Annotated in this window: 60 protein-coding genes (1 of these 60 only partly in view); 26 read left to right on the forward strand and 34 right to left on the reverse strand. The window is 63.5% G+C overall.

All coding sequences use genetic code 11. From position 1 onward, the window contains the following. The 12 genes from murG to AC6JBC_RS10735 form a co-directional block, all read right to left on the reverse strand. Window positions 1–501, reverse strand: the 5' portion of a protein-coding gene (gene murG / locus AC6JBC_RS10680; RefSeq protein ID WP_196225452.1) for an undecaprenyldiphospho-muramoylpentapeptide beta-N-acetylglucosaminyltransferase. The gene continues 666 nt to the left of window position 1, outside the view; only the first 501 of its 1,167 coding nucleotides appear in the window; it begins with the start codon at window positions 499–501; the stop codon falls past the left edge of the window. Beyond that, entirely contained in the window at window positions 498–1,700 is a 1,203-nt protein-coding gene (ftsW, locus tag AC6JBC_RS10685) for a putative lipid II flippase FtsW (RefSeq protein WP_464788249.1), read from the reverse strand. Before ftsW ends, murG begins: the two co-directional genes overlap by 4 nt. Before the next feature lie 33 nt (window positions 1,701–1,733). Next, the gene (murD, locus tag AC6JBC_RS10690) at window positions 1,734–3,056 is read right to left on the reverse strand and encodes a UDP-N-acetylmuramoyl-L-alanine--D-glutamate ligase (RefSeq protein WP_498024200.1); all 1,323 of its coding nucleotides are present in this window, start codon (window positions 3,054–3,056) and stop codon (window positions 1,734–1,736) included. A 5-nt stretch (window positions 3,057–3,061) separates the two neighbouring features. Further along, the gene (mraY, locus tag AC6JBC_RS10695) at window positions 3,062–4,135 is read right to left on the reverse strand and encodes a phospho-N-acetylmuramoyl-pentapeptide-transferase (protein ID WP_196225449.1); all 1,074 of its coding nucleotides are present in this window, start codon (window positions 4,133–4,135) and stop codon (window positions 3,062–3,064) included. Then, complete coding sequence (locus tag AC6JBC_RS10700; protein WP_498024201.1) at window positions 4,135–5,514, reverse strand: UDP-N-acetylmuramoyl-tripeptide--D-alanyl-D-alanine ligase; 1,380 nt, start codon at window positions 5,512–5,514, stop codon at window positions 4,135–4,137. Before AC6JBC_RS10700 ends, mraY begins: the two co-directional genes overlap by 1 nt. Next, window positions 5,511–6,953 carry a UDP-N-acetylmuramoyl-L-alanyl-D-glutamate--2,6-diaminopimelate ligase gene (locus AC6JBC_RS10705; RefSeq protein WP_498024203.1) on the reverse strand — a complete coding sequence of 481 codons (1,443 nt, stop codon included), beginning with the start codon at window positions 6,951–6,953 and terminating at the stop codon, window positions 5,511–5,513. The genes AC6JBC_RS10700 and AC6JBC_RS10705 overlap by 4 nt, the downstream gene beginning before the upstream one ends. A gap of 1 nt (window position 6,954) precedes the next feature. Then, window positions 6,955–8,667 (reverse strand): peptidoglycan D,D-transpeptidase FtsI family protein, encoded by a 1,713-nt coding sequence (locus AC6JBC_RS10710; protein WP_464788244.1) that lies wholly within the window; start codon window positions 8,665–8,667, stop codon window positions 6,955–6,957. Further along, window positions 8,667–9,317 carry a colicin transporter gene (locus tag AC6JBC_RS10715; RefSeq protein ID WP_464788243.1) on the reverse strand — a complete coding sequence of 217 codons (651 nt, stop codon included), beginning with the start codon at window positions 9,315–9,317 and terminating at the stop codon, window positions 8,667–8,669. The genes AC6JBC_RS10710 and AC6JBC_RS10715 overlap by 1 nt, the downstream gene beginning before the upstream one ends. Then, entirely contained in the window at window positions 9,314–10,282 is a 969-nt protein-coding gene (rsmH, locus tag AC6JBC_RS10720; protein WP_498024205.1) for a 16S rRNA (cytosine(1402)-N(4))-methyltransferase RsmH, read from the reverse strand. The genes AC6JBC_RS10715 and rsmH overlap by 4 nt, the downstream gene beginning before the upstream one ends. Then, the gene (locus AC6JBC_RS10725; RefSeq protein WP_460987560.1) at window positions 10,279–10,776 is read right to left on the reverse strand and encodes a division/cell wall cluster transcriptional repressor MraZ; all 498 of its coding nucleotides are present in this window, start codon (window positions 10,774–10,776) and stop codon (window positions 10,279–10,281) included. The genes rsmH and AC6JBC_RS10725 overlap by 4 nt, the downstream gene beginning before the upstream one ends. A 498-nt stretch (window positions 10,777–11,274) precedes the next feature. After that, window positions 11,275–11,580 carry a hypothetical protein gene (locus AC6JBC_RS10730; protein ID WP_449471330.1) on the reverse strand — a complete coding sequence of 102 codons (306 nt, stop codon included), beginning with the start codon at window positions 11,578–11,580 and terminating at the stop codon, window positions 11,275–11,277. 40 nt (window positions 11,581–11,620) lie between these two features. Continuing rightward, complete coding sequence (locus tag AC6JBC_RS10735; RefSeq protein ID WP_498024207.1) at window positions 11,621–12,616, reverse strand: cysteine synthase A; 996 nt, start codon at window positions 12,614–12,616, stop codon at window positions 11,621–11,623. 185 nt (window positions 12,617–12,801) lie between these two features. On the opposite strand from AC6JBC_RS10735, the gene AC6JBC_RS10740 reads away from it, so the two are divergent. After that, entirely contained in the window at window positions 12,802–13,716 is a 915-nt protein-coding gene (locus AC6JBC_RS10740) for a cell wall hydrolase (RefSeq protein WP_498024208.1), read from the forward strand. A 343-nt stretch (window positions 13,717–14,059) separates the two neighbouring features. Next, window positions 14,060–14,188 carry an entericidin A/B family lipoprotein gene (locus tag AC6JBC_RS10745; protein WP_196225439.1) on the forward strand — a complete coding sequence of 43 codons (129 nt, stop codon included), beginning with the start codon at window positions 14,060–14,062 and terminating at the stop codon, window positions 14,186–14,188. Between the two features lie 51 nt (window positions 14,189–14,239). Here AC6JBC_RS10745 and tatC read toward each other — a convergent pair whose 3' ends face one another. The 10 genes from tatC to AC6JBC_RS10795 form a co-directional block, all read right to left on the reverse strand. Continuing rightward, window positions 14,240–15,034, reverse strand: coding sequence for a twin-arginine translocase subunit TatC (gene tatC, locus AC6JBC_RS10750; protein WP_498024209.1), 795 nt, complete (start codon window positions 15,032–15,034; stop codon window positions 14,240–14,242). Beyond that, window positions 15,031–15,456, reverse strand: coding sequence for a Sec-independent protein translocase protein TatB (gene tatB, locus AC6JBC_RS10755; protein WP_464788238.1), 426 nt, complete (start codon window positions 15,454–15,456; stop codon window positions 15,031–15,033). The genes tatC and tatB overlap by 4 nt, the downstream gene beginning before the upstream one ends. A 31-nt stretch (window positions 15,457–15,487) precedes the next feature. Next, entirely contained in the window at window positions 15,488–15,730 is a 243-nt protein-coding gene (locus AC6JBC_RS10760; RefSeq protein WP_097091035.1) for a twin-arginine translocase TatA/TatE family subunit, read from the reverse strand. Between the two features lie 29 nt (window positions 15,731–15,759). Beyond that, on the reverse strand, window positions 15,760–16,350 hold the full coding sequence (scpB, locus tag AC6JBC_RS10765) for an SMC-Scp complex subunit ScpB (RefSeq protein WP_449471322.1): 591 nt from the start codon (window positions 16,348–16,350) through the stop codon (window positions 15,760–15,762). Beyond that, window positions 16,350–17,132, reverse strand: coding sequence for a segregation and condensation protein A (locus AC6JBC_RS10770; RefSeq protein ID WP_498024211.1), 783 nt, complete (start codon window positions 17,130–17,132; stop codon window positions 16,350–16,352). Before AC6JBC_RS10770 ends, scpB begins: the two co-directional genes overlap by 1 nt. A gap of 161 nt (window positions 17,133–17,293) precedes the next feature. Continuing rightward, window positions 17,294–18,307: a beta-N-acetylhexosaminidase gene (gene nagZ / locus AC6JBC_RS10775; RefSeq protein WP_498024213.1), complete on the reverse strand. Its 1,014-nt coding sequence runs from the start codon at window positions 18,305–18,307 to the stop codon at window positions 17,294–17,296. 57 nt (window positions 18,308–18,364) lie between these two features. Further along, window positions 18,365–18,751, reverse strand: coding sequence for an endonuclease domain-containing protein (locus AC6JBC_RS10780; protein ID WP_498024214.1), 387 nt, complete (start codon window positions 18,749–18,751; stop codon window positions 18,365–18,367). 54 nt (window positions 18,752–18,805) lie between these two features. Further along, a complete protein-coding gene (locus tag AC6JBC_RS10785) occupies window positions 18,806–19,516 on the reverse strand; it encodes an SPOR domain-containing protein (protein WP_498024215.1) in 711 nt (236 codons plus the stop codon). A gap of 20 nt (window positions 19,517–19,536) precedes the next feature. Next, window positions 19,537–21,264: an arginine--tRNA ligase gene (gene argS / locus AC6JBC_RS10790; RefSeq protein ID WP_498024217.1), complete on the reverse strand. Its 1,728-nt coding sequence runs from the start codon at window positions 21,262–21,264 to the stop codon at window positions 19,537–19,539. A 122-nt stretch (window positions 21,265–21,386) separates the two neighbouring features. Further along, a complete protein-coding gene (locus tag AC6JBC_RS10795; protein ID WP_498026054.1) occupies window positions 21,387–21,995 on the reverse strand; it encodes a hypothetical protein in 609 nt (202 codons plus the stop codon). Window positions 21,996–22,146: 151 nt separating this feature from the next. Here AC6JBC_RS10795 and ispH point away from each other — a divergent pair, with 151 nt between their 5' ends. The 3 genes from ispH (at window position 22,147) to rnhA (ending at window position 24,624) form a co-directional block, all read left to right on the forward strand. Further along, the gene (gene ispH, locus AC6JBC_RS10800) at window positions 22,147–23,094 is read left to right on the forward strand and encodes a 4-hydroxy-3-methylbut-2-enyl diphosphate reductase (protein WP_498024218.1); all 948 of its coding nucleotides are present in this window, start codon (window positions 22,147–22,149) and stop codon (window positions 23,092–23,094) included. A 4-nt stretch (window positions 23,095–23,098) separates the two neighbouring features. Then, the gene (thrB, locus tag AC6JBC_RS10805) at window positions 23,099–24,073 is read left to right on the forward strand and encodes a homoserine kinase (RefSeq protein ID WP_498024219.1); all 975 of its coding nucleotides are present in this window, start codon (window positions 23,099–23,101) and stop codon (window positions 24,071–24,073) included. Window positions 24,074–24,177: 104 nt separating this feature from the next. Next, window positions 24,178–24,624 (forward strand): ribonuclease HI, encoded by a 447-nt coding sequence (gene rnhA / locus AC6JBC_RS10810; RefSeq protein WP_498024221.1) that lies wholly within the window; start codon window positions 24,178–24,180, stop codon window positions 24,622–24,624. Window positions 24,625–24,658: 34 nt separating this feature from the next. Here rnhA and AC6JBC_RS10815 read toward each other — a convergent pair whose 3' ends face one another. The 3 genes from AC6JBC_RS10815 to AC6JBC_RS10825 form a co-directional block, all read right to left on the reverse strand. Continuing rightward, the gene (locus tag AC6JBC_RS10815; RefSeq protein WP_498024222.1) at window positions 24,659–24,973 is read right to left on the reverse strand and encodes a UrcA family protein; all 315 of its coding nucleotides are present in this window, start codon (window positions 24,971–24,973) and stop codon (window positions 24,659–24,661) included. A gap of 321 nt (window positions 24,974–25,294) precedes the next feature. Beyond that, entirely contained in the window at window positions 25,295–26,398 is a 1,104-nt protein-coding gene (locus AC6JBC_RS10820) for an NAD(P)/FAD-dependent oxidoreductase (RefSeq protein ID WP_498024224.1), read from the reverse strand. Next, complete coding sequence (locus tag AC6JBC_RS10825; RefSeq protein WP_498024225.1) at window positions 26,395–27,360, reverse strand: alpha/beta fold hydrolase; 966 nt, start codon at window positions 27,358–27,360, stop codon at window positions 26,395–26,397. The genes AC6JBC_RS10820 and AC6JBC_RS10825 overlap by 4 nt, the downstream gene beginning before the upstream one ends. Before the next feature lie 41 nt (window positions 27,361–27,401). Here AC6JBC_RS10825 and AC6JBC_RS10830 point away from each other — a divergent pair, with 41 nt between their 5' ends. The 7 genes from AC6JBC_RS10830 to AC6JBC_RS10860 are packed head-to-tail and all read left to right on the forward strand — an operon-like array spanning window position 27,402 to window position 34,463. Next, complete coding sequence (locus tag AC6JBC_RS10830; protein ID WP_449471304.1) at window positions 27,402–27,875, forward strand: A24 family peptidase; 474 nt, start codon at window positions 27,402–27,404, stop codon at window positions 27,873–27,875. Between the two features lie 50 nt (window positions 27,876–27,925). Further along, a complete protein-coding gene (gene cpaB / locus AC6JBC_RS10835; RefSeq protein WP_498024226.1) occupies window positions 27,926–28,942 on the forward strand; it encodes a Flp pilus assembly protein CpaB in 1,017 nt (338 codons plus the stop codon). 1 nt (window position 28,943) lies between these two features. After that, window positions 28,944–30,464, forward strand: coding sequence for a type II and III secretion system protein family protein (locus AC6JBC_RS10840; RefSeq protein ID WP_498024227.1), 1,521 nt, complete (start codon window positions 28,944–28,946; stop codon window positions 30,462–30,464). 17 nt (window positions 30,465–30,481) lie between these two features. After that, complete coding sequence (locus tag AC6JBC_RS10845; protein WP_498024229.1) at window positions 30,482–31,123, forward strand: CpaD family pilus assembly protein; 642 nt, start codon at window positions 30,482–30,484, stop codon at window positions 31,121–31,123. 2 nt (window positions 31,124–31,125) lie between these two features. After that, on the forward strand, window positions 31,126–32,403 hold the full coding sequence (locus tag AC6JBC_RS10850; RefSeq protein ID WP_498024231.1) for a CpaE/TadZ family protein: 1,278 nt from the start codon (window positions 31,126–31,128) through the stop codon (window positions 32,401–32,403). Window positions 32,404–32,461: 58 nt separating this feature from the next. Then, window positions 32,462–33,457, forward strand: coding sequence for a type II secretion system F family protein (locus AC6JBC_RS10855; RefSeq protein ID WP_498024232.1), 996 nt, complete (start codon window positions 32,462–32,464; stop codon window positions 33,455–33,457). Between the two features lie 16 nt (window positions 33,458–33,473). Beyond that, a complete protein-coding gene (locus AC6JBC_RS10860) occupies window positions 33,474–34,463 on the forward strand; it encodes a type II secretion system F family protein (protein WP_498024234.1) in 990 nt (329 codons plus the stop codon). Between the two features lie 103 nt (window positions 34,464–34,566). Here the strand turns inward: AC6JBC_RS10860 and AC6JBC_RS10865 are convergent, their stop codons facing one another. The 5 genes from AC6JBC_RS10865 to AC6JBC_RS10885 all read right to left on the reverse strand — a co-directional run bounded on the left by AC6JBC_RS10865 (window position 34,567) and on the right by AC6JBC_RS10885 (window position 37,645). Next, the gene (locus AC6JBC_RS10865; protein ID WP_498024235.1) at window positions 34,567–35,259 is read right to left on the reverse strand and encodes an aspartate/glutamate racemase family protein; all 693 of its coding nucleotides are present in this window, start codon (window positions 35,257–35,259) and stop codon (window positions 34,567–34,569) included. A gap of 57 nt (window positions 35,260–35,316) precedes the next feature. Then, window positions 35,317–35,970: an NAD(P)(+) transhydrogenase (Re/Si-specific) subunit beta gene (locus tag AC6JBC_RS10870; protein ID WP_498024236.1), complete on the reverse strand. Its 654-nt coding sequence runs from the start codon at window positions 35,968–35,970 to the stop codon at window positions 35,317–35,319. After that, window positions 35,967–36,248, reverse strand: coding sequence for an NAD(P) transhydrogenase subunit alpha part 2 (locus AC6JBC_RS10875; RefSeq protein WP_498024237.1), 282 nt, complete (start codon window positions 36,246–36,248; stop codon window positions 35,967–35,969). The genes AC6JBC_RS10870 and AC6JBC_RS10875 overlap by 4 nt, the downstream gene beginning before the upstream one ends. Before the next feature lie 127 nt (window positions 36,249–36,375). Next, window positions 36,376–37,494 carry an NAD(P) transhydrogenase subunit alpha gene (locus tag AC6JBC_RS10880; RefSeq protein ID WP_498024238.1) on the reverse strand — a complete coding sequence of 373 codons (1,119 nt, stop codon included), beginning with the start codon at window positions 37,492–37,494 and terminating at the stop codon, window positions 36,376–36,378. 25 nt (window positions 37,495–37,519) lie between these two features. After that, the gene (locus AC6JBC_RS10885) at window positions 37,520–37,645 is read right to left on the reverse strand and encodes an aa3-type cytochrome c oxidase subunit IV (RefSeq protein ID WP_498024239.1); all 126 of its coding nucleotides are present in this window, start codon (window positions 37,643–37,645) and stop codon (window positions 37,520–37,522) included. Window positions 37,646–37,802: 157 nt separating this feature from the next. Here AC6JBC_RS10885 and AC6JBC_RS10890 point away from each other — a divergent pair, with 157 nt between their 5' ends. Together AC6JBC_RS10890 and AC6JBC_RS10895 are read left to right on the forward strand one after the other, a co-directional pair. Further along, window positions 37,803–39,251, forward strand: a complete 1,449-nt coding sequence (locus tag AC6JBC_RS10890) for a sigma-54-dependent transcriptional regulator (RefSeq protein ID WP_498024240.1) — start codon at window positions 37,803–37,805, stop codon at window positions 39,249–39,251. An 84-nt stretch (window positions 39,252–39,335) separates the two neighbouring features. Further along, complete coding sequence (locus AC6JBC_RS10895) at window positions 39,336–39,956, forward strand: hypothetical protein (protein WP_498024242.1); 621 nt, start codon at window positions 39,336–39,338, stop codon at window positions 39,954–39,956. A 146-nt stretch (window positions 39,957–40,102) separates the two neighbouring features. Here AC6JBC_RS10895 and AC6JBC_RS10900 read toward each other — a convergent pair whose 3' ends face one another. After that, complete coding sequence (locus AC6JBC_RS10900; protein ID WP_498024244.1) at window positions 40,103–40,918, reverse strand: HpcH/HpaI aldolase/citrate lyase family protein; 816 nt, start codon at window positions 40,916–40,918, stop codon at window positions 40,103–40,105. A 98-nt stretch (window positions 40,919–41,016) separates the two neighbouring features. On the opposite strand from AC6JBC_RS10900, the gene AC6JBC_RS10905 reads away from it, so the two are divergent. Beyond that, the gene (locus AC6JBC_RS10905) at window positions 41,017–41,988 is read left to right on the forward strand and encodes an SPFH domain-containing protein (protein WP_498024245.1); all 972 of its coding nucleotides are present in this window, start codon (window positions 41,017–41,019) and stop codon (window positions 41,986–41,988) included. Beyond that, a complete protein-coding gene (locus AC6JBC_RS10910; protein ID WP_498024247.1) occupies window positions 41,988–42,431 on the forward strand; it encodes an NfeD family protein in 444 nt (147 codons plus the stop codon). The genes AC6JBC_RS10905 and AC6JBC_RS10910 overlap by 1 nt, the downstream gene beginning before the upstream one ends. 919 nt (window positions 42,432–43,350) lie before the next feature. Here AC6JBC_RS10910 and AC6JBC_RS10915 read toward each other — a convergent pair. The 3 genes from AC6JBC_RS10915 to AC6JBC_RS10925 form a co-directional block, all read right to left on the reverse strand. Next, window positions 43,351–44,166 (reverse strand): ferredoxin--NADP reductase, encoded by an 816-nt coding sequence (locus tag AC6JBC_RS10915; protein WP_464788210.1) that lies wholly within the window; start codon window positions 44,164–44,166, stop codon window positions 43,351–43,353. Between the two features lie 174 nt (window positions 44,167–44,340). After that, window positions 44,341–44,658: a hypothetical protein gene (locus AC6JBC_RS10920; protein ID WP_498024249.1), complete on the reverse strand. Its 318-nt coding sequence runs from the start codon at window positions 44,656–44,658 to the stop codon at window positions 44,341–44,343. 115 nt (window positions 44,659–44,773) lie between these two features. Beyond that, complete coding sequence (locus AC6JBC_RS10925; protein WP_498024250.1) at window positions 44,774–46,369, reverse strand: phosphoenolpyruvate carboxykinase; 1,596 nt, start codon at window positions 46,367–46,369, stop codon at window positions 44,774–44,776. A 286-nt stretch (window positions 46,370–46,655) separates the two neighbouring features. Here AC6JBC_RS10925 and AC6JBC_RS10930 point away from each other — a divergent pair, with 286 nt between their 5' ends. From AC6JBC_RS10930 to AC6JBC_RS10975, 10 genes are all read left to right on the forward strand, one after another. After that, complete coding sequence (locus tag AC6JBC_RS10930) at window positions 46,656–47,360, forward strand: response regulator (RefSeq protein ID WP_464788208.1); 705 nt, start codon at window positions 46,656–46,658, stop codon at window positions 47,358–47,360. After that, entirely contained in the window at window positions 47,329–48,924 is a 1,596-nt protein-coding gene (locus AC6JBC_RS10935) for a sensor histidine kinase (protein ID WP_464788207.1), read from the forward strand. Before AC6JBC_RS10930 ends, AC6JBC_RS10935 begins: the two co-directional genes overlap by 32 nt. 93 nt (window positions 48,925–49,017) lie before the next feature. Further along, a complete protein-coding gene (locus AC6JBC_RS10940) occupies window positions 49,018–49,452 on the forward strand; it encodes an HPr kinase/phosphorylase (protein ID WP_464788206.1) in 435 nt (144 codons plus the stop codon). Continuing rightward, entirely contained in the window at window positions 49,449–50,381 is a 933-nt protein-coding gene (gene rapZ, locus AC6JBC_RS10945) for an RNase adapter RapZ (RefSeq protein WP_498024252.1), read from the forward strand. The genes AC6JBC_RS10940 and rapZ overlap by 4 nt, the downstream gene beginning before the upstream one ends. 29 nt (window positions 50,382–50,410) lie before the next feature. After that, window positions 50,411–50,815 carry a PTS sugar transporter subunit IIA gene (locus AC6JBC_RS10950; RefSeq protein ID WP_097091003.1) on the forward strand — a complete coding sequence of 135 codons (405 nt, stop codon included), beginning with the start codon at window positions 50,411–50,413 and terminating at the stop codon, window positions 50,813–50,815. Then, a complete protein-coding gene (locus tag AC6JBC_RS10955; protein ID WP_464788204.1) occupies window positions 50,812–51,084 on the forward strand; it encodes an HPr family phosphocarrier protein in 273 nt (90 codons plus the stop codon). Before AC6JBC_RS10950 ends, AC6JBC_RS10955 begins: the two co-directional genes overlap by 4 nt. 65 nt (window positions 51,085–51,149) lie before the next feature. Then, entirely contained in the window at window positions 51,150–51,953 is an 804-nt protein-coding gene (locus AC6JBC_RS10960) for a TrmH family RNA methyltransferase (RefSeq protein WP_498024254.1), read from the forward strand. Window positions 51,954–51,956: 3 nt separating this feature from the next. Then, window positions 51,957–53,252, forward strand: a complete 1,296-nt coding sequence (locus AC6JBC_RS10965) for an MFS transporter (RefSeq protein ID WP_498024256.1) — start codon at window positions 51,957–51,959, stop codon at window positions 53,250–53,252. 205 nt (window positions 53,253–53,457) lie between these two features. Then, on the forward strand, window positions 53,458–53,637 hold the full coding sequence (locus AC6JBC_RS10970; RefSeq protein ID WP_464788201.1) for a hypothetical protein: 180 nt from the start codon (window positions 53,458–53,460) through the stop codon (window positions 53,635–53,637). 4 nt (window positions 53,638–53,641) lie between these two features. Then, entirely contained in the window at window positions 53,642–54,643 is a 1,002-nt protein-coding gene (locus tag AC6JBC_RS10975) for a TerC family protein (protein ID WP_498024257.1), read from the forward strand. Window positions 54,644–54,676 lie beyond the last annotated feature (33 nt).

A 54,676-nucleotide genomic window follows, 5' to 3' on the forward strand; every position in this document is an offset into this window, starting at 1 on the left:
GCGAACCGGATTGCCGACGAGATGCACCTTGCCCGCATATTTGTCGCGCAGGCGCTCGACCTTCGGGTAAGCCGTAGCGATCGCATCGACGCGGCGGGCGAGGAAGCGGTTGACCCGGCCCAGCACGGCATTCTGTTCGTGGATGGCGGTCGGGATGCCGTCCGCCAGTGCACCCAACAGCGCAGGCATGGCGGGATAGCCGCCAAAGCCGACGACAGCGGTGGGGCGGAAGGTCTCATTGAGGCGGCGGGCCATGGCGCGGCCTGCAAGGATGGCCTTGAGCGCGCCCAGCCAGCTTTTCGGGTTCTTCGTCATGCGCCCGGCGGGCAGGACATGAACCTGCGCCCGATCGAAGATGCCCGGGATCTTGGCGCCGCGCTCGTCCGTGACCAAGGCCACATGGTGGCCGCGCGCCATCAACTCTTCCGCGACTGCATGCGCCGGAATCATGTGACCGCCCGTCCCACCCGCGGCGAGGACGAAGTGACGGGAAATGCTCATCGACCACTCCATTTGACGACGGTATGCCGCCCCATGAAGGGATTGCGCCGTGTGAACGCAAGCAGCAGGCCGACCCCGATACAAAGCGCCAGCATAGAGGAGCCGCCATAGCTGATAAAGGGCAGCGTCATGCCCTTCGAAGGAAATATCTGGGCATTCACGCCCATGTTGATGATCGCCTGCAACCCGAACTGCGTGGTGAGACCCGCCGCGGCGAGAATCGTGAAATTATCATCCTCGTCCAGCATGCGCAGCAGCACGCGGACGACGATCGCCAGGTAAACGCAGGCGATGCCGATGCAGGCGAGCAGTCCGAACTCTTCACCGATTACGGAAAAGATATAGTCGGTATGCGCTTCGGGCAGGCGGAATTTCTCCTGGCCGCCCCCTGGCCCCACGCCCGTGAATCCACCATGGGTGATCGTACGGAACGCCAGTTCCGTCTGGTCCGGACCCGTGTCCTGCGCGACGCCGATGCCAAGGAAGTCATTGATGCGCTGACGGCCATTTTCGTAGAACATGTACATGGCGATCAGGCCAGCCAGCGCCACGCCACCCATCATGCCGATGAACCGCATCGACACACCGGACAGCAGCAACAGGCATCCCCAGCAGGCAAGGAAGATGACCGTCTGGCCGAAGTCCGGCTGCTTCATCAGGATCGCCGCGATCAACAACGTCAGCACGCCGGTCAGCGGAATAACCGGCAGGGACATGTCCTTGCCCCGCAACGAAAGCAGCCAGGCCATGGAGACGACATAGACAGGCTTCAGAAACTCCGACGGCTGGAAGCGAAATCCGGGCAGATCGATCCAGCGCCGCGCCCCATTCACGCTCGACCCCAGGATCGGCACGCACAGCAGCATCACGATGAAAAAGGCCGTCATGAACATGGCCAACCGCCGGGCCTGCTGACGGGGCAACATCGATATGACGAGCATGATCGGCAGGCCGATGAAGACCCACATAAGCTGGCGATAGAAATAGATGAGCGGCGTGACGGATACGCTGCTGGTCGAACGGTCGATCGCCGCCACGGGCGAAGCAGCCGCGACGGCAACCAGACCGATCGCCATCAGAGCGACGATCAGCGAGAGGAGAACGCGATCAATCTCCCAGAACCAGATGGCCAGGGCCGTACGCTCGCGCGGAACGGTGCGGTTCTTGAACCCCTTCACCAGTTCGCCTGCCCTGAACATTGTAATCGCCCCTTCTGCGCCCCTGCGCCGCCTTTAGCCGTCCAGGCCCCCTTCTTCCAGCGCCGTGACGGCCGCGACGAAGGCATCGCCTCTCGCCTCGAAATCCCGGAATTGGTCGAAACTGGCACAGGCTGGCGAAAGCAGCACGACGTCGCCCGGCTGTGCTACACGCGCCGCGCGGCGAACGGCGGCCGATAGCATCTCGCTGTCATCCACCGCCATATTATCTTTGAGCAGGTCGGCGAACATATGACCCGCTTCGCCGATGGTATAGGCGGCAGCGACATTGCCGAACCATGGCGCGCATTCGTCCAGATTATCGGTCTTTGCCAGCCCCCCCACGATCCAGTGCAGGCGCGGCCGACCATCAACGGGCGGATAGGCCGCCAGTGCAGGCGCCGTCGAAGCTGGATTGGTCGCCTTGCTATCGTTGACGTAAAGAACGCCGTTCAGCTCCTTTACGCGCTGCATCCGGTGCGGCAGGCTGGCATAGCTGGCGAGGGCAGCCTCGATCGTCGCTTCATCGATGCCCAGCGCGCGCGCGACGGCGAGGGCTATCGCTGCGTTCTGCGCGTTGTGCGGCCCCTGAAGCGACGGCCAGTTCGCCTGCGCGGCGGGATCGATGTCCCCGGCCTTCACCTCTACCCGCCGAGCGCCCGGCTGCGCAGCAATGGATCGGCTGGGCTCGTCCTCCGTCGCGATCACCGCGACATGATCAGCCGACTGCATGGCGAACAGCCGGGCCTTCGACGCGACATAGCCTTCAAAGCCATTATAGCGATCGAGATGATCCGGCGTAATATTGAGCAGCACCGCGACATCGCAGTCGAGGCTCTGCGTCAGGTCGATCTGATAGCTGGACAGTTCCAGCACGTAGATGCCGCCCTCCGGCAACGGCTCCTGCCCCAAAATGGGCAGACCGATATTGCCGCCCATCCGGGTCGGGATGCCTGCTGCTTCTATGATATGATGAACGAGCGCGGTCGTGGTCGACTTGCCGTTGGTGCCGGTGATGCCCACCACCCGATGTGCGGGAAGTGTAGGACGGGCGAGCGCGAACAGCTCGATGTCGCCGATGACGGGCACGCCCGCGAGCTTGGCATGCATCGCGATCGGATGCTTGTTAAGCGGCACACCGGGAGAAACGACGACGCCGTCAAAGCCCGCGAGGTCGATCTCCAGCGGGTCCGCCAACTCGGCCTTGTCAGCGACAGCGGCGCGCGCTTCGTCCCGATTGTCCCAGGCGACGACGCGCGCACCGCTGGCCACAAGCGCCTCTACAGTCGCCAGTCCGGACCGCGCCAGGCCAAGAACCGCATATGTTTTGCCAGCGAAGGCGGAGGAGGTAAGGGTCATCCCGCTCACCGCAGCTTCAGCGTGGCGAGACCGGCAAGGGCCAGCACGAAGGAGATGATCCAGAACCGGATCACGACCGTGGGTTCGGCCCAGCCCAGTTGCTCGAAATGATGGTGGATCGGCGCCATCTTGAACACCCGTTTGCCGGTGCGCTTGTAGAAGAAGACCTGGATGATCACGCTCATCGCCTCGACCACAAACAGCCCGCCGATGACGCCCAGCACGATTTCATGATGCGCGGTCACCGCGATGACGCCAATCGTGCCGCCAAGCGCGAGGCTGCCGGTATCGCCCATGAAGACGGCGGCGGGAGGAGCGTTGAACCAAAGGAAGGCCAGGCCCGCGCCGATGATCGCACCGCACAATATGGTGAGATTGCCCGCGCCCGGCACATGCGGGATGCCAAGATAGGCCGCAAAGTCCGCGCGACCGACCAGATAGACGATCGCCATGAAAGCCATGCAGGCGATGATCACCGGCATGGTCGCCAGCCCATCGAGTCCATCGGTGAGGTTCACAGCGTTGCCGAACGCGACGATCACGAAGGCGGCGAAGAGGAAGTAGAAGGGGCCAAGCTCGATCGCCGGGCCATTGTAGAAGGGCAGGTAGAGCGCCGTATTCCCATGCTGGTTGACGATCAACCAGGCCGCTATGCCTGCAATCAGGAACTCGAACGCCAGGCGCATCTTGCCCGACAGCCCCTTGTGACTGGCCTTCGTCACCTTGTCATAATCGTCCAGAAAACCGATCGCGCCGAAACCCAGCGTTACGAAAAGGCATGCCCACACATAAATGGACGACAGATCCATCCAGAGCAGCACCGATGTGATCATGGAGGTGAGGATCATCAGCCCGCCCATGGTCGGCGTGCCGCGCTTTGCCAGATGGGTTTGCGGACCATCATCACGGATTGGCTGCCCCTTGCCCTGCCGCACCCGCAGCCAGCCGATGAAGCGCGGACCCAGCACAAGGCCGATGACGAAGGCCGTCGCGATCGTCGCGCCCGCGCGGAAGCTCAGATAGCGGATGAGGTTGAAAACCCCCGCGAAATCCATGGTCTGGGCGAGCCAGTAAAGCATCAGTTCTTATGTTCCCCAAGCGCGGCGACCAGGCGCGACAGGCCGATGCCGTTCGATCCCTTGACCAATATGGCGTCGCCAGCGCGCATTTCCGTCCGGATGAGATTGGTGGCGGCCGCCGTATCCGGCACATGATCAAAGGCCAACTGCTGACCCTGCAGCGCCTCGGCCAGCGGTTTCATTTCATCGCCCACCAGAATGGCGTAGTCGACCTGACCGGCGGCAAGCGGCTCGGCAAGTCCGGCATGGAGTTCGCGGCTGCGATCGCCCAATTCCCGCATGCCGCCCAGCACGGCGATGCGGCGGCTCGCATTTTCCCTGCCCAACTGCTTGAGCGTGGCCGCCATGCTCAGCGGATTGGCATTGTAGCTTTCATCGATCAGCAGCGCTTGGCCGCCCGTGACCGCGACAGACCGCCGCTCGCCACGGCCCGGCAGACCCGGCATTTCGGCAAGCGCCAGACCCGCAGCCGCCAGATCGCCGCCCAACGCTTCGACCGCCGCGAGCACCGCCAGTGCGTTCGACACCCAATGTTCGCCCGGCGCTCCAACAGTGAAGCAAAGTTCGGCGCTGGGCAGCGTAGCCGTGACCAATGTCCCGCCATTCGCCGCCGGAACCATGTCACGCGCGCGCACATCGGCCTCTTCGTCAAAACCGAAGGTCAGGATGCGGGAGGCATGCTGCTCTGCCTTTGCGTAGAGCGTCGCCACATGCGGACTGTCATAGGGGATGACCGCCGTGCCGTCGGGCTCAAGCCCTTCGAATATCTCCGCCTTTGCCTGCGCGATCTTCTCTTCGGTGCCGAAAAATTCGATGTGCGCCGGGGCGATGGCGGTCACGATGGCGACATGCGGCCGCACCTGCCGCGTCAGCTGCGCCAGTTCACCGGCATGATTCATACCCATTTCGAACACGCCAAAGGCCGACGCGCGGGGCATGCGCGACAGGCTGAGCGGCACGCCGACATGATTATTGTAGCTCTTGACCGACCGATGCACCTGACCCGGGCAGATACGGTCCAGCGCCTGAAACAAGGCTTCCTTGGTGCCCGTCTTGCCGACTGACCCCGTGACCCCGACCACCTTGCCCTGCATGCGCGCACGCGAAGCGCGGCCCAGCGCTTCCAGCGCAGCGGCACTGTCGGGGACCAAGATATGGGGTTGAGGAACAAGTTCGCTGACGATCGCGCCAGCGGCGCCCTGACCGAAAGCCTTGTCGATGAAATGATGGCCGTCCGTCGTCTCGCCCTTCATCGCGACAAACAGGTCACCGTTCGTTACTTCACGGCTGTCGAAGGCGACGCCCGAAACGGCGAAGGGTGCCGAAGCGGCACCCCCTGTAGCCTGCGCTATTTCCTCGGAAGTCCAAAGCTCGCTCACCCAGCGCACTCCCGAGCAACAGTCACATCGTCGAACGGCAACACCCGATCGCCGATGATCTGCCCCTGTTCATGCCCCTTGCCCGCGAGCAGCACGATATCATCCCCACCGGCCCACGCAATGGCGGCGGCGATGGCGGCACGGCGGCCGCCGATTTCCTCCGCGCCCGACGCCCCCGCCATGACGGCGGCGCGAATGGCGGACGGGTCCTCTGAACGGGGATTGTCGTCCGTGACGATGACATGATCAGCCAACTCTGCGGCAACTTTGCCCATTTGCGGGCGCTTGCCAGCGTCCCGGTCGCCGCCAGCGCCGAACAGCGCGATCAGCTTGCCACGCGTATGAGGGCGCAGAGCTTCGATCGCGGCGCGAAGGCCGTCCGGCGTATGCGCATAATCGACATAGACGGGGGCGCCCGCCTTTGTGATCACCGCGCGTTCCAGACGGCCACGCACCGGCTGAACCCGGCCAAGCAGTTCCAAAACCTTCGCCACATCCTCGCCGCCTGCAATGACGAGCCCGGCGGCGGTCAAGGCATTCGCCGCTTGATAGGCGCCAATCAGCGGCAGATTGACCTTGTAGAGATTGCCCCCGGCCTCGACTTCCAGCGTCTGGCCCAACTGGGTCGGGGTGCGGTTGGCAAGGCGCAAAGCCTGCCCCTTCACCCCGACGCTCAGCACACGAAGCCCCCGCTTCGTAGCTCGCTGGATGACCTTGTCGGACCATGCGTCATCGGCCCAGACGATCGCCGTTCCGTCGGATGCGACGACTTCGTCAAACAGTCGCATCTTGGCGTCGAAATAGCTGTCCATGTCGCCATGATAATCGAGATGATCGCGCGACAGGTTGGTGAAGGCGGCCGCCGACACCGGCAGTCCTTCCGTCCGATATTGGGCCAGGCCATGGCTCGACGCTTCGAAGGCTGCATGGGTAATGCCCTCGCGCTTCAGGCCCGACATGTTGGACAGGAAGGTAACGATGTCCGGCGTCGTCAGGCCCGTCGATACCTGATCAACCGAGGTGGTGACGCCGAGCGTCCCGATCGAAGCGGAATGATGGCCCAGCATCCGCCATAGCTGGCGGGCCAGTTCCACGGTGGAAGTCTTGCCGTTGGTGCCGGTGACGGCAACGGTTACTTCTGGAAAAGGCGCGAAATAACGGGCAGCGAGCAGCGCGAAAAGACGGCGGGGATTGTCATGAGCGATATGGACCGCCCCCTCCACCTTCGCCTCCGGCCGCGCAACGACGGCAACTGCACCCGCGCGCACGGCGTCGGCAATAAAATCCTCGCCATTCACTCGCAGTCCCTGGAAGGCGCCAAAGACCGTGCCCGGCGCAACCTTCCGATTATCGATCGCGAAGCCCGACACCGAGGCGTCCAGCGGCGCCCCGGTGTCGAGCTTCACATCCAGCCCCTCGATAAGCGACCCGAGGCGCATCTCAATCCTTGTCCTTGTCTTGCCCAAGCAGGGGCATGAGGTCGGAAATATCGACGTCCCGCCGTTCGTCGGGCAGCACACCCAGCATCGGCGCGGTGCGTTCGATCACGCGCTTGACCACCGGCGCGGCCGTCCAGGCAGCCGTGCGCAGGCCGAAAGTCTGCGCGTTGCCCTTGGGCTCGTCCATCATCGTCAGCACGACGTAGCGGGGATTATCCATCGGAAATGCGGACGCGAAAGTCGTCACCAGTGAACTCTTATTGTACCGGCCTTCTTCAGGCTTCTCGGCGGAACCCGTCTTGCCGCCCACCCGGAATCCCTTGGCGTCGGCGCTGCGACCTGTACCCGCCGCGACAATCATCCGCAACAGCTGCCGCATCCGCGCGCTGGTGGCGGCGGAAAAGACGCGATGGCCTTCGGGCACCTCATTCGCGTGCAGCTTGCGCAAGGTGGCAGGCCGCCAGATGCCGCCATTGACCAACGCTGCATAAGCGGCGGCAAGGTGCAGCGGCGTCACCGCGATGCCATGGCCATAGGACACGGTCATCGTCGTTATGCGGCCCCAATTATAAGGCCAGATGCTCTTGGCGCGTTCTTTCAGCTCGATCGGCGCCCTCTGGTCGAATTGCAGGTTGCGGAACAGCTGCTGCATGGGCGCGGCGCCCATTTCGTCGGCGATCCGTGCCGTTCCGATGTTGGAGCTGTGCACCAGTATTTCCGGCACATTGATCCAGCGGCCGAGCGCGTGGTCGTCCTTGATCTTGAACCCGGCCACAGCGAGCGGGGCGGTCGCGTCGTAGCGCTTCGCCATCGAAGTGACGACGCCGCGATCCATCGCCTCGCCGATCGACAATGGCTTGAAGGTCGAACCCAGCTCGTAGCGCGCCTGAACCATATGGTTGCAGAGCGGCGATTCGCTGCATTTCTTGCCCGCGTAATTCTGAAGCTTGTTGGGATCGAACACGGGGATCGACGCCATCGCAATCACTTCGCCGGTGTTCGCGTCCATGATGATGCCGCCTGCGCCCTTGGCATTTTGCGCCACCATCTGGGCGTAAAGCTCGCTCTCCAGCGCGCCCTGCACCCGGCTGTCGATCGAAATGGCAAAAGGCTGCCCGCGCAGCGCCGGATCGGTCAGCCGGTCATTGAACGCCGCCTCGACCCCCATGCCGCCCTGCCCGTCGGCATTGGGCGCAAAGCCAAGCACATGCGCCGCCAGACTGCGCTGCGGATACAGGCGTTCCTTCTCACGGGGAAATTCGATGCCGATCTCGCCCAGCGCATTCACCGCCGCAACTTCTTCCGGCAGCGCGCGGCGACGAAGATAGGCCCAGCCCTTGCCGGTCAGCTTCTTGTAGAAAGCCGCTTCGGGCTCATCAGTGAAAATTTCGTGCAGCTTGCGCGCAAGCTCGGCAGGCTCACCGATCAGCTTCGACGGGCGCACGGCGATCGAATAGGCATCCATCGTCCGGGCAAGGGGCACGCCATTGCGATCCACGATGTCAGCGCGCGCTGGAAGCAGGCCCGAAACGTCCCCATTCCCGCCCGCGCTATGCGCGAAGATGCCCACCCAGGTGAGCCGTAGAATCACCACTGCCGTGATTGCCATGAACAGGATCAGCAGCAACATCAGCCGGTTATGCGCAACCGCCGTCAGGTCAACCCGCTGCTTGCCTGCCCTGGCACCGCCCGGCTGAACGATGATCGTTGCCATCAGCGCGCGCCTTTCTTGCGTTCGCGCGCCGCCTTGGCGCTGATGTCACCGATGGTGCTGTCGTCAAGCAGCTTGGCATCCAGCATCGCCATCCGTTCGGCGTGGCGAGCCATCGGATTAGGCTTCGACACGTCCGCATCGTCCTTCGCCTTTTCGGCAGCGGTCTTGGCGGCGGGTTTGACAATCTTTTCGACATTGTCAGCCGCATGCGCTTCACGGATCACGGCGATATCGCTGCGGATTTGGGTGGCGGCAGGACTCGCCGGGGCGGCCTGCGGCGCAGATGGCAGGTCGGCAGGGCTTTCGACCATCGCCACCATCACAGGCGGCGCGACATAGTCCGGGCCGTTGGGCTGGATGCCATCCAGGTTCGCCAGCGCCCGCTCACCGCCCAGATATTGCTGTGCGGTCGGCGTCGCGTACATGAAATCATCCTGATTCCACCGCTCCAGCTGCCGCATGCTAGCCCGCGCGCTGAACTCCGTTTCCAGATAACGAATGTCCGCCCGCGCGCGCACAATCTGCGTCTGCACCTTCATCAGTTCATTCCGCTCGGTCGCGACCTTCAGCGATACCAGATAAGCACCAAGCGCACCGAGCGCTACGAGCAGGATCCAGATCAGGCTCTGCAACCTCTTCACCGCGATCATGGGCGCGCGCTCCTGGAAGAACTGGACCGGGAAGGAATGGCGGCTGATGTACGAACGGCGCTGCGCAGGGTCGCGGAGCGCGCACGCGGGTTGCGGGCCAGCTCTGCCTCGCCGGGGCGAATGGCTTTGGCCGGTTTGTAGAAGGTCGGCTCGGCGGCGGCCTTGCGTTCCGGCAGGTGGCGCGATCCCGCGCCTTCACCACCGCTGCGCTGGCGCAAGAACTGCTTGACGATACGGTCTTCCAGGCTGTGGAAAGTCACCACGGCCAATCGACCACCCTCTTCCAGCATCGCTTCCGCCGCTGCCAGCCCACGCTCCAATTCTTCCAGCTCGCGATTCACATGGATGCGGATCGCCTGGAAGGTGCGGGTTGCCGGGTCCTTCTTGTCGTGTGGCTTGTGGCCCAGCGCCCGGCGAACGACGCTGGCGAGTTGACCGGTGCGCTCCAACGGGCGAGCCTCCACGATCGCACGAGCCACCCGGCGCGAGCGCGGCTCCTCACCATAGCGATAGAGGACGTCGGCGATCTCCTGCTCAGGGGCATTGTTCAGGAAATCGGCGGCGCTCATCCCGTCCTGGCTCATCGTCATGGTGAGGGGGCCGTCCGCCTGAAAGGAAAAGCCGCGCTCCGGCCGGTCGAGCTGCATCGAAGACACGCCGATGTCGAGCGTCACGCCCGATACCGAGGTGATGCCGCGAGCCGCCAGCAATTGTTCCATCCGGGAAAACTCCCCGGCGATCAGGGTGATGCCCTTCTCCGTCGCCAGTGCCTCGCCTTCCCGGATGGCATCGGGATCGCGGTCGAAGGCAAAAACCTTCGCGCCCTGCGCCGCCATCGCACTGGAATAACCGCCTGCGCCGAACGTGCCATCAACATGAATCTCGCCGGGGTTGATGGCGAGGGCATGGAGCACTTCATTGAGCAGAACCGGGATGTGACGATCCAGATCGGCAGGAGCGGTCACTTGCCGTCCCCCGCCGTCCGCTGGTCCAGCCAGCGGCGCACCTTGTTGCGGATCAATTCCGGCCGATCCTTGCTATCGACCAGGGTTTCCGGCTTCCAGATCTGGATGTAACGGCCCACGCCATAGAAGAAGACAGCATCGGTGATGCCATATTCATCCTTGATGTCCGGATGCATGGCGAAACGGCCGCCGTCGTCGAAATTCACCTCCTCGATCGTTCCGAGTCGGCGTTCCAGCTCCAGGTCGGCATTATAGTCGCGGCCATGCGCCCGTGCTTCGCGAGCCAGCTCCTCGACTTCGGTGAACAGGAAACGGCGATGCGATTCTCCAAAGCCCGTGGCGCAGGGGTTGTCGCCATGGACGGAGAGATAAAGCCGCGTTTCGCCAGCGCTGGACAGCTTGACCTGCCGACGCATCTCCAGAGGCAGCACGAAACGGCCCTTGCCGTCCGCTACGCTGAACGCGTTGCCTGTAAAGAGAATGATTTCCGGCACGTGCGGACTGCTGCCCCTCTGTTCGCAAGGGCGCAGGCAGCCGCTCACCAACCCGCGTCATTGCGGCCCGGTGCGCAGGACTAGCAAAGCCTGACAAACCCCTATGCGTTTTAGATACCAAGCGCCGAGGCACAAGAAAAGGGAAAAGTCGGGAGATTTTGGGAAATCCCGTTTTGTTCTGGTTCTAAGTCATATTTAGACCACCAGACGGCGTTTTGAACCGGACTTACGCAGCTCAGCCGACGCCGCATGCCGCTGCAAAGCGACACATCCCGACATCGCCCAGAAAATCCCTCCCTAATTGCAGAAGCGATCGGTGCTGAGTGAAAGAGCGAAGGGAATAAGATTCGACGCTGGCCACATCCAGCTTCGCCCATTCGAGCGGCCCGTCCGCAACATGACGGCAGTCCAACGGCCAGAACCAGCGTCGGTCCCAGCCAAAGCATCACGAATGTGCGTAGAGCCGCCTTCATGCAATGCGCGGCTCGGTTCGGGATTTCAGCGGCCGGATGGCTGTGGATCGCGATCCATCGGCTTGCTCAGATTGGGATCCGGCTGAAGATCCGGGACGATCGGCTGCTGTTCCGGCGCGGGCTGCACGCCCAGTTCCGCCAAAGGCTCCTTGGGCGCGACTGCATTGACGTCCAGGGTCGGCACGGTCGGCGGGGGCACCGCCGGATCATCGATCCGCGCCTTGTCGATCACGATATTCGCCAGACCCACGAGGAGCACCACGCCCGCCAGCCCCGTCAGGCCGATCTGGACACGCTGCAACCCTTCCTGTCGGCGGGGATGTTCAGCCATTAAGCGCTCTTTATCTTGTCGCCGCGACCCTTGTCGGCGATCAGCGATTGTGCGCGAGCCAAGGGAAGACCGTCAAGCCCTTCGCTTCCAGCCACTCACGATTGTAGAGGGTCGAGAGGTAACGGAAGCCCGTGTCGCACAGGATGGTCACGATCCGCTTGCCCGGCCCCAGTTCCCTCGCCAGCGCCACCGCGCCTGCGACGTTGATCCCCGAGGACAGGCCAAGGCAAAGCCCTTCCTCCGCCAGCAGACGCTCGACCCAGTGCAGCCCTTCCTCATCGGAAATGCGGAACTGCGTGTCGATCGGCGCACCTTCCAGATTGGCGGTGATACGGCCCTGCCCAATCCCTTCCGCGACGGACGACCCTTCGGCTTTCAGCTCGCCATGGGCATAATAATTATAGAGCGCCGCGCCATGGGGATCGGTCAGCGCGATGGTGATATTCTCGTCATGCGCCTTGAGGCCGAGGCCAACACCCGCGATCGTGCCACCAGTGCCCGCCGCGCAGGTGAAGCCGTCGATCTGCCCGTCCAGTTGCTGCCAGATTTCCTCGGCCGTACCGACGATATGCGCCTTGCGATTCGCAATATTGTCGAACTGATTGGCCCAGACCGCATTCTCTGTTTCTTCCGCGATCCGGCGCGACGTGTGGACGAAATGACCGGGGTTGGAATAGGCTGCGGCAGGCACGGTCACCAGTTCCGCGCCCAGTGCGCGCAGCGTGTCCATCTTCTCCCGGCTCTGGGTCTCGGGCATGACGATGATCGTCTTGTAACCCTTGGCATTGGCGACCAGCGCAAGCCCGATGCCGGTATTGCCCGCTGTCCCTTCGACGATGGTGCCGCCCGGCTGCAACAGCCCCTTTTCCTCCGCATCATTGACGATGAAGAGTGCCGCGCGATCCTTTACCGACGCGCCGGGGTTGGCGAATTCGCACTTGGCGAAAATATCGCACCCCGTCTCTTCCGATGGACCGGCAAGGCGTACCAACGGCGTGTTGCCAATCAGGGCGAGGCTATCATTCTGAACCAGCATGTTCCCCGCATAGCGGAGCGGATGCACGCTTGCCAAGCAAGGGAATGCTCATCCACCCAAAGAGCCGTTTTCATGGCCGCGCAATGATCGCATCGGCCGGGAAGAAAGTGGCAAGGCTTTTGCGCTAAGGACAGGTCGCGCGGCACACCGCCGCGATGAATTTGTGAAAGCAGACGGCTTCAGACATGGCGCGCGCGCGATTATGGCATATGGCATTGGCCGCCCTGGCGCTGATCGCGCTTGCCTTGCCGCGCCTGATCACGGCCGCTCCGCTCGACATGCTTGCCGACGCGGCGGCGCGCGATGCTGTCGCGGAAAGGCCGGGCGAAAATTTCCCCGGTTCCGCCTACTTCTTCGTTGACGGCGTCTTTCAAGATCTGCCCGCTTCATCCGGCAACAGCCCACATGTCCTGAAGCTCGACACGGTCGATGCCGCTCCGGTCGCCGCCTTTCGCGGTCAAACACCGCTGGACAGCTACCGGGCAATCAACTGCCTTACCTCCGCCATCTATTATGAGGCTGGCAACGAACCCGAAGAAGGCCAGCGCGCCGTCGCTCAGGTTGTTCTCAACCGCGTTCGCAATCCGCTCTGGCCACATAGCGTCTGCGGCGTCGTCTATCAGGGGTCCGAACGCACCGACTCCCTGTGTCAATTCACCTTCAGTTGCGACGGGTCCATGGGTCGGGCCAACCATGTGCAAAGCTGGACGCGCGCCCGCCGCATAGCGGAACAGGCGCTTGCCGGTCATGTCTATGCCCCGGTGGGGCTCGCGACCTTCTACCACACGCTGGCAGTCCGCCCAGGCTGGGCTGCGTCGAAGCGCGCCGTCGCCGTGATCGGCGCGCACATCTTCTATCAGATGCCCGGGTTTCACGGTACGAAGGCGGCGTTTCGCATTCCCTATCCCGGCCGGGAATGGCAGTCAGGCCCCTCTCTTCGCGCTTGGCCGACCAGTCCACGCGCCGCGGAGCGCCACGCCGAACCCGTCGGTGCCGATGTGACAGCGCCTATCATTTTTCCGCCCCCAGCGCCTCAGGACACGCTGCCGCCGTCCACCATCCGGCCCGAATATAGAAACAGCGGACGGCCGCTCATCTGAAGGAGCCTGCGTGAGATATTTTCCCATGCATTCTCCAAATAGCTGATTTTGCTAAAAAATAAAAAATAGAGCTGAATTGAAAAACAGCGGAACCAAATCTTGTGATGGGGGGTTCTGCATACCGGATAGCAAATCTTTTGCCCCCCGCTCTTGCTATCCAAAAAAACATGAGCCCGGAACGCATCTCCCCCCCCCGACGCGTTCCGGGCTCAGATTTTTGGGGTCTTTTTCCGTTTGAAACCAGATATTTCCGGATGCGGAACGTATTTCGCAGCCGTGGGTTCTCCTCCTCAGCCGCTGGATAGCGAGGCTGTCCGGCTCGAGTTTTTCCTAGGAGACGACCATGACCAAGAAGATCCTTGCCGCTCTGCTACTGACCGGTTCGCTGATGGTGGCTGCGTGCAACACCGTCGAAGGCGCTGGCAAAGACGTGCAGAGCGCTGGCGCGGCTGTGGAAGACGCGGCGAAGTAAGCAGCGTAAACAGGCTCCCACCCTTGCGGCCCGCCACTGGCGGGCCTTTTTTTAGCTGGTGGAAGCGTCGGCTCCGTCCGCAGCTGCGGCGGCGGCTTCGCGGGCCTGTTTGCGATCGGTGAACCAGATCGCGACGATCGTGATTTCGTAAAGCAGCAGCAGGGGAATGGCGAGCATCAGCTGCGACACGACATCGGGCGGCGTCAGCACGGCGGCGAGAATGAAGGCGCCGACGATCATGTAGCGACGCAGGCCAATCAGTTGGGCGCGGGTGACGAAACCGGCGCGATTGAGCAGCATCAGCAGGACGGGCATCAGGAAGCTGATGCCGAATGCAAGGATGAACTGCATAACTAATGTGAGGTAGGCATCGGCGCTGGGGAGCGCCTCCACCTTGAGGCCACTGCTATTCCCTTGAAATTCCAGGAAAAAATGGAACGCAGTGGGCATCACGATATAATAAGCGAGGCTGGCGCCCATCAGGAACAGCACCGGGGTCATCACCAGAAATGGCAGTAACGCCTTCTTTTCCTTCGCATAAAGGCCCGGAGCGATGAAGGCCCAGAGCTGGTTCGCGATGATCGGGAAGGAGATGCAGAAAGCGCCGAAGATCGCCACCTTCACCTGTACGAAAAAGGCCTCGTAGAGCTTGGTGTAGACCAGCCGCCCACCCGCGTCGCCAAAGGCTTCCTTCAAAGGATGCACCAGAAAGGCGAACAGTTTGTCGGAAAAATAGAAGCAGACCGCACCGGTAATGAACAACGCCCATACGCATTTCAGAAGGCGCCCGCGTAGTTCGATCAGATGGTCGAGCAGCGGCGCCTTGGAATCATCGATGTCCTTCATGCCTGCGCGTCGCCCTTACCGGCCGGAGCGGACTGCGCCGCGATATAGGGTGGACCCTCGGCGGCAGGGGCCGGAGCGACAGGCGCCGATTGGGCCACGAAGGGCGGCGGAAGCGTGGTGGCGGCGGGCGCGGGATCGCTAGAAGACCCCGGCAATGGCTCCATCGCTGGAGTGGCGGAAGCATCGGCAGGATGTTCCTGCATGATCCGCCGGTTCTGATCGGCCCACTTCTTTTCCAGTTCTTCCATCTCGACTTCCCGCACCATGGCATCGATGCCGGTGCGGAAATGGCGCGCCATTCCGCGCGCCTTGCCGACGATCTGCCCCACCTTGTACAAGGCGCGCGGCAAATCCTTTGGACCGATCACGATAACCGCGATGATCACGATCAGTAGAAGTTCGGACGAGCCGATATCGAACATGCGCGCCTACCGCTTGGGCGTGAAATGGAAATCAGGCCTTGGTCTTTTCTTCGGTCGTAGCGGTCGGTGCGTCCTGTTCAGGAACACGATGTCCTTCGATCCGCGTAGCAGGCTTGGCGGGCGCGATGTCGTCGTCATCGTCGGCCATGCCCTTCTTAAAGCTCTTGATGCCCTTGGCAACGTCGCCCATCAACCCGGAGATACGGCCACCGCCAAACAGCAGCATGACCACCAGGAGAACGATGACCCAGTGCATCAACGAAAAGGAACCCATTTTAACTTTCTCCTGAAAGGAAGCCCTTTCTAGGCTTCTTCCTCATCATTTTCCAGAACGGATTGAGCCCCCAGGCCCTCCAGCGCAAGATCGACCGGATCGAGCAATCCGGCAGCGCGCAGATCGTCCATGCCCGGCAGATCCCGGCGGCTGCTAAGCCCGAAATGTGACAGAAATTCGTGCGTGGTGGCGTAAATCAGTGGACGGCCCGGCACTTCCCGCCTGCCCGCTGGCCGGACCCAGCCCGCTTCCATCAGCACGTCCAGCGTCCCCTTCGCCACCTGCACACCGCGAATGGCCTCGACCTCCGCGCGGCTGACGGGTTCGTGATAGGCGATGATGGCCAGCGTCTCCATCGCCGCGCGGGACAGCTTGCGCGTCTCATCCTTTTCCCGCCGCAGGATATGGGCAAGGTCAGCCGCTGTCTGGAAATGCCAGCGCCCACCCCGTTCCACCAGATTGATGCCACGCCCGGCATAATGATCCGACAGCGCGGCAAGCACGGCGGCGATGTCCCCGGCATCCCCCACATGTTGCCGCAATTCGACGGTGGTCAACGGATGTTCAGCAACGAACAGAGCGGCCTCCACCGCGCGCATGAAATCGTCCGGTTCCTGCATTACAACAAACGTCCCCCACTTTGTTCCGGCAGAGCCGCGCGCAGGTAAATGGGCTCGAAAATGCCGTCCTGCTGGATTTCCAGCCGCCCCTGCCGCGCCAGTTCCAGCGCCGCGACGAAGCTGCTGGCGAGCGCAGATTTCGCCATCGGTCCGTCCTGGCCGTCGGGCAGAAAGGATTCGAGCACGGTCCAGTCGATCGCCGACCCCACCAGCGCGCCGACACGCTGGATAGCTTCGTCGAGGGTCATCACCGGCCGGGCGACGACCATGTGGACGACGGGCTGCGTCCGCGCGCGCACCTGCCCATAGCATTGCAGAAGATCGTAGAGGCTGGCGGCCCATTTCGCCTTGCGCACGAGGCGAAGCCCTTCCGGATGGGGGCGGACGAACACGTCCCGGCCGACGCGGTCGCGCGCCATCAGGCGGGCACCGGCTTCCCGCATGGCCTGCAACCGCTGGAGCCGCAATTGCAAGCGCAGCGCCAACTCGTCGGGGTTGGGATCAGGCTGGGCCTGCTTGGGCAACAGCAGCGAGGATTTGAGGTAGGCGAGCCACGCCGCCATCACCAGATAATCGGCCGCCAGCTCCAGCTTCAGCTTCCGCGCACCCTCGATATGGGCCAGATATTGTTCGACCAGCGCGAGGATGGAGATTTCGCGCAGGTCGACCTTCTGCGACCGGGCCAGCGCGAGGAGAAGGTCGAGCGGTCCTTCCCAGCTTTCGAAGCTGACGTTCAGCATGTCTTCGCGCGGCTGGGGTGGAGGGATGAAGAGGTCTTCCATGGTTCAAGCGGCTCTCTGGCGCGCAGGCCGTACGAAGAGCGATTTTTCACGCGGAGGCGCGGAGACGCGGAGATGCCGCATCGCGCTTTCTCTGCGCATTTTGCGGACTCTGCGCGGACATTGAAGTGGCTCCGCCTGAAGGTGGCGGCCGGCGTTCGCCCTCACGCAGCCACCACGGAGAGCAGGCTGTCGCGGGTGGCGAGAAGCTGTTCGAGGGGCGGGCTGTCCTGATCGAGTTGCGCCGACATCATGGCGCGGTCCAGCCGGGCCTTGGACTGCGTGCTGATATCGGGAAGAATGTTGGCAATGCCGATCATGTCCTCCATCCGCGCCCAGCAGTTGAGCGCGAGGTCACAGCCGGCCGCGACGACGCCCGCCGCCAATTCGGGGATGCTGCCGTTCAGCGCCTTCATGTCGAGGTCGTCCGACATGAGCAGACCGCTAAAGCCGATCCGCTGACGAATGATCGTTTCGATCACCGAGGCGGAAAGGCTGGCGGGCAGATCCGGGTCCCAACTGGTATAAATGACGTGGGCGGTCATGCCGATGGCTGCGTCCTTCAATGTCTGGAAGGGCGCGAGGTCGATGGCGAGTTCCTCTTCGCTCGCGGTTACGATGGGCAGTTCATGATGGCTGTCCACCATCGCACGGCCATGGCCCGGCATATGTTTGATGATGCCGACGACCCCGCCCCTGGCCAATCCTTCGAGAGTGGCGCGGCCAAGCGCGGCAACCCGCATCGGCTCGGCGCCGAACGTCCGGTCGCCCATAATGTCGCTGGCCCTGTCCTGCCGGACGTCGAGCAAGGGGAGCGCATCGACAGTGATGCCCACTTCGGCCAGCGTCACCGCGATCGCATGGGCATTGGCGCGGGCGGCGGCGATCGCGCTCGACGGCGCGATGTCATACAGCCGGTCGAACGCGGCGCCGGGCGGGAAGGTGGGCCAGACGGGTGCCTGCATGCGAGCGACGCGGCCCCCTTCCTGATCGATCATGATCAGCAGGTCGTCGCGGCCCTGGAGGGCGCGCAGGTCGTCGGTCAGCGCGCGTAATTGGGCGCGGTCGGCTATGTTGCGACGAAAGAGGATATAGCCCGCGGGCTGGGCGTCGACGAAGAAGGCGCGTTCGTCAGAGGTGAGCGTCTCGCCGGAGAGGCCGAAGATTACCGGTTTCATGAGGGCGGATGGTAGCGAGTGCGAGGCGTCGTGTCGAAGGGGTTGTTGGGGCGGGAGTTAAGGAGCGACATGTTCCCTCTCCCCTTCAGGGGAGAGGGCTAGGGAGAGGGGAAGGCGCTGCGCTATCGTGGACAAGACGGCCTCAAGGTCGTGCATGACGTCTGTGTTGATGAAGCGGATGACGCTCCAGCCTTGCTGCTCAAGATAGGTGGTTAGTTCAGCGTCATACTGCGCAGTTGAGCCGTGTGTGTCGCCATCGATCTCGATCACTGACATCGCCGCCCGACAGGTGAAATCGGCGATGAATGGCCCGTTCACAGTCTGGCGGCGGAACTTGGCACCATCGAAGCGCTTCGCGCGCAGGTGATACCAGAGGCGAGCTTCGGCGACTGTCTGGTCACTGCGTAGTTGCTTCGCAAATTTAAGCGACTTTCGATCTCGCACCGTTGTTCCCCTCTCCCCAGCCCTCTCCCCTAAAGGGGAGAGGGAGTTTGGGCGTCAGTTCACAACTATGCAACTCTCGCCAGCAACCTTCAGCTTACCGCAAAGCGTATTAGCCTGAGCCCCCGCTGTCGCGCGCAGGCGGTAGAGGGTGCTGCCGCCGACCTGGGTAGGCTCGACCGACATGGTGAGCGGGGCGAGATAGGCGAAGCGTTTGGAGAGGCGAGTCCAGGCGTCGCGCGCGCCCGACTGGCTGCCATAGGCGCCGAGCTGGATCACGGCCCCACCCTTGTGCACGGGCTGGGCGGCGGCGGGGCGGACGTTGGTTTCGTCGGCGACGCGCGCGGTCACGCTCTGCGATGGTTTGCCGGGCACAGCCTGCCGTGTCTTCGCGGGAGCCGTGGCGGTCACGGGGGCTTCGGGCACGCGGCTGGGATCGATGCGGCCGTCGCGCACGACGCCTTCGCTGGCGGCGAAGCTGGCATCGCCCTCGCCCTCGAACTTCTTCGCATCGGCCTCGCGGGCGGGCATCTTGTAATCGCCAGCGGGCGCGGCGATCAGCTTGCCTTCGCCGCCGCCGGTCGAGCGGTTCTTGAGCAACCAGACGCCAGCGACAACGCCGCCGAGCAGGACGAGCGCCACCAGGATGAAGCCGAGTAGGCGGACGGGGGACAGGCCCTCATCCTCCTCATCCTCGATACCAGGCTCCAGCCAGGGCAGACGCTCGTCGTCGTCCAGATCGAGCCGCCCCCTCGCAAAGTCGCCCATTTATCCGTGCCTCCGCCTGGCTATTGCATTTCCGTCAACGCAGCCACGCCCATCAGGGCAAGGCCATTACGGATGATTTGCCCGATTCCGCGGCTTAAGAAAAGGCGCGCAGAAGTTACGTCCGGATCGTCCGTCAGGATGACGCGGGCGCGCGGATTGTCGTTCCCCAAATTCCACCAGCTGTGGAATTCAGAAGCCAAGTCGTTGAGATAAAAAGCTATTCTATGTGGCTCACGGGCCGATGCAGCCCCTTCGACCACCCGTGGGAACTGCGCCGCTAACTTAACAAGGTTAAGTTCGTCAGTCCCAAGGCGGGACAGGTCGGGCGCAGGAAGTGCGATTTGTGCCTCTTCGGCGCGGCGGCCGAGCGAGGAAATGCGGGCATGGGCATATTGGACGTAGAAGACAGGATTGTCCTTCGACGCCTCCACCACCTTGGCGAAGTCGAAGTCCATCTGGGCATCGGCCTTGCGCGTCAGCATGGTGAAGCGGACGACATCCTTGCCCACTTCGCGCACGACATCGGCGAGCGTCACGAAATTGCCCGCGCGCTTGGACATTTTCACCGGCTCGCCTTCGCGCAGCAGGCGGACCATCTGGATGAGCTTGACGTCGAAGCGCGCCTTGCCTTCGGTCAGCGCGGCGACGGCGGCCTGGATACGCTTCACCGTGCCCGCATGGTCCGCGCCCCAGATGTCGATCAGCTGGTCGGCGGTCTGTGCCTTCTGGAAATGATAGGCCATGTCGGCGCCGAAATAGGTCCAGGCGCCGTTCGACTTCTTGATCGGGCGATCCTGATCGTCGCCGAATTTGGTGGAGCGGAACAGCGGGAGTTCGACTGGCTCCCAATCTTCTGGCGTTTCGCCCTTGGGCGCTTCGAGCACGCCGTCATAGACGAGGTCATGGTCGCGCAGCCATTTCTCGGCGGCTTCAGGCTTTCCGGCGGCTTGCAGTTCGGCTTCGGAGGCAAAGATGTCGTGGTGGATGCCGAGCAGGGCGAGGTCGCTGCGGATCATCTCCATCATCGCGGCGACGGCTTTGGTGCGGAAGAGGACGAGCCACTCGCTTTCGGGTGCGGCTACGAATCTGTCGCCATATTCGGCGGCAAGGGCCTGGCCGACGGGGACGAGATAGTCGCCGGGGTAGAGGCCTTCGGGGATCGCGCCCACATCCTCGCCCAGCGCTTCGCGATAGCGGACATGCGCCGAGCGGGCGAGCACATCGACCTGGCCGCCTGCGTCGTTGATATAATATTCGCGGATGACCTTGTGCCCGGCATATTCCAGCAGGGTCGCGAGCGCGTCGCCTACGACCGCGCCCCGGCAATGGCCCATATGCATGGGGCCGGTGGGGTTAGCGGAGACATATTCGACGTTGACGGTGACGCCCTTGCCCGTGTCCGACCGGCCGTAATCAGCGCCTTCGGCATGGATCGCGGCGAGTTCGGCGCGCCAGGTGGCGTCGGTCAGGGTCAGGTTGATGAAGCCGGGGCCAGCGATGGTGGCGCTTTCCACCTCTTCCAGCTTTTCAAGGCCCGCAACGATCTTTTCCGCCAGCGCGCGCGGGTTGGTGCCTGCGGGCTTGGCGAGGACCATGGCCGCGTTGGTGGCGAGGTCGCCATGACTGGCGTCGCGGGGCGGCTCGACCGTGACCGGCTTGCGGTTGAGGCCAGCGGGCAGCGCGCCGTCCGCCTCCAGCGCGTCCAGCACGGCGTTCAGATGGGCAGTGAAACGAATGTAGAGAGACAAGGGTGTTTCCTCGAAAAGCACAAGACCCGTCCGGGCTGGGCTAAAATCGAAGCCTCATCCTTCCCTGCAAGAAGTAGAGCCCTTCGACAAGCTCAGGGCGAACGGAAGATTAAGGTTCGCTCTTAACGTGTCGCGTTATATCGCAGCTGGTCCTGGGTCAGGTTGAAACCCACGAGCAGTTCGAAACTGGTGCGTTGCAGCGCCGCGCGAACGTCGGGCTGGGCGAAGGGATCGATGGCCGCGTCGGCATCCCCCGCCTTGCGCTTCTGCGTGATCTTCGCCTGAACGTCGGCGGGCAGCGTCGCTGCGGCCTTATCGACATAGGAGCCTGCCTTCGCGCTCACGCTGGCGCGATACTGACCAGCGGGGAAGTCCAGCACGACCTGACCGACGCGCTTGGCGACGACGGCGTTGCCGCCACGCACCACGGCAGAGAAGAAGGGCAGCGTCACCTCCCGCGCGGCGGTGGCGTCAGAACGGCGGGCGTTCACCGTGAAGGTCGCCTCGCTGTAGAATTGTGCCCCCTCCGCACAGGTCGCGCGCAGGTCGGTGATGTTCGCCACCACATCGATCGCGCGGGCGTCCGTGCTGCCCGCCGGATTGAACAGCGTCACGTCACCCGTATAGGCAGGGATCGCGGCGGTCGGGCAGGCCGATCGGACGGCGACGACGCCACCCGTGGCATCGATTTCTCCCCGGCGCGAGCAGCCCACAAGGGCAAGGGCAAGCATTCCGGTCAGCGCAAGTCGAGAAAAGGTCACGAGGCAATCCCTTGGGAACAGGCTGGGGCTTCTTATCCGCACCCCGCCGCTCACGCAACCGAAAGGAACGCGCCTCCCCTCACCCCTTCCTTCCGGCGCGACATTGGCCTAAGCGGCTGGCATGACCGCCCGTCTTCCCCTGAAGCTATTGATCGCCGCCCCGCGCGGCTTTTGCGCTGGCGTCGATCGCGCCATCATCATCGTCGAAAAGGCGATCGAGAAATATGGCGCGCCCGTCTATGTCCGGCATGAGATCGTTCATAACAAATATGTCGTGGACAATCTGAAGGCGAAGGGCGCGATCTTCGTCGAGGAACTGGATCAGGTGCCCGATGGCGTGCCGGTGGTCTTTTCCGCCCATGGCGTACCCAAAGCCGTCCCGGCCAAGGCGGAGGAGCGCGGCCTTGATTATCTGGACGCCACCTGCCCATTGGTCAGCAAGGTGCACCGCCAGGCAGAGCGGCAGGTCGAGGCAGGGCGCCATATCCTGTTCATCGGTCACAAGGGGCATCCGGAGGTCGTCGGCACGTTCGGGCAGGTCGATGCGGGCAACATGACCTTGATCGAAACGGTCGAGGATGCAGAGAGCTTCATCCCCGAAAATCCCGACAATCTTGCTTTTCTGACCCAGACCACCCTGTCGGTGGACGACACGGCCGCGATCGTCGAAGCGCTTCAGCGCCGATTCCCGTCGATCCACGCGCCCAAGGGCGAGGACATCTGCTACGCGACGTCGAACCGGCAGGCAGCCGTGAAGGCGATCGCCGCCGCCTGCGACGCGGTCTATGTGATCGGCGCGCCCAACAGTTCCAATTCGCTGCGCCTGGTCGAGGTGGCCGAGCGCGAGGGCACGCCAGCCCGGTTGATCCAGCGCGCGGATGACATCGATTTTGCGTGGTTGGAGAATGTAGCGACCCTCGGCCTTACGGCAGGCGCCTCCGCCCCCGAAATATTGGTACGCGAAGTCGTGGACCGGATCGCCGCCCGATTCGACGTTACGGAGGAACAGGTGGAGACGGCGCGCGAAACCATCTCGTTCAAGCTCCCCCGCGAATTGGGAGCGGCGTAAGGCTATGGCGGTCTATACCCATGTCCCGGCCGAGGAAATCGACGCTTTCCTGACCCGCTATGACGCGGGACGGCTGGTGTCTGCCAAGGGCATCGCCGAAGGGGTGGAAAACAGCAATTATCTGCTGGAGACCACCGGCGCTGATGGCAATGGCCACCGCTACATTTTAACCTTATACGAGAAGCGGGTGGATGAGGGGGACCTCCCCTTCTTCATGGACCTGCTCGATCATCTGGGCGCGCGCGGCTGTCTGGTGCCGCGCTTCATTGCTGATCGGGAGGGCAAGCGCCTGCAACAGCTCGGCGGAAGGCCCGCCTGCCTGATCGAATTCCTGACCGGCATATCCGTCACCGAGCCTACCGCCGGACAAGCGAAAGCCGCAGGCGCGGCGCTGGGCCAGTTGCATCGCGCGGCGGAAGGCTTTGCGGGCGAACGCCGCAACGCGCTCGACATCGCTGGCTGGCACGATCTGGCGGCCAAGTGCGGCGATCATTTCGATGATATCGCGCCCGGCCTTGGCCAGCGGGTCACGGAGGAGCTTGCCTATCTCGACGCGCACTGGCCCGCCGAACTGCCACGCGCCGTCATTCATGCGGACCTTTTCCCCGACAATGTGCTGATGCTGGGCGATGAGGTGACGGGCCTGATCGACTTTTATTTCAGCTGCACCGATATCCGCGCCTATGATCTGGCCGTCACGCACAGCGCATGGGTGTTCAGCAATGATGGCGCGCACTTCTTTGCCGATCGATCGGCCGCAATGCTCGCCGGCTATCAGGCGACGCACGGGCTTTCGGATACCGAGCAGGCCGCCTTCCCGATCCTGTGCCGGGGTGCGGCGCTCCGCTTCCTGTTGACGCGGGCCTATGACTGGATCAACACGCCCGCCGACGCGCTGGTGACGCGCAAGGACCCGCTGGCCTATCTGCGGCGGCTGGATTTCTATGCGACGACGGGTGCGGGGTTGCTAAGCATATAGATTAGTGCTCCTGCGCAGGCAGGAGCCCAGGGCGGCAAGCGCTGCGTCTGGAACTCCGGGCTCCTGCCTGCGCAGGAGCACAAGCTAACGGAAACGACGCCTCCATGACCGACCTCCCCCAAGTCGAAATCTTCACCGACGGCGCGTGCAAGGGCAATCCCGGCCCCGGCGGCTGGGGCGCGGTGATGCGCTCTGGGGCCACGGAAAAGGAAATTTCCGGCGGAGAAGCGCAGACGACCAATAACCGCATGGAAATGACGGCCGCCATCGAAGCACTGAATGCGCTCAAGCGGCCCTGTCAGGTGACGCTCTACACCGACAGCAAATATGTGATGGACGGCATCACCAAATGGGTGTTCGGCTGGCAGAAGAACGGTTGGAAGACCGCCGATCGCAAGCCGGTCAAGAATGCTGAGCTATGGCAGGCGCTACTCGCCGCCGCCGCGCCGCATAAGGTCAGCTGGCAGTGGGTGAAGGGCCATGCCGGTCACCCTGAAAATGAGCGCGCCGATCAACTCGCCTGCGCGGCCGCCGAACTCTTCCGCGTCTGAACGGGGGAGCGATACGCCGCTCCCCCGATAAGGCTCAGGGATATTTTTCTGTCCAATCCGCAGGATAAGGCGGTTGCCAGCGCGTACCGGCAACCCATGTCGTACCGCGCGGCGCAAAGCCCTCTTCGACCGTGCCGACCCGTCCCATCGCGTCCTTCACCGCGGAATCCCGACAACTGGGCACAACGGCTGACGATGAACCCGATTCGCCCAGCTTGTCGCACAGGTAGCGGGCAGTCAGCGCGACACGGTGGCGCAGTTCATCCTTCCCGGCCTTTGTGCTGAGGTCGAGATCGGCATAACTGATATTCTGCGAAAGGGACTGGGCGTCGCTATAGCGACCCGTCACGATAATTTCCTCTGTTGGCTGAGCAAAGCTGGTGCTGCTTGCCATAAACAGCCCTGAGAGGATCAGGACCGATCCTGATAATATCGACTTTCTCATCACGGCATTCTCCTACTCCTAGAGCATGAGCCGATCAGACTGAATTGGATCATGCTCTAATTGTCTTTTGTTTTGCGCATTTTTCCCGCGAGCAGATGAGGCCATCTGCTCCGAAAATGCTCCAGGATCGACCGCATCTTTATTGCATCCCATCTATATGGGCGCGGCCATTGACCCAACGTGATGGCCGCCTCTTCGTTCCGGATAGCCTTACCCGGCCTTGGTTTACTTGAAACGGACGGGAGAATAAACGGCGGGATAAATCCCGCTCACCGCTTCGGGCATCGATCCGCCGGTCACCAGCGCCGATCCCAGCAATGCCGCTGCGGGTGCGGTCTGAATGCCGAAACCACCCTGCCCCGCGAACCAGAAGAAACCCGGTGCGTCGGCGTCAAAGCCATAGACGGGCGCACGATCCGGCGCGAAGCTGCGCAGCCCCGCCCATTTGCGTTCGACCGCCTCGACCGGCCAGTCCACGACATCTTCGAAGCGGGCGATCGCCTGCGCCACCGCCAGTTCTTCGGGCGCGGCATCGCAGGGTGGCGAAGGTTCTTCATCGTGCGGGGTCAGCCAGATGCGCCCCTCGCCTTCCGGCTTGAAATAGAAGCTGGAGCCAAGGTCCATGACCAGTGGCAGGTCAGGCGACGGCATGGCGGGCACGCGCAATTGCACGACGGTGCGGCGCAGTGGGGCTATGCCGATGGGCGCGACGCCGCTGCGCCGCGCGACGTCATCAGCCCATGCTCCAGCGGCATTCACGATGATGCCGCAATCGATGACGCCGCCGTTCGTCTGAATGCGCCAGCCGCCCGGCGTTGGGATCGCCTGCTGAAAAACAGTGCCCAGCCGCAATTTGCCGCCCTTCGCGTGGAAGCGCCGCAGATACGCCTGGTGCAGCGCGGCGACGTCGATGTCGCACACGCCCGGTTCCAGCAGGCCGATCGTCCAATGGGATCGCAGCCCCGCTACCAGCGCGGCGGGATCGACAGGGCGCAGTTCGACGCAACCCGAAAATTCCCGCATCAACTGGTCGCGCTCTGCCCTGTCGGCCTCCCGCCCGACGAACAGCGTCTGCCGGGGCGTCAGGAAGGATCGGCTTGCAAAATCCGGATCGGGCGAGCGCAACAACGGCCCGGACGCCGTGGTCAGCGGCTGCACCTGTCGCCCGCCATAGGTTTCCTCCCAGAAAGCGACAGATCGGCCGGTGGCGTGATAACCGGCGCTTTCCTCCTGTTCCAGGATCAGCACCGACGCCTGGCCCGCCAGTTCCGCGCCCAGGCTAGCGCCCGCTATGCCGCCGCCGACGATCACGATGTCGAACCGGCTCATGCTGGCGCGTTCTCATCCAGAAAAGCGTCGATCCGCCGCAGGGCATCCAGTCGTACCGGGTCGATTTCGCGCAATATCTCATGCGCCGCCTCTGGCCCATAGACATGCAGGCGTGCGCCCCCAATGCGCGCGGCGATGCGGCGGATGGCGGGCGTGGACACCAGCCGGTCGGCACTGGTGGCAAGGATCAGCAGCGGCACGGCGATGCGCTCAAGCTTGCCGCCCTGCTCCAGCGCGAAGGTCGATTGCAGCGCCTCCACCACCCAGCGCCAACTGGGCGAACCCAGCGCCACGTCCCGGCTATGATCGCGCCACCAGAGTTCGTCGGCATAGCGTTCCGGATCATGCGTCAGCCGCTTCTGCCGCATTGCCCGTTGCCGCTGCGAATCTTCCTTCTGCGTCCAGGCTTGCCGGTGAGAAAAGCCGAGCGCGCACATGGTCCGGGCGATCAGCACCGCCAGCCAGCGCGGCAGCGGGGCGGTATGGACGCCCATCATTGGCGCGACGGCGACCGCAGCGTCGGGCGGGGCCATGCCCTCGGCCAGCGCGCGCAGCAGCAGATGCCCGCCCATGCTGTGCGCTACGATGGCGCAGGGTCCTGCCCCCTGCGCCCGCCAATCGGTGACGAAAGCCTCCAGGTCCGCCACCCATAGCGCGAAATCGTCGATATGGCCGCAGAGCGGATCGCTGCTCAGCCTGCCCGAGCCGCCCTGTCCGCGCCAGTCGAAGGCAGTGACCGCCCAGCCCTGCGTCGCCCAGTGGTGGATGACTTCGAGATATTTCTCGATCATGTCGCCGCGCCCGCCGAGCATCAGCAACCGCCCGCGCTGTCCCTCGCCCAGCCGGTAGCGGCGCAACGGCCAGCCATCGGGCGCGGTCCAGTAATCGAGCCGCCCATCCATCGGCCATGCACGACGGTCAAAGGCCGGGGGAACAGACACGGGCGAATCCATGGGGCGCATGGTTACGGTTTGGTAAGCCATTCGGTCTAGGGTTTAGATTCATGACGGGGGAATATTTCACGACGGCGCTGCTGTGCGCCCTTGGCGTGCTGCTGGTCATCGCATCCGTGACGGATTTGCGGTCCCGGATCATATCCAACCGGCTGAACCTGGTCATCGCTGGACTGGCTCCCCTGTGGTGGATCGCCAATGGCATGCCGGTCTGGCCGGGCATGCTGTTGCAGGTCGCGCTGGCGCTCGCCGTGTTCGCGCTTTTCGCCGCGCTCTTTGCCATGGGATGCATGGGAGGGGGCGACGTCAAGCTGCTGGGCGCGCTGGCCCTGTGGTTCCCGTGGGAAGCCGTGCTGTCGATGTTGATGGTCATGGCCATGGTTGGGGGCGTGGTGACGATTGTCACCGTGGTCCACCACCGGACGACCCGACGGCTGGGCCAGCCCCAGATTCCTTACGGTATCGCAATATCGGTCGCGGCGCTTTGGTTGATTGGCGAACGATATCTTAACCATTTTGCGTAAAATTCGGGGCTCGGGCGACATTTGCCTGACTGAGGGAGGCGAATTTCATCATGGACGGCAAGAAAATCGTGCTGCTGGCGGGGGCGCTTATCATAGCGGTCACAACAGCTCTTCTCGCGCGCAACATGCTGAGTTCGTCTAGCGCGCCCCAGGCCAGTGCGTCATCGATGCCAGTGGAAGCGGATCAGCCCCATGTGCTGGTCGCGACCAAGGCATTGCCGGTCGGCACCATCCTGGACGCGGAAAGCTTCCGCTTCCAGCCATGGCCGAAAGATCTGGTCGAACAGGCCTATTATATCCAGGGCCAGGCCGATCCCGCCAAGCTGGCGGGTAGTGTCGTCCGCACCGCCATCTCCGCTGGCCAGCCGATGACCGTCGGTTCGGTGATCAAGCCCGGCGAGCGCGGTTTCCTCGCCGCAGCGCTCGGGCCGGGCATGCGCGCTGTCACCGTTCCGGTGTCGGCACAAAACTCGGTCGCGGGCTTCGTCTTCCCGGGCGACCGCGTCGACCTGATGCTGACGCAGAGCGTGGCGGGCGGCGGCGACGGTGACCCGCTGAAGGTTTCCGAGACTATCCTGCGCAACCTGCGCGTACTCGCCACCGACCAGCGCATGGATGCGCTGGGCGCGGACGGCAAGCCGGTCGTGCAGACCTATTCCAACGTCACCATCGAAGTGACGCCCAAGATCGCGGAAAAGATCGCGGTGGCGCAGACCATCGGTTCGCTGTCGCTGACGCTGCGTTCGATTGCGGACAATGCATCGGACCTCGACGCTGCCATAGCTGGCGCTGACGTCGATCTGCCTGATGGCGCCAATCCGAACGCGGAAAAGAAGATCATCGCAAAGCTCGCCGCTCGCCCGGTCGACAAGGGCGGCACCTATTCCACCGGCGCCGACGTGTCTCGCTACCAGCGCAGCTCCGTCCCCGCCAAGCCAGTGCAAACCGCCGGTGTCGAAGTGCCCGCGGGGAGCGGCGCACCGGCCAGCGCGGGCGTCATCAGCGGGCCTGTGATCCGCGTCGCACGCGGCACCAATGTGACCGTCGTTCCGGTCGGGGGGAAATAAGATGAAGCGTATCAACATTGATGCGGGCAAGAAGGCAGTCAAACCGCTCATCGGCCCCGCGATCGCTCTCGGCCTCGCCGCCGCCATGGCCGCCACGCCGACCACCGCACTCAACGCCGCGCCTTCATCGATGCAGGACAATGCGATCCTGATGTCGGTGGGCGGCAGCAAGGTCATCAATCTGGGCGCAAAGATGTCGGACGTGGTGATCGGCGACCCCAATGTGGTCGATGTTCATGTCCGTGCCCAGAACCAGCTTTACCTGATCGCGAAGGCAGCGGGCGAAACGACCGTATTTGTGACCGCGACCAACGGCAAGGTCCTGTTTTCCGGCACCGTCCGCGTCGGCAACAACCTGTCGAACATCGACGACATGCTGAAGCTCGCGATGCCCGAGGCCGCCATCGCCGTAAACAAGATGAACGGCATGGTCCTGCTGACCGGCACCGTCGCCGCGCCTGAGGACGCAGCAGAGGCCGAACGGCTGACGCAAGCATTCGTCGGCAAGGAAGTGACCGTGGTCAGCCGCCTGCGCACCGCGACACCGCTTCAGGTCAATCTTCAGGTCAAGATCGCCGAAGTCAGCCGCGACATAGGGCATCAGATCGGCATAAATCTGAGAGGTCTGGGGACGGGATCAGGCAACTTCAGCGGCTACATGAACCGATCCGATCGCGGCTTCGTGACTTCAGGCAGTTTCGTGCCGGGCCTTCCCAATAGCGATATCTCTCGTCAATGGACGTTCAACAGCCCAATCGATGGCACCACGTCGCTCGGCTTCGTTGCCAAATTGCTCGGCATGGATGTGGCGGGTGCGCTGGACCTTGCCGAATCGAGCGGCCTTGCCACCGCGCTGGCCCAGCCGAACCTGACCGCGCTGTCGGGTGAGACGGCGAGCTTCCTGGCGGGTGGTGAATATCCCTACACGGTCAGCAACGGCACGCAGGGCAACAGCATCGAGTTCAAGCAATATGGCGTGCAACTTGCCTTCACGCCGACCGTGCTGGCCGATGGCCGCATATCGCTGCGCGTCCGCCCCACCGTGTCGAGCCTCGACTTCTCGGTGAACACCACCGTCCCGGCGCTCAAGAGCCGCACGGCTGAAACCACTGTCGAACTGGGTTCGGGCCAGGCTTTCATGATCGCGGGCCTGCTCAACAACGACACCGCCAACTCGATCAGCAAGACGCCGGGCTTCGGTGAAATCCCGATCCTTGGCAGCCTGTTCAAGTCACGCCGGTTCCAGCGTCATGAGACCGAACTGGTCATTGTCGTCACCCCTTATCTGGTGAAGCCGATGAACGCGTCGGACGTGCACTTGCCGACCGATGGCTTCCGCAATGCCAATATCGCCCAGGGCCTTTTGCTCCAGCAGGGGAATGACGGGGTGAGCGGCGCGCGCGCGCCCTTGCCACGCCGCGAACCCGGCCCGGCGCCGACGTCCGACCCGCAGGCGGCAGCTCCCCGCGACACAGGCAAGCGTTCGGCGAAAGCCGCCGCCGCGCCTGGCTTCAGCTTCTGATCGGAAGGACGACAGTCATGACTTCCCTGTCCGCCAAAAATATCCTCCGCTTCGGCACTCTCGCCCTGTTGGCGCTGCCGCTTGCCGCCTGCAATTCCAGCGTCAATCGCGGGGTAGAATCGGTGCATCAGCCGGTCGTCAGCCACGATGCCTACACCTTCGACGTTCAGGCTGGCCCTGACGGCGCCCTTGCTCCTTCGGAAGCGCGCCGCCTGGACGACTGGTTCGCTTCCATCGGTCTTGGCTATGGCGATCAGGTGGCGATCGTTACCGACGCTTATTACAGCCCCGAATTGCGCGAAGGCATCGCCGATGTCGTCGCCCGCCATGGCATGCTGGTGGGCGAGGACAGCTCCGCCGCGGCAGGCTCCGCGCCTGCTGGCAGCGTTCGGCTGGTGGTGCGCCGCGCGACGGCACGCGTGCCCGGCTGCCCCGACTGGTCGAGCAAGAAAGAGACCGAATCCCAGCTCGGCGCCACCTCCAATTATGGTTGCGCCGTGAACGGCAATCTTGCCGCGATGGTCGCCAATCCTGAAGATCTGGTGCGCGGCCAGAGCAGCGAAAGCGACCTGCGCACAGCGACATCCAACCGGGCCATTTCGACCTATCGTGAAAAGATCCCGACCGGTTCGGGCGATCTCAAGAACTTAGGACGCTGATCATGAACGCACCCTGGAAACCTGCCATGTCTGGACAGCGCGATCCCTTCCACGCCTTCGTTTGCGACGATCATAGCCATGACCTGCTCGCCATGGTGGCGGCCGAAATGGGCTGGGCACCGGAAAAGGTGAACAAGGGCGGCATGCGCAATGCCGTTCAGAGCCTGTCGGTCAGCGCCAGCCCGCAAATCCTGTTCGTCGATATGTCCGAAAGCGGCGACCCGCTGAACGACATCAACAGCCTTGCCGAAGTGTGCGAACCCGGCACGGTGGTGATCGCCGCCGGTCAGGTCAACGACGTCCGGCTTTACCGCGACCTCGTCGCCAGCGGCATTCAGGATTATCTGCTGAAGCCCTTTGGCGCGGACCAGTTACGCGATGCGCTGGCCCAGGCACAGGCCGTGTTCTTCGCCCCGCGCGACGCCGCGCCCGAACGGCCGCATCTGACCACCGCCGTCATCGGCACGCGTGGGGGCGTCGGCGCTTCCAGCATCGCCACCTCGCTCGCCTGGCTGCTCAGCGACAAGCAGAAGCGGCCGACCGCGCTGCTCGACCTCGACGTGCATTTCGGCACCAACGCGCTGGCGATGGACCTGGAGCCAGGCCGTGGCCTGACCGACGCGATCGAAAACCCGAGCCGCATCGATGGCCTGTTCATCGAGCGCGCAATGGTACGGGCGAGCGATACGCTTGCGATCCTGTCGGCCGAAGCGCCCATCAGCCAGCCGATGCTGACCGATGGCGGCGCCTTCTACCAGCTGCTGGAGGAATTCCGCGCCGCTTTTGAATGCAGCGTCGTCGATCTGCCGCGCCATATGCTGATCCAGCATCCGCACCTGATGAGCGACGTCAATGTCGCCGTGGTGGTCACGGAACTGACGCTGGCGGCGGCGCGCGATTCGATCCGCATCCTGTCCTGGCTGAAGAGCAACGCGCCCCAAACGCGCGTGATCGTCGTCGCCAACCGCGTCCATGCAGGCGCCCAGGAAATCAGCCGCAAGGATTTCGAAACATCGATCGAGCGCAAGGTCGACATTCTGATCCCCTTCGACCTGCGGGTCGCGGCGCAGGCCGCCAAGCTGGGCAAGACATTGGCCGAGGCGGCCAAGGGCAGCAAGGTCGGCGCCGCGTGCGTCAGCCTGCTCGACGCCGCCATGGGTGCCGCCGAGGATAGCGAACTCGATGGCAAGCCCGCGAAGAAAAAGGGCGACTCCCTGCTCGGCAAGATCGGTGACCTCAGGGGGCTGATCCCGGCGCGCAAGGACAAGGCCAAGGCCTAGATTTGGTTCTGGCATGTCGTCATCCGGCGGCATGCCCCTTTACGGAACGGGCGATACCATGAGCAATTCGATATTGCTGATCATGCTGCTGGCGGCCTTCCTGGGTCTTATGGCGATGGCCTTTGCTGGCCCCTCGGCTGAAAAGGCCAGCAAGCGCCGTGTCGCCCTGATCCGCGAACGTCACAGCGGATCGACCGACGCGCTGATGGAAGCGCGCATGCGCAAGGCCATTTCCAATCGGCAGCCGGGCAACGAGATGAAGATGCTCGTTTCGCTGGTTCCGAACCCGGAAAATCTGGCCAAGCGCATCCGCATGACCGGCAAGAAATGGACGGTCAGCCAATATATGACCTCCTGCGCCTTCATTGCGCTGAGCATGTGCGCCTTTCTGTTCGTGCGCGGCTTCGCGCCGCTGCTCGCTATCATGGTCAGCCTGGCGGCGGGGCTCGCCCTGCCCCACATGTGGGTCGGCCGCCTGATCAAGAAGCGGGTGCTGCAGTTCACCATGAAATTCCCCGACGCGCTCGAACTGCTGACACGCGGTCTGCGATCGGGCCTGCCCATCACCGAAACGCTGGGTGTCGTGGCAAACGAAGTGCCCGGGCCAGTGGGCGAGGAATTCAAGCTGATCACCGAACGCATCAAGATCGGCAAGACGATGGATCAGGCGTTGCAGGAAACGGCCGATCGCCTGGGCACGCCGGAATTCCAGTTTTTCGTCATCAGCCTTGCGATCCAGCGGGAAACGGGCGGCAACCTTGCCGAAACCCTGTCCAACCTGGCGACCGTGCTGCGTCAGCGCGCGCAGATGAAGCTGAAGATCCGGGCCATGTCGTCGGAATCCAAGGCGTCGGCCTACATCATCGGCGCGTTGCCGTTCCTGGTATTCGGCATGATCTGCTACATCAACTTCAGCTACATGCATCCCTTCTTCACGCCTGATCCGGCGGGCCTGTTCGGCATGTCGACGATGCAGGTCATCGGTCTGGGCGGCATGTGCTGGATGGGCATAGGCGTCTTCATCATGGCGCAGATGATCAATTTCGAAATCTGACGGGGGATAGAAAGACATGGAAACCGCTTCCCCCGCCGGCACCCTTTTCGGCATGAATGCCACGGATTTCGGCACCTTGCTTGCCGCCATGGCGACGCTCGCCATGCTGTTCGTGCTCTATACGGTGATGACCGTGCGCGACCCGATGGCAAAGCGGGTCAAGGCGCTCAACGAACGACGCGAACAGTTGAAGGCGGGGATCACCGCGTCGACCGCGCGCCGCCGCGCCAAGCTGGTCAAAAAGAGCCAGACGACCGACCAGATGCGGTCCTTCCTGTCCAGCCTGAAGGTGTTGCAGGACGACCAGCTGAAGGAAGCCCAGCTAAAGCTCGCGCAGGCGGGCATCCGGTCGAAGGATTTGGCGGTCGCCGTCATCTTCGGCCGCATGGTGCTGCCGATCGCCATCGGCGGGCTGGCCGCGCTGCTGCTCTATGGTGTCGGCATCTATCCCGACTGGGGCGGCGCCAAGCGTTTCATGGCCTTCGCCGTGGCTCTGCTGCTGGCCTACAAGGCGCCCGACATCTTCATCGACAACAAGATCCAGAAGCGCTCCGCCGCGATCCGCAAGGGGTTGCCTGACGCACTCGACCTGCTCGTCATCTGCGCCGAGGCTGGCCTGACCGTCGATGCCGCCTTCAGCCGCGTCGCCAAGGAATTGGGCAAGGCCTATCCCGAGCTGGGTGATGAGTTTCAGCTGACGGCGATCGAACTCAGTTTCCTGACCGAACGGCGCATGGCCTTCGAAAATCTCGCCAACCGCGTGAAGCTGGACGCGGTCAAGGGCGTGGTCACGACCATGATCCAGACCGAGAAATATGGCACGCCGCTCGCTTCGGCCCTGCGCGTGCTGTCCGCTGAATTCCGGCATGAACGCATGATGCGCGCCGAGGAAAAGGCCGCGCGCCTGCCCGCCATCATGACGGTGCCGCTCATCCTTTTCATTCTGCCGACGCTGTTCGTCGTGATCCTTGGCCCTGCGGCCTGCTCGATCAGCACGGCTTTCTGAGACAAGCTAAAAAGGGGAGGAAGGGGACGTCCGTGAGGGCGTCCCCTTTTCTCGTCCGGCCTACTCGTGTCTCGACTGCGCTCGAAACGAACGGAGTTCCGGGTTAGTCGCCCAGGATAACATCCACGCCAGCGCGCGCGTGGATCGCCGTGCCGTCATAGATGGGCAGCACATTCGCCTTCACATCGACGATCATTTCCAGTTCGGTGCAGGCAAGGATCGCCGCCTGAACATTCTCTTTGGCGATGTCGGTCAGTTCCGACCGCATATAGCGTTCGGATTCGCGGCTGACCTTGCCGATCGTCAGCTCCTCATAAACGATGCGGTCGATCCGCTCGGCAAGTTCCAGGTCCGCCGGCAGTAGGGAAATGCCATGGCCAACCAGCCGCTGGCGGTAGAATTTCTCGGTCATGACGTTGCGGGTGCCGATCAGGGCGGCCCTTTGCACGCCGTCCGCCTTCATCTTGCGGCCGACCGCATCGGCGATGTTGATGATCGGCGTACCCACCCCGCCCTGCACCTCTTCATAGACGCGGTGCATGCTGTTGGCGCAGATCAGCAGCGCCTTTGCCCCCGCCTGCTCCAGCCGCCGGGCGGACGCGGTCAGCACCTGCGCGGCATGCGCCCACTCCTCCTCCGTGGTGGAGCGGCCGATGTCGGCGAAGTCGAGACTTTCGATCAGCAGGGGGGCGCTGTGCTGCCCGCCCTTCGCGCGGTACACCGCCTGATTGATGATCTGATAATAACGTGCCGTCGATGTCCAGCTGAGACCGCCGATCAGGCCGAGCTTCTGCATGGTGCGTCTTACCCCAATTGCCGTCCGGGAGTGCCCCGGCGTCTGTCCGCTTCAGCGTTACGGACGGGCCTCCGCGTCGGCAAGCCCCTTCCCGCGCGCGCCACCGCATAAGCGCAACGCGATTCCCGTTCCCGCCGCTCCGCCAAGCCCTCCGGCAACGGCCAAGCCCATATTTTCCAGCAGGAAAGCGAAGGCTGCGACGGCCCAGCCGACCATGCCGATGCTGATCGCGAGCAATGCGATATTTCCGCCCCCACGCCTCAACAGCGCGACGACAGCGGCGGCACAGGCGCCACTTCCCGCCAGTGCCACGGCGCCGAGAGCCAACAAATGGCGCGTCGCGACATCGGCGCTCCCCTCATCAACCAGTCCGAAGGCGAAGGGATTGAGCCAGGCGGCAGCTGCGGCGGAAATCATCGCCGCTCCCGCGAAGCCGGTGAATATCGTCAACAACACCGTCAACCGGCTTTCCGGCCACTCCCGTCCGAGCAACAGGCCGACAGCGCCGCCGATCAGCAGCGCGCCAATAATCTCCGGTGCGTTGAGGACGTCCATATCGTAGACGGCGGCTGCGGACAGGATCACCGTCCCTGCCAGAGCCGCCTGGCGCCGCCGCTTGCCCGCCACCGTACCCAGCGGCCATAGCGCGAAGATGAACAGCATCGCCGCCACGGTCTGAGCAAGGATGATCGCGTCAAAGCTCAGGCTCACGGGCGCTTCGCCGCCTGATGCGATTTTTCAGCCCGGCGCGTCGCGACATAGCCGCCGCAAAAGGAGGCGCTGGCAAGAATGAGGGCGATCAGGCTCAGATAGCGCGCCCAAGTGCTGCTCACTTCCGCCGCAATCACCAGCGTTCCGGCGATGCCAGCAGGGGTGAGCAGGATTAGCGGGACGACTCGGCTGCTCAGCTCGTCCATCGACAGGCGCCATGCGGCTATCGCACCAACCGCGCAGGCAAGAAGGAAGCTGAAGAGGAGAAGCCCGCTCATTCCTGCCTTTTGAAGATCACGTTGAGGCCGATCGGAACGGAGTTCCGCACGGCAGGGCCGCCGCTACTGCTCGACCCCAAAACGAAGACCTCCTCCCCCGCGCAAGGCACGGGAGAGGAGCAGCCCTTTACTGCAATCGGTCGCTGACGACCTTGCCGCCCTGCGTCAGGCGGATGGCGTTGCCGATTTCCTCGTCCAGCACCGGCGCATTCTGGTCCTTGTTCCAGAATGCCGACAGGAAATTATAGAGGTTGCGGGCGAACAGGGCCGAAGCATCGGCGGCAAGCCGTGAGGGCACATTCTTGTGACCGACGATCTTCACACCATGACGCTCGACCACCTGGCCCAGCACTGCACCTTCGACATTGCCGCCCTGCTCGACCGCCAGATCGACGATCACGCTGCCCGGCTTCATCGTCGCGATCTGCGCGTCGGTGATGAGGCGCGGGGCGGGCCTGCCCGGAATCAACGCCGTCGTGATGACAATGTCCTGCTTGGCGATGTGGCTCGACACCAGTTCAGCCTGAGCCTTCTGATAATCCTCGGACATTTCGGTGGCATAGCCGCCCTTGCCTTCGCCCTCGATACCCGCGACGCTTTCGACGAAAACCGCCTTCGCGCCCAGGCTTTCGATCTGCTCCTTGGTGGCGGAACGCACGTCGGTCGCGGACACCTGCGCGCCCAGACGCTTGGCCGTGGCAATCGCCTGAAGCCCGGCGACGCCCACGCCCATGACGAACGCCTTGGCCGGGGAAATCGTCCCCGCCGCCGTCATCATCATCGGGAAAGCGCGGCCATATTCCGCGGCCGCATCCAGCACCGCCTTGTAGCCGGACAGGTTCGATTGCGAGGAAAGGATGTCCATCGACTGCGCGCGGGTGATGCGCGGCATGAATTCCATCGCCAGCGCCTCATAACCCGCCGATGCATAGGCATCGACACGCGCGCGCTCCACGAAGGGATTGAGGCCCGCGACGATCCACGCGCCGGGCTTCGCGCCTGTAATGGTCGCGACGGCCGGCCCCTGAACGCCCAGGATAATGTCCGCGCCCGCCACCGTCGCGGCGCGATCGGCGATCGTCGCGCCCATCGCGGCATAGTCGGCATCAGCGATGGCGGCGGTCAGGCCTGCGCCTGCTTCCACCGCGATATCGGCGCCTAGCGCCCTGAACTTCTTGACGGTTTCCGGCGTACCCGCCACGCGGCGCTCGCCCTCGGCAAGCTCCTTCACGATTGCAATCTTCATCGGCATCCCCCTTGCGGCACCAATCTTAGCTGGAGATCAGCAGGACGACGATCGCAGCCAGCACCACGCATGTGACGGTGCCCCATTTCACGATGGATACGAACCCCGAATAGGTTTCGGTCGCGCTCTCGATATTGCCTTCAGACGCCATGTCCATTCCCTTGTCAGCCTGTGTTTTTGAGCCGGCCCCTCTTATCGACAAGGTTCTTCCCCCTCAACCTCGAAACAGAGGAAGAAAAACTTTCCGGTTAAGGGCGCCTTTACCCCCTTGGGCTAGGCTGCTGCCACGGAACAAGAAGAGGGGTAAGATGGCGCGCGACGGCGTTCCCATGCTGATGCTGATCGATGAAGAGCCTGCCCAGCGCAGGCTTGTGTCGGCGCTCGCCGCACGCGCCGGGTGGCGCACGATCTTCGCCAGTGACGGCGACATGGCGATCGCCATGCTCGGCACGCAGGACGGCATGCGGCTCGACGCGGTGCTGCTCGACCAGTGGATTCCGGGTCCGGAAGCCACTGGTCTCGTTCGCGAATTGCGCAGCCGCCGCCCCGCCCTGCCCATATTGATTCTGACCGCGCATAACAGTGTCGCGGTTGCCGTCGATGCAATGCGCGCTGGTGCGACGGACTATCTGGCCAAGCCGGTCGCACCCGAAAGGCTGCTTGCCGCGCTCAATGCCACCCTGTCGCAGGAGCATGGCAAGGGGGAGCTGCGCCCGCTCACCGAAAAAATCTCCGCCGCCCTTTCGTTCGAGGATGTGGTCGGCGCAGCGCCGCAATTCCGCGCCGCCCTCGCGATCGCGGCAAAGGCGGCGCGCGCCCGCGTGCCCGTCCTGATCGAAGGTGAAAGCGGCGTCGGCAAGGACGTCATCGCCCGCGCCATCCACGCCGCCTCGCCCCGCCACAAGCAGGCGATGGTGACCGTCAATTGCGGGGCCATCCCGGCAAACCTGGTCGAATCGGACCTGTTCGGCCATGAGCGCGGCGCCTTCACCGGCGCCTTCGAGCGTCAGGTCGGCAAGTTCGTCGCCGCCGACATGGGCACGATCTTCCTCGATGAAGTCAGCGAAATGCCGCTCGACGCTCAGGTGAAGCTGCTCCGCGTCCTTCAGGATGGCGAAGTACAGCCGCTGGGCGCGCGGCGGCCGGTCCATGTCGATGTGCGGATCATCGCCGCGACCAACAAGCGGCTGGTCGAAGAAATCGAAGCAGGCCGCTTCCGTGAAGACCTCTATTATCGCCTGAACGTCGTGCAGCTGACCATCCCGCCGCTGCGTGAGCGGATCGGCGACGTGCCCGCGCTCTGCCGCCATCTTCTGGCCCGCATCGCCACCCAGCCGGGCCTTCGGGGCCTTGGCCTGACCGACGACGCGCTCGCCCTGCTGATGCAGCATGAATGGCCGGGCAATGTGCGCCAGCTGCAAAACGCCCTCTTCCGCGCCGCCGTCCTGTGCGAAGGCGACGCCCTGACGCCGCAGGATTTCCCGCAGATCGCCGCGCATATCCGGACGCGCGCCAGTGGCGAGCCGCTCCATCCCCGCCCGCGCACCGTGCCGCAGACCCACCGGGAAGCGGCGGGCATCACCCTGTTCGAAGGCGACGGCCATGTCCGCCAGCTTGCAGAGATCGAAGCCGACGTCATCCGCCTCGCCATCGGCCATTATCGCGGCCGCATGACGGAGGTCGCCCGCCGCCTCGGCATCGGGCGCTCGACGCTCTACCGCAAGCTCGCCGAACTCGGGATCGACAGCGCCGCCTGAACGCCCGTCGCGGCACAGCGCTCATCCGCCGCTCGGCATCGTTGCGGCGTTGAAATGTCGGGCCGCCTATGCTTTGGACAGGGCATGAAAAAACTCAGCGAAGCCGCCCTCCTCTCCGTCCTCCTGCTGGCCGCCTGCGGACGCGCCGAGCCGGTGTCGGATATGCCAAGCCAGGAAGAACTGGCCGCCGCCGCCAACGCCGCCGCGGCCAAGGCGCTGGCGGAGGGCAAGGCGGAGGCCGCAGAGAACCGCAACTATGTGAATGACGATCGCGGCTTTTCGGTCAGCTTCCCCGAAGGCTGGGAGCAGGATGCTGCCGCAACCACTCCAGACGGCACGGTCTTTCAGGACCCCGGCGCAGGCGCCGACGTCCGCGTCTTCTGGCAGCGCAACGGAGAACAGCAGACGCTCCAGCAGGTCGTCCAGTCGATGAGCAGCGGTTCGGAAGGCGTCGATGGCGACTTCATCGCCGACAATGAATATCGCGGCACGGCCAATGATGGCGAGGGCAATAACGTCGCCGTGCGTCTGCTGCGCCAGCCGGACGGGGGGATCGTTACCGCCACCTTCGTTTACCCGGAGATGCTGAGCGAGCAATATCAGCCGATCGCGAAGAAGGTGCTGGATAGCTTGCGTGTTTTTGCGGCGAAGGGGGCAGTGGCGCACGTAGAGGCGGGGAATGCTGCGAACGCGGCGGAGCAATAGAGAAACCTCATCTCCCCTCCCGCCTGCGGGAGGGGCCGGGGGTGGGCACGCGCAACGTTAAATTCGGTTAAAGGCCAGCCCCGAAAGCCCGCTCCGCTCGCGCGCACCCCTAACCCCTCCCGCTTGCGGGAGGGGAACAAGATGGCTCAACCCATCACCGCCTCAGCCCTCGCAACAAGCGCCCGAGCCTCCTCAACATGCATCCCCTCGATCATGCGCCCTTCGAACCGCTCAGCCCCTCCCGTCGCCGCTTCGATCAGCCGACGGGCATCAGCCACCGCCTGCGCATCCGGCCCGAACACCTGGTTGGCGACCGGCACCTGACTCGGGTGGATCAGCGTCTTGCCGTCGAAACCCAACGCATGCCCGGCGGCGCATTCCGCTTCGAGCCCCGCTTCATCGTCCAGCCGGTTGAACACGCCATCGAACACCGCGATCCGCGCCGCCCGCGCGCTCAGGATCACGGACTGCAAGGCGAAGCTCAGCCCATCCCTGCCCGCCGAAGGGGGAATGCCCAGGTCCTGCCGCAGGTCATTGGTGCCCATGAACAGCCCGGCCGTGCCCTCTTCCGCCGCGATTGAGGTGGCGGCAAGAACGCCAGCCGCGCTCTCGATCATGGCGATGACCGGCTTCTGGCAGACGCTGAAAACGTCGCGCACCTGCTTGCCGCTTTCGACCTTGGGCAGGATGACATAGTTGGCGGCGGAACGCTTGACCGCGATCATTTCCGGGCCGTGCCACGCCGTCCCTTCGGCATTGATCCGCACGGCGCACAGCCGTTTGCCAAAGCCTTCGGCGGCGGCTTCGACCGCGTTGGCGCGCGCCTCTTCCTTCCGGTCGTCAGCCACCGCATCTTCCAGGTCCAGCATGACCATGTCGCAGGACAGCGTACGCACCTTGGCAATGGCGCGCTTGTTCGACGCTGGCAGAAACAGCAACGATCGGGCGTGGCGCAGCAACATGGCAGGTCTCCTTTTCGGGCTGGACGGCGGCGTGACGGTTTGACTTTCCCCCTTAACGAATCCGCGTCATAGTCAAGCGCTTCTTAAGGGGGAAAAAGATGCTGACGACCTTCGCGCTAACGGTGACTTTCCTGGTGCTCTTCTATCTGGCCGTGAGCGTCAAGGTGGTGCGTCAGGGCTATCAATATACCATAGAACGCTTCGGCCGTTTCACCGAAGTGGCGCGCCCCGGCCTCAATTTCTACCCCGCCTTCTTCTACGCCGTCGGGCGCAAGATCAACATGATGGAACAGGTGGTCGATATTCCGGGGCAGGAAATCATCACCAAGGACAATGCCATGGTGTCGGTCGATGGGGTCGTGTTCTTCCAGGTTCTGGACGCCGCGAAAGCCGCCTATGAAGTGTCTGAACTTTACGTCGCCATCATGCAGCTTGCGACCACCAATCTGCGCACGGTGATGGGGTCGATGGACCTCGACGAGACCCTGTCGAAGCGCGACGAGATCAACGCCCGCCTGCTGTCGGTGGTCGATCATGCCACCAACGCCTGGGGCATCAAGATCACGCGCGTCGAGCTCAAGGACATCCGCCCCCCCGCCGACATCGTCAACGCCATGGGTCGCCAGATGAAGGCGGAGCGTGAAAAGCGCGCCCTTATCCTCGAATCGGAAGGTTTGCGGGCCTCTGAGATCCTGAAGGCCGAAGGACAGAAGCAGAGCCAGATCCTCGAAGCCGAAGGCCGCCGCGAAGCCGCCTTCCGCGACGCCGAAGCCCGCGAACGCGAGGCCGAGGCAGAGGCCAAGGCGACGCAGATGGTGTCCGAGGCCATCGCGAACGGCAACGCACAGGCGATCAACTATTTCGTCGCCCAGAAATATGTCGATGCGGTGAGCCAGTTTGCGACGTCACCCAATGCCAAGACGATCCTCTTCCCCGTCGAGGCTACGCAACTGATCGGCACGCTGGGCGGCATCGGCGCACTTGCCAAGGAAGCCCTGGGCAATGACGGCGCGCCGCCCTCGCCCGCCGCTCCGCCTCGCCGCAGCCCCTTTGCGCAGGGTCAGGGCTGATGGATTGGCTCGGCATGCTGGACGATCATTGGGGCTGGCTGGTCTTCGCCGCCCTGCTCGGCGTCGCTGAGGTGATGATCCCCGGTGTGTTCCTGATCTGGGTCGCGTTGGCGGCAGCGGTGACGGGCCTTGTCGCGCTCCTGTTGCCGATCTCCATGCCCTTGCAACTGTTGCTGTTCGCGCTGCTCTGCCTGGTATCGGTGTGGGGCGGCCGCCGCTGGTATGTGGCCAATCCCGTGGACTCGCAGGACCCGTTGCTCAATGACCGGACAGCGAGGCTGATCGGCGAGGTCGTGCTGGTGGTCGAACCGATCGAAGCAGGCCGCGGACGCGTGAAGGTGGGCGACAGCGTCTGGTCCTGCCGCGGCCCCGACGCGCCAGCGGGGAGCCGGGTGCGCGTCATCGGGGCGGAGGCTTCGGTGCTACAGGTGGAACCGGCCTGACGGGGAAGTTCAGTCCTCTCCCCTCCCGCAGGCGGGAGGGCCGGGGAGTGGGCCAGCGCAACGCCCGAGAACGTCCTCCAACGGCACGCCCGGAAGCTGGCTCCGCTGGCACCCATCCCTCGCCTAACCTCCGGGGGGAATGACTTGCATGGGGTGGAAAGCGGATTGGCTGGTCTTGCGCAGTTGCGCTAAAAAGCAGACGTTCAAAAAAATTTGACGCCGGGGGTCGCGTGCGAAGAGCCTGTCTTGCAATCGCTGTTGTTTGCCTCGCTTCACCTGCATTGGCTCAACCTGTCGGATCGTTGGTCAAGGCCACTCTCACGCACGTTGAAGATGTTTCGGAGATGCCAAATGCTCCTCGGATATGTGTGGATACCGATTGCCAAATCATAATCGATGGCTCGTTTCGCATCACCTTCAAGGTAAACCGGCTGCTTGCAGGACCAAAGACCACAACTACGGTTTCTTGGATGCAAGCGTCAGCGCGCCCGCGAACGGGCGAACGATACTTTCTGGTCATTGAACCTTCGGAAGCCGGTCCAAAGATCGTGTGGACAGGGTCCGTCAGAAACGGGATGTGCATCGACTTCGCGGAGGCCGAACGACTCGGTCTTCGCGCCGAGATTGATAGGTTTCCGTGTCGCACTGATTAGCTCTGTGTCCAATTGTATGGACAGTGAAAAGCCATCCTGCTGTCCGCAATTGGTCGCGTGCGGCCAGTCTGCTTTCCTTCAACGGCGTGCCCGGAATCTCGCTCCGCTCGCGCCCACCCCTAACCCTTCAAACGAGTCACGCGCCTCGTTTGAACGCCTGCGGGAGGGGAACAGCGTGAGTTGCCCAGACCGAGCACACTCAACCCATAAACCAAAAAGGGCCAGCGTCGCCGCCAGCCCCTCTTGCACCAAAACTCTCCGCCCGCTTACCCCACAAACGCGCGCTCGATCACGAAAGCGCCCGGCGCCGCATTCGAGCCTTCGACGAAGCCTTCGGTCTCAAAATAAGCCGCGAACTGCTTGATCATTTCCATGCTGCCGCACATCATGATGCGGTCGGTCTCGGGATTGAACTTCTTGTCACCCGAAAGCCCTTCGAACAGCGCGCCATTCTCGACCAGCTTGTCGATCCGCACATTGTTGCGGAACGGCTCGCGCGTGACGGTCGGCACATAGTGGAACTGATTGGCAGCCTGCTCGGACACCAACGGGTCCTCCGCCAGCTTGCCTTCCATCTCGTCATGGAAAGCAAGGTCGCTGACCCGGCGAACCGAGTGGACAACGACGACTTCCTCATAAAAGTCATACACGTCCGGATCGCGCGCCAGGCTGAGAAACGGCGCAAGACCAGTGCCGGTCGACAGCATGAACAGCCGCTTGCCGGGCAGCAGCGCGTCGGTCACCAGCGTGCCGGTGGGCTTGCGGCCCAGATAGATCTGGTCGCCCGGCTGGATCAGCTGCAGCTTGGACGTCAGCGGCCCGTCCTGCACCTTGATCGACAGGAATTCCAGTTCCTCGTCCCAGGCCGGGCTAGCCACGGAATAGGCGCGCAGCAGCGGCTTGCCATTGTCGCCCTGCAATCCGATCATCACGAACTCGCCCGAACGGAAGCGGAAGCTTGCCGGGCGGCTGATGCGGAAGCTGAACAGATGCTCGTTCCAATGCCGGACAGACAGCACAGTTTCGACAGTCAGGGCGCCGGTCGGCTCCAGTACCGGCTTTTCGATCGTCACGTCGCTCAAAACCTTGTCTCCTGCCAAATCCCCTTCGCCAACGCCCGGTCAGGACGCCAGTTGCGTGGCTTTCGCAATAAGTGATGGCGGCGCGAATGCCTTTTCGGCCCCGTTAAGGCAAGGTGAAAAAACTTTCATGGCCGATAGCTGACGATCATGCCCTGCCAGCTTCCATCCGGTTTTTCAGCCGAACAGCCCCTTCGCGAGCCTGCTGAGTTCACCGATCGGGCTACCATCGCCATCGCTGTCGAACAGGCCGCCAAGCTTGCCCAGAATCGCCTCGGGGCCACCGAACTGCGCGAACAGTTCCTGCAACTTGTCCGCCGACACGCCATGCTCCGCTGCCGTGGTGGCGAGCGCCGCGACATCGGTTTCGCCAGAGGCGATCTTGCCGCCAATCTCCGCCATCAGCGCCTGCATCTGCTCGGCCGAAAGCCCCAGCTTCGCCGCCACTGCTTCCAATCCGCCCACGCTGTTTATCAGTTGGTCAAACATCGCCATAATCCCATTGAATTGGGCACCAGAATAGCACCGCAAGCTGCCGCCCGAAAGCAAAAGAGCCGGAAGCACTGCCCCCGGCTCTTTTTCAACCTTTGGAAGCGGGCAGCCCCGCCTGTCAGGCCGCCGTCAGCGCAGCCTGCCGCACCGATGCATCGACATGCTCTTCAAACTGGGCGAAATTGTCGACAAACTGCTTCACCAGCTTGCCCGCCGTCTCGTCATAGGCCGCCTGATCGGCCCAAGTCGCGCGTGGATCGAGGATCGTCGCATCAACGCCCGGCACCGCAACCGGCACCTCAAACCCGAAATTGGGATCGACCCGGAACTCGGCATCGTTAAGGCTACCGTCCAGCGCCGCGTTCAACAGCGCGCGCGTCACCTTGATCGGCATGCGCTTGCCAACGCCATATTTGCCGCCGGTCCAACCGGTGTTGACCAGCCAGCAGGTCACGCCGCCCTTGTTGATCCGGTCCTTGAGCAGATTGCCGTAGACCGAAGGATGACGCGGCATGAAAGGCGCACCGAAGCAGGTGGAGAAGGTCGCCGAAGGCTCCGTCACGCCGATTTCCGTACCCGCCACGCGCGCGGTGTAGCCCGACAGGAAATGATACATCGCCTGATCCGGGGTCAGCCGCGCGATCGGCGGCAGAACGCCATAGGCGTCGGCCGTCAGGAAGATGATGTTCTTCGGCACCGGACCCAGATTCTTTTCCGACGCATTCGGAATGAAGTCGATCGGGTAGGAACCACGGCTGTTTTCAGCCAGGCTGTTGTCGTCCAGGTCGATCTCGCGCGTATCCTCGTCGATCACCACATTTTCCAGCACGGTGCCGAACCGCTTGGTGGTCGCGAAGATCTCCGGCTCGGCTTCGGCCGACAGGTTGATCATCTTGGCATAGCAGCCGCCCTCGAAGTTGAAGACAGCGGTATCCGACCAGCCATGTTCATCGTCGCCGATCAGCGTGCGGCTGGCATCGGCCGACAGGGTCGTCTTGCCGGTGCCCGACAGGCCGAAGAAGACCGCCGTGTCGCCGTTCGGGCCGATATTGGCCGAACAGTGCATGGGCATCACGCCCTTGACCGGCAGCAGATAGTTGAGGATGCCGAAGACCGACTTCTTCATTTCGCCAGCATATTTGGTGCCGCCGATCAGGATCAGCTTTTCGCTAAAATTGACCGCGATCACCGTTTCGCTGCGCGATCCGTGACGCGCCGGGTCCGCCTGGAAGGTCGGCAGATCGATGATCGTATATTCAGGCGCAAAGCCGCGCAGCTCTTCCTGGCTGGGGCGCACGAGCAGCGTGCGGATGAACAAATTGTGCCAGGCGAGTTCGTTGATGACGCGCACATTCACGCGATGCTCGGGCTGCGAACCGCCGAACAGGTCAGCGACGTAGAGCTTGTTCTTTTCGCCCAGCGCCTTGAGAAAATCTTCCTTCAGCGCGGCGAAATGCTCCGGCGTCATGGGAACGTTCGTCTTGCCCCACCATACCGTGGATTCGGTCTCGGCGTCCTTGACGATGAACTTGTCGTTGGCCGAACGGCCGGTGTGCTTGCCTGTCTTCACGACCAGCGGGCCATCCTTCGACAGGACGCCCTCACCATTTGCGATGGCAGCTTCGACGAGCGGCGCGGTGCCGAGATTCCAATGCAATTCAGCGGTCGTGGAAATGCCCTGCTGATCCAGGGTAATTGAGGATTTGGCCTGCACGCCTTAGCTCCTGATGTGATTACTCCGGCTCGCCAACAACGAACGCTTGCGACCGATCCGCTCCCAGCGCCGCTCTCCCTTATGGGCGGCGACATTCCTGCAGATGGGAGGCCCAATAAGCCTTTGCACCCCCAGCGTCAAATCCCGCCAGCAAGCCGTTTGTCCCAGATTAAGGGACGAAAACCGCATAATTGCCGTCCTACCCCTTTCTTGCGAGCGGGACAGGCATCGTCTAACGCTGGACAGGAAGGCCTGAGCAGGGCGGCCAAGATCATTGGGAAGAAGTATGACTCCAACCATCGCCCTTGTGGATGATGACAAGAATATCCTGACTTCCGTGTCCATCGCGCTGCAGGCCGAAGGCTTCATGACGCGCCTCTATTCGGACCCGGAGGCAGCGCTGAAGGCGTTGCTCGACAATCCGGCCGACCTTGCCGTGTTCGACATCAAGATGCCGGGCATGGATGGTCTGGAACTGCTGCGGCGCCTACGTGAGAAGAGCCAGATGCCGGTGATCTTCCTGACGTCCAAGGCCGATGAGCTGGACGAAGCGCTGGGCCTCGCCATGGGTGCCGACGATTATATCGCCAAGCCCTTTTCGCAACGCCTGCTGATCGCCCGCATCCGCGCCATCCTGCGCCGGGCGGAGGTGGGCCGGATGGCCGATGCCAGTGACGAGCCCGCAGCCGACCCGATCATCCGCGGACGGCTTGAAATGGACCCCGCCCGGCATCGCGTCAAATGGATGGGTCAGGATGTGACGTTGACGGTCACGGAATTCCTGATCCTCGAAACACTTGCGGCGCGCCCCGGCGTCGTCAAGAACCGCAACCAGTTGATGGATGCTGCGTATCAGGATGACGTCTATGTCGACGACCGCACCATCGACAGCCACATCAAGCGGCTCCGCCGCAAATTCCGAGAGGCCGATCCTGAATTCAACGCAATCGATACGCTCTATGGCGCCGGATACCGATTCTCCGAAGAGTGATCCGCGGGACGGCGGGTTGCGTTGGTCGGGCCGGATCAGCCTGACGCCGCGCATCCTGGCGGTCAACGTGTTCGCGCTGGCCCTGCTGGCGGGCGGCTTCTTCTATCTGGACAGCTATCGCACCCGGATCGTGGACGCGCGCCTCGACCAGTCCGCGCGCGAGCTGAAGCTGCTGGCGATCGGCCTGGAGACAGCACCGGCCGAACGGCACAATGCGCTGATCGCAGCCTATGCCCGGCAGACGCGCGATCGCGTTCGCCGCTATGGACCGGACGGACGACTGATCGCCGACAGCTTTGCGATGGATGCTCCTCGTTATCGGCTGACCCTGCCGTCGGAAGAAGGGTGGCGGCGCCATGTCGCGCGTTTTCTGGATAAGGCGGTGGACCGCGTCGTCTTTGCTGACCGACCGCCCAATTTCGAAGAACCTGCCGTCGATCGCGCCGATGCCTGGCCGGAGCTGCTGCTCGCCCGCAAGACAGGCCAGCCGCAGGCGATGAACCGCTATGCGCCCGACCGCACCTTCATGATTTCGGCTGCAACCGGCTTGAAGGATGGCGGCAGCCTGCTCGCGACCGAAAATGCCCGCGACATCACCCGGACGGTGCGCGCCGAACGTCTGAGGCTGGGCATCGTGATCGCCACGGCCGTGCTGGCTTCGGTGCTGCTGTCGCTTTTCCTCGCCCGGACCATTGTGCAGCCGCTGCAACGCCTCGCCCGCGCGGCGGTACGCGTCCGCCTCGGCCGCGCGCGCGAGGTGACGGTGCCCCGCCTGCCCGAACGACGCGACGAGATCGGCATGCTCGCCCGCGCGTTGTCCGACATGAGCCACGCGCTGCGCCAGCGGATCGACGCCACCGACGCCTTTGCCGCCGATGTCAGCCATGAGCTCAAAAACCCCATCGCCTCGCTCCGCTCCGCTCTCGACGCGCTGGAACGGATCGACAAGCCGGAACTGCGCGATCAGCTGATGGCGATCGCGCAGGACGATGTCCGGCGGCTGGACCGGCTCGTTACCGACATTGCCGAAGCCTCCCGCATCGATGCGCAGTTGTCGCGCACGCGGTTCGAGCCGATCGACCTTGGCCTGCTGATCGAACGCATGGTGGTGGCCCGCGAGGCACGGGGCGTTCCCCGCGGCGTCCGCCTCGCTTTCGCCCGCCCGCGCAAGGATGTCGCCGTCGTGCTTGGCGAAGAGCAACGCCTGCTCCGCGTGCTCGACAATCTTATCGACAACGCCATCTCCTTCTCACCCGATGGGGGGCTGGTGCAGATCGTCGCGACCGTGGCCGATCATGAAGTGCTGGTCAGCGTTGAGGATGAAGGCCCCGGCGTACCTGAGTCCCAGCGCGAGCATGTCTTCCGCCGCTTTCACAGCGTCCGCCCGGAAACGGAGGGCTTCGGCAAGCATTCAGGCCTTGGCCTCGCCATCGCCCGATCGATCGTCGAAGGGCATCAGGGCAAGATCAGCATTGCCGACCGCGAAGATAATCAGCAGGGCGCCTGTTTCATGCTGCGCCTGCCCATGGGTGTGGAACGCGACCCCGGCATTGTCTCGGAATAGGACGGCCGCTCGAAGTTTTTGACCTTTGCGTGAATTCTTCGCGTCAATTCGATTCACACGCGCCGTCTCAAGGTCTAGGATGCGTTCAGGGACATGGTGGCGCAAGACTCAACCGAAACAATGCATGCGACAAGCGTCGCGATAGACGGGCGGGCCGTGCTGATCTGCGGCGCGAGCGGCGCGGGCAAATCGGATCTCGCCCTGCGCCTGATCGACCGTGGCGCCACGCTCATCAGCGACGACTACACCATCGTGCGATCCAGCGGGGGGCAGCTGGAGGCGTCCGCGCCAGCCACGATCGCCGGAAAGATGGAGGTGCGCGGCGTCGGCGTCGTGGATTTGCCGTCGATCGACGGGGCGCGGCTGGCGTTGATCATCGACCTGTCGCAGGACATTGATCGCATGCCGGGCGACCCGGAAGAATGGCTCGTCGCCGGTGCTCCCCTGCCGGTGGTCAAGGTTTCACCTTTCGAAGCATCGGCGCCGATCAAGGTCGAACTCGCGCTCAAAACGATGGGGCTGGCGTGACCGCACGGACGCCCAAGACCATCCTGCTGGTGTCCGGCCTTTCCGGCGCGGGCAAGACGACGGCGCTCAAGACGCTGGAGGATATGGGCTGGGAAGTCGTCGATAACCTTCCCCTCCTCCTGCTTGAGCGGCTGTTGGACACGCCCGTGCCCGCCGGTCACGAGGAACTGGATGATCGTCCGCTGGCGCTCGGCATCGACGCGCGCACCCGTGGGTTCGATGCGCAAACGATCGTTCAGCGCATAAAGGCCCTGCGAACGCGCCAGGGCCATGACGTCGAGACACTTTTTCTCGATTGTTCCGACATGGAGCTGGAGCGCCGCTTTGCCGAAACGCGCCGCCGTCACCCCTTGGCGTCCGATCGCCCCGCAACCCACGGTCTCGCCCGCGAACGGGAGCTGACCGATCCGCTGCGCCGCTGGGCCAGCCATGTCATCGACACGACCAGCCTGACCAGCAACGGGCTGCAACAGGAAATCCGCAACCGCTTTTCGCGCGAGGGGCTGTCTGCCCCGGTGCTGACGATCATGTCGTTCGGCTTTTCGCGGGGCGTTCCGCTGAACGCAGACCTTGTCTTCGACATGCGCTTCCTGCGCAATCCGCATTGGGAAGCGGAACTGAAGCCCAAGACCGGGCTGGACCCCGATGTCGCCGCCTATATCGTCGAAGACCCTGCCTATGAGGAGGCCGTGCGCCGGATAGAGGAACTGCTGGCCCTGCTCATTCCACGCTATCAGGACAGCGGCAAATCCTATGTGACCGTCGCTTTCGGCTGCACCGGCGGACGGCACCGTTCGGTCCATGTCGCCGAACGGGTCGCCAAATACTTGCAAGAGGCGGGCTTTTCGCCCACGGTCTCGCACCGCAATATGGAATCAGCGCCCCAGGATAGTCTGGAGAAGCGCGAGCCGGGAGGCCCGAAAGCTTAAATCATGAAACAATGTGGGCCGGTAAGTAGATGATAGGACTTGTTCTCGTCACTCATGGGTCGCTGGCGACGGAATTCGTCGTCGCGATGGAGCATGTGGTCGGTCCGCAGCAGCAGATCGCGACCATCTGCATCGGTCCGGAAGACGATATGGAGGTGCGCCGCGCCGACATCGCATCGGCGGTGGAGCGGGTGAATGACGGTTCGGGCGTCATCCTGCTCACCGACCTGTTCGGCGGCACCCCGTCCAACCTTGCCATATCGCTGCTGAAGGCGGGCGAGATCGAGGTTATCGCGGGCATCAACCTGCCCATGCTCATCCGCCTGGAAAGCGCGCGCAAGGTCATGGACGTGCGCCAGGCCGTCGCCGCCGCGCGCGAAGCGGGCCAAAAATATATCAGCGTCGCATCCGAATTGTTGGGCAGCACCACATGAGCGAAATCAGTCAGGAAGTCCTGATCAGCAACAAGCGCGGCCTCCACGCGCGCGCCAGCGCCAAGTTCGTGACGCTGGCCAGCGGCCTTCCCGCCCAGATCACCGTGCGCAAGGATGGCAGCGAAGTGACCGGCACATCGATCATGGGCCTCATGATGCTGGGCGCGGCGCTGGGCGATTCGATCGTCATCAGCGCCACCGGCCCCAATGCGGAAGAAGCGCTGGGAAAGCTGGTCACGCTGGTCGAAGACAAGTTCGGCGAAGAATAGCTCTTCCGCGCTCCGCCCCGGCCCGATAGAGAGGCCGCCTCGTCCCAAGGAGGAAAGCAGGCGCAGTGGCACGCGAGATCACCGGATTTTCCAACCCGCTGGTGAAGCGTGTCCGCAGCTTGCGCGAAAAGAAGTTCCGCAAGGCCGAAGGGCTGTTCCTGGCCGAGGGCTTACGCATCCTCACCGAAGCGCGCGAGGAAGGCGTGCTGCCGGAAATGCTGTTCCACGCCGGGTCCACACATCCCCTCGCCGCAGACCTGATCGCGGCGATGGAGGCATCGGGCGGCGACGTCATCGAAACCACGCCGGACATTCTTTCGAAGATTTCCGGCAAGGATAATGCCCAGGCCGTGGTCGGCGTCTATCGCGACCGCCTCACCCCCCTGGCAAAGCTCGACCGAAGCAAGGCCGACATCTGGATCGTCGCCCAGTCGCTCCGCGATCCCGGCAATCTTGGCACCATATTGCGCACCGGCGACGCGGTCGGCGCTGGCGGCCTCATCCTGATCGACGATTGTGTCGACCCCTTCTCAGTAGAGTCCGTCCGAGCAAGCATGGGCGCGCTCTTCACCCAATCGATCAGCCAGGCGCGCTGGGGCGAATTCTTGGCGTGGCTGCGGCAGGGGCCGGGCGAACTCATCGGCACCAGCCTCAAGGCCACGCAGGATTATCAGGAGCCGCGCTATGCCAGCCCCTCTTTCCTGCTCGTCGGCAACGAAGCGCAGGGCCTGCCCGAATCGTACGAGGCCGAGTGCGACCAGCTGGTGAAGATGCCGATGCTGGGCAAGGCCGACAGCCTGAACGCGGCCGTCGCCTGCGCCGTGATGGCTTACGAACTGCTGAACCAGAAACGAGCGAAGAAGACTTAAGACATGGCAAGGGGCGGGGAAGACATGGCTGCGGACGGAATAGGCGCGATGCTGCGCCACAAGCGGGTGCTGGCGGCCAGCCTGATCGGCACGGCGGTCGAATTTTACGACTTCTACATCTACGCCACCGCCGCCAGCCTCGTGTTCGGCCCCCTCTTCTTCCCCGCCTCCTCCCCTTCGGCGCAGTTGCTCGCCGCTTATGGCTCCCTCGCCCTCGCCTTCTTCGCCCGACCCCTGGGCGCGGCGGTGTTCGGCCATTATGGCGATCGCATCGGCCGCAAGGCGACGCTCGTCACCTCGCTCATGCTGATGGGCGGATCGACGCTCGCCATCGGTTTCCTACCGACTTACCAGATGATCGGCTGGTGGGCGCCGCTCATCCTCTGCATCCTGCGCTTCGGTCAGGGCTTTGGCCTCGGCGGAGAATGGGGCGGCGCGGCGCTGCTGGCGGTCGAAAACGCCCCGCCCGGATGGCGCGCGCGCTTCGGCATGTTCCCCCAGCTCGGCGCACCGGTCGGCTTCCTGGCCGCCAACGGCCTGTTCCTGATCCTCGGCATGTTCCTGACGGACAAGGATTTCTTCGCCTGGGGCTGGCGCCTGCCCTTCCTCGGCAGCGCGGTGCTGGTGTTCCTTGGCCTCTGGGTCCGCCTGAAACTCACCGAAACGCCGGAGTTCGCCGCCGCGCAAGCCGAAGCGCCACCCCCCGCGCTCCCTCTCGCAACGCTCCTCTCCAATCACCTCGGCGCCGCGATCGCGGGCACCTTCGCCGTCGTCGCCTGCTTCGCGGTCTATTATATCGCGACCGCCTTCGCGCTCGGCTACGGCACCACCACCCTCAAGATCGATCGCGAGACCTTCCTGGCGATCCAGCTCGGTGCGATCCTGTTCATGGCTCTCAGCATCGTCATCGCGGGATGGTGGGCGGACAAGACCAGTCCCACCCGCGTGCTCGTCGCAGGCTGCATCGGCACCGTCCTCATGGGCGTCATCTTCGGCCCCGCCATGGGCACGGGCCAGCTGCTGCCGATCTTCCTGATTCTCAGCCTGGCGCTGTTTCTGATGGGCTTCGTCTACGGGCCGCTGGGCGCGTATCTGCCCCACCTCTTCCCGGTCCAGCTACGCTACACGGGCGCATCCTTCTCCTTCAACCTCGGCGGCATCATTGGCGGCGCGCTCGCCCCGATCGTCGCAACCTGGCTGATCCAGGTGCAGGGCGTGGCACTCGTCGGCCTCTATATGTCGGCGGCGGCAGCAATCAGCCTGGGTGGGCTGTGGTTCACGAGCCGACAACCAGCCTGATCGTGGCACGGCAGCGCTAGGTCACCCGCCAGACTTGCACCCAGCCCGGGAACCGGTTATCCCCATCTCTGCGGACCGGGCCCCTCTGGCGCTGCTTCTCCTTGGAAGCGACGTGATGTCGGACCGCATCGGGTGACACCGGTGCAGGTTCCTTATCCCTCCCTGTCATCCGATCGAGCGAAACGCACGAAAGAGGATGGCACATATGAAGCCCTTTACCTTTATTCTCCTGCTTCTGGCGCAGCGCGTCGATGACCAGCTGCGGATGGAGCGGCTGCGCTCAGCACCTGATCCCCGCCGCATCGAAAGACTGTTGCAGCGCAGGGAGCAGCTGAACGCCCGCCTGCGCCGGTCGATAGCGCGCCCCGCCTGGAACGGGAGCTGACGCCATGGATTTCCTATCGCTTGTCTGGCTCGGTACGCCGCTCTGGATGTGGCTGTCCTTCTTTGGCATCGTGATCGCCCTGCTGGTGCTGGACCTCGGCGTCCTGCACCGGCGCGAACGCGAGATTGGCGTGCGCGAAAGCCTTACCCTTTCCGCCTTCTACATCCTTCTAGGCCTTGGGTTCGGTGCCTGGATATGGTGGCAGATGGGCGCGACGGCGGGCCTCAACTATGTCACCGGCTTTGTCGTCGAAAAAAGCCTGGCGATGGACAATGTCTTCGTCATCGCGATGATATTCACCTATTTCGGCATACCGCGTCTCTATCAGCATCGGGTGCTCTTCTGGGGCATATTGGGCGTCATCCTGTTACGCGCCGTGATGATCGGCTTCGGCGCGGCGGCGGTGCAGCAATGGGGTTGGCTGCTCTATTTCTTCGCCGCCTTCCTGATCGCGACCGGCATCAAGATGTGGATGACCGCGGATAAGGACTATGACGTCGGCGCGTCGCCGGTGCTGCGCTGGGTCAAGCGCCGCATGAGGGTGACCGACACTCTGCATGGTCGGCATTTCTGGGTGAGGCAAGCCGATCCCCGGACTGGACGGCGGGCTTTGTTCTTCACGCCGCTGTTCCTGGCGCTGGTCATGATCGAATTTGTCGATGTGGTGTTCGCGGTCGATTCGGTGCCGGCGATCTTCGCGATCACCACGGACCCCTTCATCGTCTATACGTCCAACATCTTCGCGATCCTTGGCCTGCGCGCGCTCTACTTCGCCCTGGCCGCGATGGTGGAGCGTTTCCACTACCTCAAATATGCGCTCAGCCTGCTGCTGATCTTCATCGGATCGAAGATATTCGTCGCCGACGCGCTTGGCTTGGCCAAAATCCCGCCGCCGGTTTCGCTGGCGGTTACCTTCGCCATTCTGGCAGGCGGCGTAGGCTGGTCATTGTGGAAGACGCGACCAGAAAAGGCGGAGCGCTTCCTGTCGAAGTCCAATAATAGCTGATCGGGTCAATCGGCCCCAAAAGCAGACAGGCGG

Source organism: Sphingobium sp. RC1 (genome assembly GCF_059738765.1).

What these genes read in the sequence shown, in the direction of transcription:
- AC6JBC_RS10890 (WP_498024240.1), top strand. Translation starts at nt 37,803, where the DNA reads ATGGCGCGCGACGGCGTTCCCATGCTGATGCTGATCGATGAAGAGCCT.
- AC6JBC_RS10905 (WP_498024245.1), top strand. Translation starts at nt 41,017, where the DNA reads ATGCTGACGACCTTCGCGCTAACGGTGACTTTCCTGGTGCTCTTCTAT.
- AC6JBC_RS10710 (WP_464788244.1), bottom strand. Translation starts at nt 8,667, where the DNA reads ATGGCAACGATCATCGTTCAGCCGGGCGGTGCCAGGGCAGGCAAGCAG.
- AC6JBC_RS10970 (WP_464788201.1), top strand. Translation starts at nt 53,458, where the DNA reads ATGAAGCCCTTTACCTTTATTCTCCTGCTTCTGGCGCAGCGCGTCGAT.
- cpaB (WP_498024226.1), top strand. Translation starts at nt 27,926, where the DNA reads ATGGACGGCAAGAAAATCGTGCTGCTGGCGGGGGCGCTTATCATAGCG.
- AC6JBC_RS10965 (WP_498024256.1), top strand. Translation starts at nt 51,957, where the DNA reads ATGGCAAGGGGCGGGGAAGACATGGCTGCGGACGGAATAGGCGCGATG.
- mraY (WP_196225449.1), bottom strand. Translation starts at nt 4,135, where the DNA reads ATGCTTTACTGGCTCGCCCAGACCATGGATTTCGCGGGGGTTTTCAAC.
- murD (WP_498024200.1), bottom strand. Translation starts at nt 3,056, where the DNA reads ATGACCCTTACCTCCTCCGCCTTCGCTGGCAAAACATATGCGGTTCTT.
- AC6JBC_RS10825 (WP_498024225.1), bottom strand. Translation starts at nt 27,360, where the DNA reads ATGCGCCCCATGGATTCGCCCGTGTCTGTTCCCCCGGCCTTTGACCGT.
- ispH (WP_498024218.1), top strand. Translation starts at nt 22,147, where the DNA reads ATGACCGCCCGTCTTCCCCTGAAGCTATTGATCGCCGCCCCGCGCGGC.
- AC6JBC_RS10760 (WP_097091035.1), bottom strand. Translation starts at nt 15,730, where the DNA reads ATGGGTTCCTTTTCGTTGATGCACTGGGTCATCGTTCTCCTGGTGGTC.
- AC6JBC_RS10880 (WP_498024238.1), bottom strand. Translation starts at nt 37,494, where the DNA reads ATGAAGATTGCAATCGTGAAGGAGCTTGCCGAGGGCGAGCGCCGCGTG.
- AC6JBC_RS10930 (WP_464788208.1), top strand. Translation starts at nt 46,656, where the DNA reads ATGACTCCAACCATCGCCCTTGTGGATGATGACAAGAATATCCTGACT.
- AC6JBC_RS10705 (WP_498024203.1), bottom strand. Translation starts at nt 6,953, where the DNA reads ATGCGCCTCGGGTCGCTTATCGAGGGGCTGGATGTGAAGCTCGACACC.
- AC6JBC_RS10730 (WP_449471330.1), bottom strand. Translation starts at nt 11,580, where the DNA reads ATGGCTGAACATCCCCGCCGACAGGAAGGGTTGCAGCGTGTCCAGATC.
- AC6JBC_RS10955 (WP_464788204.1), top strand. Translation starts at nt 50,812, where the DNA reads ATGAGCGAAATCAGTCAGGAAGTCCTGATCAGCAACAAGCGCGGCCTC.
- scpB (WP_449471322.1), bottom strand. Translation starts at nt 16,350, where the DNA reads ATGCAGGAACCGGACGATTTCATGCGCGCGGTGGAGGCCGCTCTGTTC.
- AC6JBC_RS10865 (WP_498024235.1), bottom strand. Translation starts at nt 35,259, where the DNA reads ATGCAGAAGCTCGGCCTGATCGGCGGTCTCAGCTGGACATCGACGGCA.
- AC6JBC_RS10975 (WP_498024257.1), top strand. Translation starts at nt 53,642, where the DNA reads ATGGATTTCCTATCGCTTGTCTGGCTCGGTACGCCGCTCTGGATGTGG.
- AC6JBC_RS10770 (WP_498024211.1), bottom strand. Translation starts at nt 17,132, where the DNA reads ATGGAAGACCTCTTCATCCCTCCACCCCAGCCGCGCGAAGACATGCTG.
- AC6JBC_RS10745 (WP_196225439.1), top strand. Translation starts at nt 14,060, where the DNA reads ATGACCAAGAAGATCCTTGCCGCTCTGCTACTGACCGGTTCGCTGATG.
- AC6JBC_RS10735 (WP_498024207.1), bottom strand. Translation starts at nt 12,616, where the DNA reads ATGCTGGTTCAGAATGATAGCCTCGCCCTGATTGGCAACACGCCGTTG.
- AC6JBC_RS10935 (WP_464788207.1), top strand. Translation starts at nt 47,329, where the DNA reads ATGGCGCCGGATACCGATTCTCCGAAGAGTGATCCGCGGGACGGCGGG.
- nagZ (WP_498024213.1), bottom strand. Translation starts at nt 18,307, where the DNA reads ATGAAACCGGTAATCTTCGGCCTCTCCGGCGAGACGCTCACCTCTGAC.
- AC6JBC_RS10795 (WP_498026054.1), bottom strand. Translation starts at nt 21,995, where the DNA reads ATGCTTGCCCTTGCCCTTGTGGGCTGCTCGCGCCGGGGAGAAATCGAT.
- AC6JBC_RS10950 (WP_097091003.1), top strand. Translation starts at nt 50,411, where the DNA reads ATGATAGGACTTGTTCTCGTCACTCATGGGTCGCTGGCGACGGAATTC.
- AC6JBC_RS10820 (WP_498024224.1), bottom strand. Translation starts at nt 26,398, where the DNA reads ATGAGCCGGTTCGACATCGTGATCGTCGGCGGCGGCATAGCGGGCGCT.
- tatC (WP_498024209.1), bottom strand. Translation starts at nt 15,034, where the DNA reads ATGAAGGACATCGATGATTCCAAGGCGCCGCTGCTCGACCATCTGATC.
- AC6JBC_RS10855 (WP_498024232.1), top strand. Translation starts at nt 32,462, where the DNA reads ATGAGCAATTCGATATTGCTGATCATGCTGCTGGCGGCCTTCCTGGGT.
- AC6JBC_RS10830 (WP_449471304.1), top strand. Translation starts at nt 27,402, where the DNA reads ATGACGGGGGAATATTTCACGACGGCGCTGCTGTGCGCCCTTGGCGTG.
- AC6JBC_RS10850 (WP_498024231.1), top strand. Translation starts at nt 31,126, where the DNA reads ATGAACGCACCCTGGAAACCTGCCATGTCTGGACAGCGCGATCCCTTC.
- AC6JBC_RS10785 (WP_498024215.1), bottom strand. Translation starts at nt 19,516, where the DNA reads ATGGGCGACTTTGCGAGGGGGCGGCTCGATCTGGACGACGACGAGCGT.
- AC6JBC_RS10845 (WP_498024229.1), top strand. Translation starts at nt 30,482, where the DNA reads ATGACTTCCCTGTCCGCCAAAAATATCCTCCGCTTCGGCACTCTCGCC.
- AC6JBC_RS10885 (WP_498024239.1), bottom strand. Translation starts at nt 37,645, where the DNA reads ATGGCGTCTGAAGGCAATATCGAGAGCGCGACCGAAACCTATTCGGGG.
- AC6JBC_RS10920 (WP_498024249.1), bottom strand. Translation starts at nt 44,658, where the DNA reads ATGGCGATGTTTGACCAACTGATAAACAGCGTGGGCGGATTGGAAGCA.
- AC6JBC_RS10895 (WP_498024242.1), top strand. Translation starts at nt 39,336, where the DNA reads ATGAAAAAACTCAGCGAAGCCGCCCTCCTCTCCGTCCTCCTGCTGGCC.
- ftsW (WP_464788249.1), bottom strand. Translation starts at nt 1,700, where the DNA reads ATGTTCAGGGCAGGCGAACTGGTGAAGGGGTTCAAGAACCGCACCGTT.
- AC6JBC_RS10840 (WP_498024227.1), top strand. Translation starts at nt 28,944, where the DNA reads ATGAAGCGTATCAACATTGATGCGGGCAAGAAGGCAGTCAAACCGCTC.
- rnhA (WP_498024221.1), top strand. Translation starts at nt 24,178, where the DNA reads ATGACCGACCTCCCCCAAGTCGAAATCTTCACCGACGGCGCGTGCAAG.
- AC6JBC_RS10740 (WP_498024208.1), top strand. Translation starts at nt 12,802, where the DNA reads ATGGCGCGCGCGCGATTATGGCATATGGCATTGGCCGCCCTGGCGCTG.
- AC6JBC_RS10940 (WP_464788206.1), top strand. Translation starts at nt 49,018, where the DNA reads ATGGTGGCGCAAGACTCAACCGAAACAATGCATGCGACAAGCGTCGCG.
- AC6JBC_RS10860 (WP_498024234.1), top strand. Translation starts at nt 33,474, where the DNA reads ATGGAAACCGCTTCCCCCGCCGGCACCCTTTTCGGCATGAATGCCACG.
- tatB (WP_464788238.1), bottom strand. Translation starts at nt 15,456, where the DNA reads ATGTTCGATATCGGCTCGTCCGAACTTCTACTGATCGTGATCATCGCG.
- AC6JBC_RS10715 (WP_464788243.1), bottom strand. Translation starts at nt 9,317, where the DNA reads ATGATCGCGGTGAAGAGGTTGCAGAGCCTGATCTGGATCCTGCTCGTA.
- AC6JBC_RS10900 (WP_498024244.1), bottom strand. Translation starts at nt 40,918, where the DNA reads ATGTTGCTGCGCCACGCCCGATCGTTGCTGTTTCTGCCAGCGTCGAAC.
- thrB (WP_498024219.1), top strand. Translation starts at nt 23,099, where the DNA reads ATGGCGGTCTATACCCATGTCCCGGCCGAGGAAATCGACGCTTTCCTG.
- AC6JBC_RS10875 (WP_498024237.1), bottom strand. Translation starts at nt 36,248, where the DNA reads ATGAGCGGGCTTCTCCTCTTCAGCTTCCTTCTTGCCTGCGCGGTTGGT.
- AC6JBC_RS10910 (WP_498024247.1), top strand. Translation starts at nt 41,988, where the DNA reads ATGGATTGGCTCGGCATGCTGGACGATCATTGGGGCTGGCTGGTCTTC.